Below are 56,313 nucleotides of genomic sequence, written 5' to 3'. Positions count from 1 at the left end.
AGCTCCCGCCACCACACGGTCCGGGCATCGTGTTCGGCCCAGCCGGGCCGGGGGGTGGCGGTGGTGTGCTCCCGGGACGCCTGGGCGAGCAGCGCGCCGTCGGTTCTGACCAGGACGCCCTTGGAGCCTGAGGTGCCGATGTCGATGCCGATCAGCAGGGTCATATCGTTCCCGGGACCTCTCGTCGAGCCGGATCGTCTTCCTGGTCACCAGGGTGCCCCGGCGGCGCCGCGGCTGCCGACCGTTGCTCTTCGTCACATGGAGGCCACGGATTCCGTTTCACCTCCGCTCGTTCCGGAGAGGCGTGAGGACACGGACAAGCCCCATCGGCCCGCAGAACACACCGGTGCACGGCCCCCGCCGGGCACCGCGGACGGAGGGAACGTGGCTCAGAGCACATCGGGGAACACCGCGCCGGATGACGACGCGTCAATCCGGGGCGGCGCCGGGTGGACCGGTGACGGCGCGGACCGTACCCGGGCGGCCTCGCCCACCCGGCGCGGACTGCTCACGGCGACGGCTGCGGCCGGTCTCGGCCTGGTCGCCGGATGCGGGGAGCAGGGCCGGACGGTCGGCTCGGACGCCTCCGCGAAGGGTTCGGCGTCCGCCCGGCCGTCCACGTCCCCCGGGCGCTCCAGAGGTGCCACCCGCCCACCGTCGGGGTCCGGCCGCGGCGCACCGGGCAGCCGCCCGGCCGAGCGCCGCCCCGAACTGCCCCGCGGCGGCCGGGAGCTGTCGCGGTACCGGCTGGTGGGCTACTGCGGACTCCCGGGTGCGGCGGCGCTCGGCCGTCTGGGCACCGGGGATCTCGACGACCGGGTGGCCGAGATCGAGAAGACCGCGCGCTCGTACGCCGCGGGCCGGGAGCCGCAGCCCGTGCTGGAACTCCTCGCCACCGTGGCCAACAGCGGCGCGGGCCCCGACGGCACCTACCGTTCCCGCACACCCGCCGCCACGATCCGCCGCTTCCACAAGGCCGCCCGGCGCCATCGCGCCCTGCTGATGCTGAACATCCAGCCGGGCCGTGCCTCCGCGCTGGACGAGGTGAAGGCCCTGCGCCGCTGGCTCGTCCACCCCGATGTGGGGATAGCACTGGATCCGGAGTGGGACATGGGTCCCGGTGAGGTGCCGGGCGACACCTACGGCCACACCAGCGGCAAGGAACTCACCGAGGTGGCGCGCTATCTGTCGAAGCTGGTGGAGGAGCACGATCTGCCGCAGAAGCCGCTGGTCTACCACCAGGTGGCGGTGTCCGTGGTGCACGACCAGTCGGGCTTGCGTCCACAGCCCGGGGTGGTGATGATCAAGAGCGCGGACGGAATCGGATCGCCGGGGATGAAGCGGAGCACCTGGCGCAAGCTGGTCAAGGACCAGCCGGAGGGTGTGCGCACCGGGTTCAAGCTCTTCTACGACGAGGACGCCGAGGGCAGCCGGCTGATGACCCCCAAGGAGGTGCTCGCCCTCCGTCCGCGGCCGGACTACATCATGTACGAGTGAACCGCGGCAGGGACGAGTGGACCGCGGCACCGAACGGGACCGCCCCCGTCTTCCGGAGCGTTCCGGGAGACGGGGGCGGGATGGAGGTAGGGGGACGGACGGGGAGTCGGTGGCGGAGGGTCAGGTGCGCGGCGCGGCCTGCACCGTGAGCGGTTCCTGGGCCGGGGTGTCCTGGGAGCCCGGCCGGGTGAACCGCATGGTGATGCTGGCGCCCGCGTAGAGCACCGCCACCACCAGCAGCAGGGCCTGGTAGCCCGTGACGAGGGCCAGGTACTCCAGGGCGCCGCCGGTGAGGGCACCCAGCAGATTGGCCCCGAAGGCGGCCGTGGGATCGGAGGCCGCGGCCAGCCGGTCGGAGAAGATGAGGTTGGCGCAGAAGATCGGTGCGAAGGCCAGGGCGATCGCGGCGGCGAGACGCCCCGCGAACGGCAGCCCGAGCACCAGATCGGTCGGGATCAGCCAGGCGATGGCGAGGGTGGCGAAGAGCAGGAGTTGCAGCGCGAGCTGGTTGAGCCTGCGCATCCTGCGCCGCACTTCCACCGCACAGAGCACGGCGACCAGCACTCCGGCGAAGACCATGGCGTTGACCAGCCAGGTGGTCCCGAAGTAGAGCGCGAAGCCGATGACGTTCTTGGTCTCGAGGAGCATGAAGGCGGCCCCGAGCAGGAACATATCGGCGTAGGCCGCGGTGCGCCGGATGCGCACACCGGTCATCCGCACCGACACCAGGGTCACCAGCAGGATCGCGCCCAGCACACCGATGTAGAGGCTGGGGATGGTGCGGTGGAGCAGATAGGGGAAGGGGTGGTCGTCGGTGGCGGCGCTGGGCACCTTGCCGGAGGGCTGCCATGTGGAGCTGGAGCAGGACTGATCGCGCGTGGTGACACCCGCCACCATGATCGCGGCCCGCTTGTTGCCGTAGTGGGTGATGCAGGGTGCGTGGCCGAAGACCGAGGTGAGGGTCGATCCGAACCGGTCGATCAGCCAGTTCTGCCGGTAGTAGTTGTACATGGCGAACGCGCCGCCGGGGGCGAGGTGCTCATGAGCCGCCTCGAACGCCTGACGGGTGAAGAGGTAGCTCTCCAGACGCAGATTGCTGGCGCCGGAGACCAGGGTCAGGGAGTCCGGGAGGGCGAGCACGATCAGGTCGTAGCGGGTCTTCGTCTGCTCCAGGAAGGCCCGGCCGTCGTTGATGTGGACGTGCACCCGGGGGTTGTCGTACGGACGGGCCGGATGCAGCGAGGCACCGATCTCCTGAAGCCGGGGGTCGATCTCCACGGCGTCCACCCGCTTGGCGCCGTGGGCGAGGGCGAGGGCGACGTCATTGCCGTTGCCCGCCCCGATGACCAGGACGTTGCGGTGGGAGTTGCGCGGTGTCTCACGGTAGGGCTGGTCGTACGGTGAGCCCGGTTTGGTCAGCGCCTTCAGCGGCGCGATGCTCTGGTGCGGCACACCGTTGGCGGAGATGTTGTAGTCGCGGGCGGTCGAGGTCGAGCGTTTGGTCTCGATCTTGTAGTAGGGGGACCAGGAGATACCGCTCGCCACGGACTCCAGGGCGAGAACCGCCACCATCACCCCGAGCGGGATCGTGTACCGGATGGTGTTGCGGCGACCGCCCAGGACGAGCAGGGCCACCGCGGCGATCACTCCCCAGACCACCGACGGCGCGCGCAGCCAGGACAGCAGCGCGAAGGACACCGACCCGGTGAGCGAACCCAGCAGGTCGAAGCGGTACGCCTCCAGCGACGGCAGCCGGCGGAACTGGTCCGCCGTCATCTTCCCGATCGCCATCATGATGAGCGCGGTCAGTCCGAACAGGACGGGCAGCGTCACCCACTGGGGCAGTCCGGTGGTTTTCACGGCCGTGAAGTAGATGACCTCACCGCTGCTCTGCCGCACCTGGACGGGGAACTCCCGCACCAGGACGACCAGGACGGCCAGGGGAATGGGCGCCCAGCGGGTGAGCCACTGCCCACGGCCGGCGGGGATGAGGAATCCCAGGCCGATCCCGAGGAACGAGCCCAAGAGGATGAAGTTCGAGAAATAGCTCAGATGGACGATATTGGCGCCGGTCCACCGGATCAGCGCCAGCTCGACGAAGAGCATGGTGGCGCTGGCCAGCAGCAGCCTCGCGCGCACGTTTTGCGGTCCAGGGCTGTGCTCCATGTCGGCACACGCTGTCATCCGAGACGGGGCAGGTCGAGCACCCGCACGAGCCGTGCCGTAGGCCGGACGGCGGCCCCGCGGAACACCGGAGTTACGCCACCGGAGCGTACGGCTCACACACCGCCGACACCTCGTCATATCGCCGCCGGCATCCGCCACGTCCATGGTTTGCGCAGGTCAACGCCTTGAGACGGACACGGGAACACCTGGTGCACACCCTCGGGAGGGCACACCGGCACGATGCGCCGACAGCCACGGGACCCCACGCCGCCGTACGGCGTTCGTGTGACCCCCGGCGCGGCATCCGTCACCTGATGAGCGCAATCGCCACCGTGCTCCACCGGAACTTAACATCGCCCTCGTTACTTGTCACGCGCTCCGCGATGAGATGGGCACTACACACGTCGCGACTCCCCGCGGATCACGCATGGACGCAACCATTCCGGCAGCACCACCATGGCATCGGTCGAGATCACATCGCCGCAACAGTGGATTCGTTAGTTTTAACATTGCTCTTGATATTTCGAACGGAGACACCGACGCTGAGTGCGGTCCGGGGAGCCACCCCGGACCGTCCGGACGGCCACCGCGGCCGTCGGACGTCCTAGGCAAGGAGGCACCCGTGGGTTCCGCACCGTCCCCCACCCACACCGGGCCATCGTCGGCGACGTTCCTCGACCGCATCGGCATCCCCCGGCCACTGGCCTGGGGGTTCCTCGGGCTATTGCTGTTCATGATCGGCGACGGGGTCGAATCCGGCTATCTGTCGCCGTTCCTCGTCCGCGGCGGCCTGTCCACCCAGCAGGTCGCCGTGCTGCTGTCGGCCTACGGCATCACCGCCGCCGTCGCGGCGTGGTCCTCCGGGGCCCTGTCGGAGCTGTGGGGTCCGCGCCGGGTGATGTGGGCGGGCCTGGGCATCTGGGCCGTGTGCGAGGTGCTGTTCCTCGTGTTCGGCGTGATGACGTTCAGCTACCCCGTGATGGTGGCCGCCTACATGCTGCGCGGATTCGGCTATCCGCTCTTCGCCTTCGGCTTCCTGGTCTGGATCACCACCGCCACCCCGCGGCGACGCCTGGGGACCGCCGTCGGCTGGTTCTGGTTCGCCTTCACCGGTGGGCTGCCCACCCTGGGCTCGCTGTTCGCCAAGGCCACCATCCCGGTGGTGGGCGAGTACCTCACCCTCTGGCTGTCGCTCGTGCTCGTCCTGGCCGGAGGGCTGCTGACGCTGCTGTGCGTGCGTGAGCCGCACGGCGATCTGCGGGTGGCCGAGGGCCGCCCGGTCGCCACCCTCCTCAAGAGCGTCACCATCATCTGGCAGCAGCCGAAGATCGGGATCGGGGGTGTGGTGCGGGCCATCAACACCGCCCCCGAGTTCGGGTTCCTGGTCTTCCTCCCGCTCTTCTTCACCGACACCGTCGGACTGTCGATGAGCTCCTGGCTCACCGTCCTCAGCGCGATGTTCATGAGCAACATCGTCTGGAACCTGCTGTTCGGGGTGATCGGCGACCGGCTCGGCTGGCGGCGGACCATCGCGTACTGCGGTGGGCTGGGCTGCGCGGCCAGCACCCTGCTGCTGTACTACGTCCCGTTGGCCGCGGGCGCCGAGGTGTGGGTGGCCGTGGCCGTGGGTGTCGTCTACGGCGCCACGCTCGCCGGATACGTACCACTGTCCGCGCTGATGCCCTCGCTCTCCCCCGAACACAAGGGCGCCGCGATGTCCGTGCTCAACCTCGGAGCGGGGCTGAGCACCTTCATCGGACCGGCCGTGGTGGGGCTGGCGATCGGGCCGCTCGGCGTCGGTGGTGTCATGTGGATCTTCGCGGGTCTCTACGTGGTCAGCGCGGTGCTCACCCTCTTCCTGCGGCTGCCCGATGACGATCCCGCGGCGACCGCTGGGAAGGCCGGGGCGGAGGTCACCGACCCGGCACCGTCCTCACTGGTCAGTGCGGCTGGGCCGTCGGACGCACCAGGATCTCGTTGATCGCGGCGTGCGGGGGCTGGGTGACCATGAAGGTGATCGACCGGGCGATGTCCTCGGCCCGGAGCCACAGCTCCCGCGGCATACCGCGGGCCACGGCCCCGGTGGTGCTGTCGGCCGTCATCTCGGTGGCGGTCATACCGGGTTCGATCAGCCCCACCCGCACACCCCGCGCGGTCACCTCCTGCCGCAGGCCCTCGCTGAACGCGACCACCGCGTGTTTGGTGGCCGAGTAGACGGCGTTGTGGGCCCGCGCGACCCGGCCGGCCACCGAACTCACGGTCACCAGGTCGGCCACTCCGCGCGGGCCCTCCTCCGCCGCCCGCAGCAGATGCGGCAGCGCCTTCTGCGCGGTGTGCAGCACCGCCCTGACATTGAGGTCGATCATCCGCTCCCAGTTCTCGGGGTCGCCGTCCTCGATGTCCCCGGCGGCCACGAAACCCACGCTGTTCACCAGCACGTCCAGCCGCCCGAACCGCTCCGCGGTGTCCTCGACCGCCTGCCGGGCCTGCGCCGGGTCCCGCAGATCGGCGGTGAGGGCCACACAGGAGCGGCCCTGCTCCCGGATCCCGGACGCCAGTTCCTCGAGCCGATCGGTACGGCGGGCGACCAGCGCCAGATCGGCGCCCTGCCGGGCCAGCGACCGGGCGGTGGCCGCCCCTATCCCGCTGGAGGCGCCGGTCACCAGCACGGCGCACCCCGCCAGCGGGGTGTCCGTACCCCGGTCGTTCCCCGTCCTCGTCTCCGTCACCCTGGCTCCCTGCTCGTGCGGACGATCATCTGCCGTACGCATGCTCGCACCCTCCGCGCGTCCGCATCCACGGCAGGGGTCCGGTACCCCGATCCCGGTCCCGGATCGCCCCCGTTGCTCCCATCGGACCACGCCCGGCAGACCCGTCCGAGCAGTACGGAAAGCACACGACCGGCGTATGACAGTAGGCCGTTGGGGTCGCGCTGCTGTCCCGCCTGAGCACCCTGTCGCCCTGTCACGGCGACCATCGTTGGCTGAGGCACCGCACCACCGGGTCCGGCGCACGACCCCCGAGTCCACCCCGTCCGCCCCACTCGCCCAGGGAGCCGCGTTCATGCCCCAGTACTTCCGTGACTCACCCGAGTCCCTCGTTCCCGACGCGCTCGCGGGCTTCGCCGCCGCACACGCCGACCTCGTCGCCTACCACCCCGACCACGGCTACCTCCGCGCCCGCCACCCCGCCCCCACCCGCCGGGTGGGCCTGGTGTCCGGGGGCGGCTCCGGCCATGAGCCACTGCACTCCGGCTTCCTCGGCATGGGGATGCTGGACGCCTCCTGCCCCGGCCGGATCTTCGCCTCACCGCACAACCGGCAGATCTTCGAGGCCAGCCGTGCCGTGGCCGGGCCCGGCGGTGTCCTGCACATCGTCAAGAACTACACCGGCGACCGCATCAACTTCGGTATCGCCGCCGAACGCCTCCACCACGAGGGGATCGCCTGTGCCCGCGTCCTGATCGACGACGACCTCGCCACCGACTCCGACGACATCGCGGTCGGCCGCCGCGGCACCGGGGCCACCCTGCTCATCGAGAAGATTCTCGGCGCCGCCGCCGACGAGGGGCGTGGACTGGACGAACTGGCGGCCCTCGGCACCGAGCTGACCGGCCGGGCCCGCAGTCTGGCCGTGGCCGCGGCCGCGCACACCGCGCCCGCCTCCGGTGCCCCGGCCTTCGGCCTGCCCGAGGGCGTCCTGGAGTTCGGGGTGGGCATCCACGGGGAACGCGCCGAGGGCACCACCCCGCACGCACCGCTCGGCAAGCTGGTGGAGACCATGACCGACCAGCTGCTGGCCGCCCTCCCCGACGGCTCCCGGTCCCGGGTGCTCGCGCTCTGCAACGGACTGGGCTCGATCACCTCGCTGGAGCTGTACGGGATCCGCCACGCCCTCGCCAAGGCCCTGGACACCCGGGACGTCGCCCTGGACCGCTCGTTGACCGGCACCTTCGTCAGCGCCCTGGACATGCGCGGCTTCTCCCTGACCCTGCTCGCCTCCGACGCCGAGACACTGCGGCTGTGGGACGCCCCCGCCCGCACCCCGGCCTGGCCGCTGTGAGGTCCGTGCGTCGCCGTGCGCACCGAGAGGTCCGCGCGGTGACGCCACCTCAGCGCGCGCAGCCCCGCCCCACACCACGACCGCCCCGAGGAGCCCCACCATGTCCGACCGACCCGGTTCGAACACCCTGACCCGTGACAGCGTCGCGGCGTGGCTGATCAGCTTCGCCGCCTCCGTACGCTCCGTCGAACCCGAGCTCACCGCCCTCGACCAGCAGGCGGGCGACGGTGACTTCGGCGCCAACCTGGCCACCGGGATGGACGGGGTGCGGCGCGCCCTCGACGCCCTGACGGCCGTTCCCCGGTCCGACGGCGACGGCCCGGCCGCACCGCTCGCCGCCGCCGCGCGCGTCTTCCTCGACGATGTCGGCGGCACCAGCGGGCCGTTGTTCGGACTGCTCTTCCAGGAGCTCGCCGACGCGCTGTACGACGCCTCCCCCGCACTGCCCGCCACCGCCGCGCTGGCCACCGGTACCGCGGCCGGGGTGGCCGCGATCCAGCGCGTCGGGGAGGCCGACGTGGGCGACAAGACGATGGTGGACGCCCTCGTCCCGGCCGCGAAGGCACTCGCCGAATGCCCGCCCACCGCCGACCCGGCGGCCGCGCTCCATCTGGCCGCGGTCGCCGCCCACCGGGGTGCCCTGTCCACCAGCGGGCTGCGCGCCCGGCGCGGCCGCGCCAGTTACACCGGCGACCACTCGCGCGGGGTCCCCGATCCCGGGGCGCTGGCCGTGGCGTTGCTGTTCGCCTCCGCGAACGAGGAGGTCACCGTGCTGAACCGGCTCCCGGAACACTGAATCCGCATGGGTCGGGCCGAACCGGGCAGGCGCAGGGGACGCGTTGACGTCTCCACCGAATGTGCCCGGGAACCACATGCCACAGGACACCACCGCCCGATTGACCCCACCACCGGCCGCGACCCGGCCCACGGGCGGTGAAGCGTCCGGATCCAGAACCCGCGACCCCTACTTCGACAACGCGAAGTACCTCACGATCGTGCTGGTGGCCTGTGGCCACGCATGGGAACCGCTCACCTACGACAGCCGCGCCGCCACCGCGGTCTATCTCATGGTGTACGCCTTCCACATGCCCGCCTTCGCGCTGATATCGGGCTACTTCTCGCGCAACTTCGACCTCGCGCCCGGCCGGGCCCGACGGCTCATCAGCAGTGTGGTGGTGCCCTACCTCGTCTTCGAGGCCGCGTACACCCTCTTCTCCCGGTGGGTGCTGGACAACCCGGGCGAGCCGTTCAGCCTGCTGGACCCCTGGTACGTGATGTGGTTCCTGGCCGCGCTGTTCATCTGGCGGCTGACCACCCCGCTGTGGCTGGCGCTGCGTCATCCGGTGCCGATCTCGCTGGCGGTGGCCGCGGCGGCCTCGATCTCACCGGAGTCCGGCGGCGATCTGTCGCTCCAGCGGGTGCTGGCGTTCCTCCCCTTCTTCGTGGCCGGGCTCACGCTGCGGCCGGCACACTTCACACGGCTGCGCACCCGGCGGGCCCGGCTGGCCTCGTTGCCGTTCATCGCCTTCGTGCTGTGCGCCGCCTACGCCGCGGCGCCGTGGTTCGACGCGGAGTGGTTCTACCACCGCAAGAGCGTCACCGGACTGGACGTCCCGCGCTGGGCCGGACTGCTCACCACACCCGCGCTGTTCCTGCTGGCGCTCGCCCTGACGGCCTGTTTTCTGGCCTGGGTACCGGGGCGGGCGATGTGGTTCACCACGCTCGGCACGGGGACGATCTACGGCTATCTGCTGCACGGCTTCATCATCAAGGCATCCCGCTACGGGGACTGGTACGACCACGGTTGGGTGCACACCCCGCTGGGCGAGCTGATGGTGACCATGGCCGCGGTGACCATGATCTCCGTCCTGTGCACCGCCCCGGTGCGGAGGGTCTTCCGTCCGCTGGTCGAACCACGGGTGGACCGGGCCTTCCGGCCCCTGCGGAAGTAGGCCGGGCGGAAGGGGACATGCCATCCGCCGGGAGCCGGTGGATGGCAGGCCCCCGGCCCCCGCGGGTTCCCTCACAGTCCGTGGCGGCGGTCCCCCAGCACCGCCGTGCACACCTCACGTTCCCGCTCGGCGGAGAACGGGTCCCGCCGCGCGGCCACCGCACGGCGGGTCTCCTCGGCCACCAGATCGGCGTTGACGGCCGCGGCGGCCCGGACGCCCGAGGCGATGGCACCGGCCACCTTCTCGAGCGGATCGGCCACGTTGCCCGCCACCCACACCCCCGGGACGGCGGTGGCGCCCGTCGGGTCCGCCTCGATCCGGCGGGCGGTCTCCTGGCCCGCCACCTCCTGACCGACCGTCTGAAGTCCGAGGGAGGCCAGGACGTCGGCGCGGGCGGCGAAGTACGGGGCGACGACCAGGGTGTGGCAGGCGATCACCGGCCCCTCCGCCAGGCGGACCCCGGAGAGGCCGCCCCCTGCCGTCTCCAGCGCGGCCACCGTGCCGACCACCACGGCGATGCCCCGTGCGGCGAGTTGTTCGTACTCCTGCTCCCCCGGCTCGGGTCCGGTGTGCGTGAAGAGAGTGACGCGGTCGCTCCACTGACGCCAGAGCAGTGCCTGGGCCACCGCCTGGGGACCGGTGGCCAGCACCCCGATCGCCCGGTCCCGGACCTCCCAGCCATGGCAGTACGGGCAGTGCAGCACATCGGTGCCCCACAGCTCGGCCAGACCGGGCAGCGCGGGCAGTCGGTCGACGAGCCCCGTGGTCACCAGCAGCCGTGCGGCACGGACCGCGCCGCCGTCGGCGAGGGTGACGCGGAAACCTCCGTCCGCACCGGGCTCCGCCGCCACCACGGTGCCGTCCACGATCTCGCCGCCGTAGCCGCGGACCTCGTCACGGCCGGTGGCCAGCAGGGCCGCGGGCGGGGTGCCCTCGTTCCCCAGGAGCCCGTGAATCCCCTCCGCGGGGGCGTTGCGCGGCTCGCCGGCGTCGACGACCAGCACCGAGCGCCGTGCCCGGCCCAGGGTGAGCGCCCCGCTCAGTCCGGCGGCGCCACCGCCGACCACCACGACGTCGTAGCGCCGTTCAGCGGGTGTGCGGTCCGGGTCCGCCGGGTGTGCTGTGTATCCGTTCATACGCGGTACCTCCGTTCGTGGAAGCAGCGTGCGCGTGTACGCCACCACTTGACAAACACCTTTGCCAAGGCGGCAAATGGAGGGCATGGCCGACGATGACCTCTCCGACGTGCTGACCGCGGTGGGCCCGCGGCTGCGCGCGCTGCGGCGGACCCGTGACTTCACCCTGGCCCGGCTCAGCGAGACGACCGGGATCTCGCTCAGCACCCTCTCGCGGCTGGAGTCGGGGCAGCGCAAACCGACCCTGGAGCTGCTGCTGCCGCTGGCCAAGGCGTACGGAGTGGCGCTGGACGAGCTGGTCGGGGCACCCGCCACGGGCGATCCGCGGGTGCATCCGCGGCCCTTCACCCGCAACGGCCAGACGATCGTGCCGCTCACCCGCTATCTGGGCGGGCTCAACGCCTACAAACTGATCCTGCCGCCCCGGCCGCCCGCCGAGCGCGGACGGCCGGAGCAGCGGGTCCACGAGGGCTATGAGTGGATGTACGTGCTCTCCGGCCGGCTGTGGCTGACGCTGGGCGAACACGACCTGGTGCTCACCGCCGGCGAGGCCGCCGAGTTCGACACCCGGACCCCGCACGGCTTCGGCAACGCGGGGGACCGGCCGGTGGAGTTCCTCTCCCTCTTCGGGGCGCAGGGCGAGCGGATGCACGTCAGGGCCCGCCCCACCGCCACCTGACCGGCGCCACCGCACGGTGCCCGGATGCTCAGCCCGACGGTTCGTCGGGGACGGGCTGTTCCGGGTGGACACCCCCGGTCTGGGGCCTCCCCCGGCGTCCGGTCCCGGACTCGTCCAGGTCGGGTACGTCCTCGGCGTGGTCCGGCGCCGGGTCCGCGCCCTCCACGTCCAGCGGATCGGGTCCTTCCCCAGCCTGCTGATCGGGCAGGTCCCGCGGTATGGCGCGGTTGTCGTCTCCGGGCTCCTCGCGCCTGCGGTCCTCGTTCACGGTGCCGCTCCTCTCCTCGGCGTGTGCACGGGCATACCACGGCCCGTACCCAGCACATCCGGGCCGATGCACACCCGCGTCTCCGCGATGGCCGGCCACCCGGCCGGGGCGGCCTCCCGTGGCGAGTGCCCGGTCGGGAGGCGCCCATGCGGGGTCAGCCGTGCCGGGCGAAAGCGGCGGTGACCGCCTCCCGGTCCGCGCCCCCGGCCAGCAGCAGCCGGAGCAGCACACGCGCCTTGTACGGATCGAGCAGTCCGCCGTCGATCAGACCACGGCGCCGCAGATCGGTTTCCGAGCCCACCGCGCCGTAGGTGTGGCGCAGCACCGAGCCGCTGCCGGAGCGCGAGGTCAGCACCACGGGGACGCGCTCGGCCAGGGCGCCCAGCACCGGGGCGAGGGTGCCCGGTACGTGGCCGACGCCGAACCCGGCGACGACCAGGCCCTGATGGGTGTCGGCGAGCCCGTCGAGCAGCACCCCGTCGTCGTCGAGTGACACCGTGTACAGCGCCACCCGGGGGGTGTCGCCCTCCTGCGCGGCGGCCGGGACGGGCCGCGGAGCGTGGCGCGGCGGTGTGGTGAGCACGCGGACCCGGCCCTCGATGACATGGCCGAGGGGGCCGGCGTTCGGCGAGGCGAAGGTGGCCGTGCTGGTGCTGTGGGTCTTGCGGACCCAGCGCGCCGCGTGGATCTCGTCGTTGAAGACCACCAGCGTTCCCAGGCCACGGGCCTCGGGGGCGGCGGCGACACGGGCGGCGGCGAGCAGATTGGCCGGGCCGTCGGCGCCCGCGAGGGTCGGATTGCGCATGGCTCCGGTGAACACCAGCGGTGCCTCATGGGCCCAGACCAGGTCGGCGAGATAGGCCGTCTCCTCCAGGGTGTCGGTGCCCTGGGTGACCACCACGCCCTCCGCACCCGCGGCCACCGCGGACGACGCGGCCCCCACGACGGCGAGCAGCTGAGGAAACGTCAGATGGGCGCTGGGTACGGCGTGGGTGTCCCGCACCTCCAGCGGTACGCCGAGGTCGGCGAGGCCGGGTACCGCCGCGGTGAGGTCGGCGCCGGTCAGCCGGGCCACCACACCGGCTCCGCCGTGCCCGGCCATGGCGATGGTGCCCCCGAGGGTGAACAGTGCGATGCTCATGCGCCGACTACATCAGCAGAGGCCGACGCGGGGAAGTCCCGGACAGGGATGCGCCGACGGGAAGCCGCCGCCGCTTCCGGCCGCGCGCTCGGGGCGGGCGCGGCCGGAAGCGGCAGGGGGCGGTGTCAGCCGAGGGTGGTGAGCGCCGTGGTGGCGATCTCGTGGTCCTGCTCGGGCGCGCCGCCACCCACCCCGAGGGCTCCGATCAGCCGGTCCCCGCGCCGTACCGGCACCCCGCCCGCGATGAAGAGCAGTGGGCGGTCGAGGGCGGTGGGCAGGGTGTGGAACGGTCCGCCGGGCTGGACCGCTTCGACGAGGTCCGCGGTGGGGGCGTTCAGCTGGAGGGCGGTGAACGCCTTGCGGGTGCTGGTCTCGCCCGCGATCAGCACGGCCCGGTCGTCACGCCGGAAGGCGAGCAGATGACCGCCGGCGTCCAGAACGGTGACGGCGGCCGTCACCCCGGCTGCCTCGGCGGCGGCGCGGGCGGCGTCGAGCAGGGCCTCGGCGTCCTGGGTGGTCAGCGGGGCGACGGCGGTCTCGGTGGTGCTCATGAGCGGTGTACTCCTCTGGTGGTGCGAAAGGGGTGGAACGGGGAGGGCCGGGGGAACGGAGGGACGGTGCGGCCCGGCCGCGGGGTCAGCCGTGGTCGGCGGCGACGCGGACCGGCTCGGGGGCCGGTGTCGTGGCAGGGACCTCGGCGGCGGGCCGGTGGTGGGCCGCACGGCGCTCCAGCGCGCTGGAGAGCACCGCGAGTGCCAGGGCGGAGGAGGCGAGGGCGGCGCCGACCCAGTTCGGGGCGGTGTAGCCGAGCCCGGCCGAGATCACCAGGCCGCCCAGCCAGGCCGAGAGTGCGTTGCCCAGGTTGAAGGCGCCGATGTTGACGGCGGAGGCGAGGGTGGGGGCACCCGCCGCCTGGTCCAGCACCCGCTTCTGCAGCGGGGGGACGGTGGCGAAGCCGAGCGCGCCGACCAGGGCGATGGTGACGGCGGCCGCGACCTTGTGGTGGGCGGTGACCGTGAACAGCGCGAGGACCAGTGCCAGGGCGCCCAGCGACACGTACAGCATCGGCATCAGGGCGCGGTCGGCGAACCTGCCGCCGACCAGGTTGCCGCCGACCATGCCGAGGCCGAAGAGGACCAGCAGCCAGGTGACGGAGGAGTCGGCGAATCCGGCGACCTCGGTCATCATCGGCGCGATGTAGGTGATCGCGGCGAAGACACCGCCGAAGCCGAGGACCGTCATCGCCATGGCGAGCAGCACCTGCACATTGCGGAAGGCGGCCAGCTCATGGCGGAGGTGCACACCCTCCGGCTTGGGGATCTCGGGGACCAGCCGGGCGATGCCCACGAGGCCGATCACACCGAGGGCGGCGACGAGGTAGAAGGTGGTCCGCCAGCCCAGGGACTGGCCGATGGAGGTGCCCAGCGGTACGCCGACGACGTTGGCGACGGTCAGGCCGGTGAACATCATCGAGATGGCTCCGGCCTTCTTCTCGGGGGCGACCAGGTCGGCCGCGACCACCGATCCGATACCGAAGAACGCGCCATGGGCGAAGGAGGCGACGATCCGCCCGGTGGCCATCACCCCGAAGGCCGGGGCGGCGGCGGAGAGCACATTGCCCACGATGAACAGGCCCATCAGCAGCATCAGCATGCGTTTGCGGGAGATCTTGGTGCCGAGCGCGGTCATCAGCGGCGCCCCGGCCACCACGCCGAGCGCGTAGCCGGTCACCAGGAAACCGGCGGTGGGGATCGAGACACCGAAGTCGCCGGCGACCTCGGGCAGCAGGCCCATGATCACGAACTCGGTGGTTCCGATCCCGAAGGCCCCGATGGCCAGGGCCAGCAGTGCGATGGGCATGTGGGTTCACTCCAAGCGATTGCATCTGCGTCTTACATGCGTCGACAATACTTGCGTGAGAAATTAATTGCAAGCGCGCTATATTGCTAGTGCCGTGTATCACCAACCCGCTCATCCCGCGCGCGGGCCCGAAGCCCCCACCCACCCATCGGCCCCATCAGCTCAGTCCCGTCGATCCGGAGGCCCCATGACCACCTCGGAGATCCCCCAGACCAGCGACCCCGGCGCCGGAGACGCCGCAGGGGCCTCGTCCGCCGCCCTCGTCCAGGGCTGGTGCGCCCTGTCCCTGCTGCACGACAGGATCGAGGCGCGGATCGAAGCGGCCCTGCATACCGGGCACGGGCTGAGCGCCCGCGAGTACGCGCTGCTGGACGTCCTCAGCCGCCAGCACGACGGCGAGGGCGGCCACCTCCAGATGAAGCAGGTCGCCGGGGCCGTGGTGCTCAGCCGGAGCGCCACCACCCGGCTGGTCACCCGGCTCGAGGACCGCGGACTGCTCTCGCGGTATCTGTGCGCCACGGACCGCCGCGGGATCTACACCGATGTCACCGGGACCGGACTGCGGCTGCTCGGCCAGGCGCGTCCGACCTACGAGGCCGCCCTGTGCGCGGCGCTCGACCTGGCCCGCCGCGATCCCCTGCTGGAACCGCTGGTGGCGGCGGTTCCAGGGGCCGCTCGGCACAACCGGCCAAAGTCACTCTGAACACAACTGGCACACCGCTCGTATCAACTTCCGGGTCGAGCCTCGTCCGTTGCGGACGAAGAGCACCCCCTGACAGGAGGTCATGAGTTGAGCCACAAACGCGTACCGAAGCGCAAGGTCGTCTTCGCGGGGGCCGGGGCGGCCGCCGTCGTGGCGGCGGCGATCCTGCTGCCGAACGCCAACGCATCGCAGGACGGCGACCAGACCGACCTCCAGCCCAAGAAGGTCAACGCGGCCTCCGCGGCGGACATCGCCTCGCAGTTGGCGTCCCAGCTCGGCGAGGCCTTCGCCGGTGCCTACTACGACAAGGACAAGCAGCAGGTCATCGTCAATGTCATCGGGGACGGCAACGATGTGGACGTGGAGGTGAAGAAGGCCGGGGCGGTGGCCAGAAGCGTCAACAACAGCACCGCCGACCTCAAGTCCGCCGCGAAGACGCTGAAGACGAAGGCGACCATCCCCGGCACCGCGTGGTCCGTCGATCCCAAGACCAACGAGATCCGGGTCACCGCGGACCGCACCGTCACCGGCGCGAGCTGGGACAAGCTGGAGTCCACCGTCGACTCGCTGGGCAAGGGCGTGGCCACCATCACCAAGTCCAAGGGCCAGTTCAAGCCCTTCGCCGAGGGTGGTGACGCCATTTTCGGCGGCGGCTCGCGCTGTTCGCTCGGGTTCAACGTCACCACCGACAGCGGCGCGCCCGGTTTCATCACCGCCGGTCACTGCGGTGTCGCCGCCCAGGAGTGGTCGGACTCCCAGAACGGTGCCCCGATCGGCACCGTGCAGGACGCCACCTTCCCCGGTGACGGCGACTTCGCGCTGGTCACCTATGACGACCCCAACACCGAGGCGCCCAGCACGGTCAACACCGGTGACGGCAACACGGTGAACATCGCCAAGGCGGCCGACGCCACGGTGGGCCAGCAGGTGACCCGGATGGGCAGCACCACCGGACTCAACGACGGTTCGGTCACCGGCCTGGACGCCACCGTCAACTACCCGGAGGGCACGGTCAGCGGGCTCATCCAGACCGATGTGTGCGCCGAGCCCGGCGACAGCGGTGGCCCCCTGTTCAGCCAGGACGGCAGCGCGATCGGTCTGACCTCGGGCGGCAGCGGCGACTGCACCTCCGGTGGCGAGACCTTCTTCCAGCCGGTGACCACCGCGCTGACCGCGGTCGGCGCCACCATCGGTGACGGCGGCGGCGCGGCCGGAGGCGACGACGGTGGCGCGGCGGACGACCAGGGCGGTGCCGCCGGTGACGGTGGCGCGGCCGGCGGCCAGGAAGGCGCCGAGCAGGGTGCGGCCGGTGAGGAGCAGGGCGGCGCGGCCGACAACGGCTGATCCCCGCACACCCGGTCACACCGGCAGTCACACCACGGGTGTCCCGCGCCGTCACCGCGGGACACCCGGACCGCACCGGCCCGGCCGTCGTTCCACCCCGGAACACCGGCCGGGCCGCCGTCGGATCAGCCCGGAAGTCCGGCCCGCACCCGGTCCAGAGTGACCGGCAGGTCCCGGACCCGCACACCCGTGGCGTGGTACACGGCGTTGGCCACCGCGGCGGCCGTGCCGACGATCCCCAGCTCGCCCACGCCCTTGGTGCCCATCGGATTGAGTTCGTCGTCCTCCTCGTCGAGGCAGTACGCCTCGATGTCCGGCACATCGGCGTGGGCGGCGACGTGATAACCCGCGAAATCGTGGTTGGCGAAGTCGCCGTAGCGCGGATCCATCTCAAGCATCTCGTGCAGGGCCATGGACAGTCCCATGCACATCCCGCCGCGCAACTGGGAGCGCGTGGTGCGGGGGTTGATGATGCGTCCCGCCGCGAAGACACCGAGCAGCCGGTCCACCCGCACCTGGCCGGTGACGGCGTCGACCCGTACCGCGGCGAACTGGGCGCCGAACGAGCAGCGGGCGAGGTCCTTCTGCGCGCGGACGTCCTCGGTGGTGTCCGCGCTCTGTTCCAGTCCCCCGGGCGGCACCGCGCCGGAGGTCTCGTCGAGCCGCTTGGTGAGCGCCCGGCACGCCTTGCTCACCGCCCAGCCCCAGGACCCGGTGCCCATGGAGCCGCCCGCCATCGGGGCGTTGCCGTAGACGCTGCGGCCGATGTCCAGGGTGACCCGGTCCAGGGGGACGCCGAGTTCATCGGCGGCCACCTGGGTCAGCACGGTGCGCGCGCCGGTGCCGATGTCCGCCGCGGCGATCCGCACCACGAAGCTCCCGTCGGGTTCGGCGCGGGCGGTCGCGGAGGCGGGCATGGTGTAGACGGGGTAGTTGCCCGACGCCACCCCGGTGCCGAGCAGCCATCTCCCCTCCCGGCGGCGGCCGGGTGCCGGGTCACGCCGCCGCCAGTCGAAGCGGGCGGCGCCCTCGCGCAGACACGCCACCAGGTTGCGGCTGCTGAACGGCCGTCCGGACTCGGGGTCCACCGACGGTTCATTGACCACCCTCAGCTCCACGGGGTCCATGCCCAGCGCGTACGACAGTTCGTCCATCGCGCTCTCCAGCGCGAACATCCCCGGCGCCTCACCGGGGGCGCGCATCCAGGACGGGGTGGGCACATCCAGCTGGGCCAGCCGGTGGATGGTGCGGCGGTGCGGCGCGGCGTACATGATGCGGGTGGAGGCCACCGTCTGCTCGCAGTACTCGGTGAGCCGGGAACTCTGCTGGAGCGCATTGTGCGAGATGGCGGTGAGCCGGCCGTCCCGCTCCGCGGCGAGTCTGACCCGCTGCACGGTGGGCGTCCGGTAGGACACCATGCTGAACATCTGCTGCCGGGTCACCGCCAGTTTCACCGGACGGCTGACGGCCCGGGCGGCCAGCGCGGCGAGCACGGTGGGCGGCCGGGGCACCGCCTTGGAACCGAAGCCGCCGCCGACGTGGTCGGCCACGATCCGTACGCCGCCCGGGGGCAGGCCGAACAGTTCGGCGAGGGTGGCGGCCGTCATCCAGGGGCCCTGGTCGGCGTTGTAGAGGGTGAGCGCGTCGCCGTCCCAGACCGCGATGGTGGCGTGCGGTTCCATCGGGGAGGCGTGTTCGGAGGGCGTGGTGTAGGTGGCGTCGACGGTCACCGGCGCGGTGGCGAAGGCGGTGTCCACATCACCGGTCTCCAGCAGACCGGGGTAGCCCGCGTTCACGGTCTCGGGGACGAAGGCGTCCGGGTCGTGGTCGCGCAGCTCGACGTCGTGGTCCTGCTCGTCGTACTCGACCCGCACCAGCGCCGCGGCCTGGCACGCCGTCTCATAGGTGTCCGCGACGACGGCGGCCACGATCTGGCCGCGGTAGGCGACATCGGCGGACTGGAGGACGCAGAGCTCGGGGTCGTCGGTGGGGTGCAGCCGCTGGACGTTGCCACTGTCGAGCACGGCGGCCACGCCCGGCAGGGCCAGCGCGGCGCCGGCCTCCACGGCGCGCACCCGGCCGCGCGCCACGGTCGACTGCACCGCCCAGACGTAGAGGGCGTCGCGCACCGGGTACTCGTACGCGTAGAGCGCGGCACCGGTGACCTTGTCGCGCCCTTCGACCCGGGTCACATCGGCGCCCACGGTCCGTTCGAGGGTGGTCATCGTCCTCCCCCTCCGACGAGGTCCAGCACGGTGTCGGCGATGAGGTCCACCGCGAGGTCGATCTTGAACGCGTTGTGCGGCAGCGGCCGCGCGGAGGCGAACTCGGCGCGGGCCGCCTCGCGCAGCGTCTCCGCGGTCGGCCGCCGGCCGATGAGCCGCCGCTCGGCCTCATGGGCCCGCCAGGGGCGTGGCGCCACCGCGCCGAGCGCCAGCCGGATCTCGCTCAGTGTGCCGTCGGGTCCGGTGGCGGCCACGGCGGCGAGCGACACCAGCGCGAAGGCGTAGGACCAGCGGTCGCGGACCTTGCGGTAGCGCATGGCGGCCCCCGCGGGGGGCGCCGGCAGCTCCACCCCGGTGATCAGCTCCCCGGCCTGGAGCACCGTCTCCCGGTCCGGGGTGTCACCGGGCAGCAGATAGAAGTCGGTCAGCGGCACGGCGCGGGAGTCCCCGTCGGCGCGGCGGAGGTGGACGACGGCGTCGAGCGCGGCCATCGGCACCGCCATGTCGGACGGATGCGTGGCCACACAGGCGTCGGAGGTGCCGATGACGGCCAGGTCGCGGTGGCTGCCCTCGAGGGCCGAACACCCGCTCCCCGGCTCCCGTTTGTTGCACGCCTTGGTGACGTCCTGGAAGTACGCGCAGCGGGTGCGCTGGAGCAGGTTGCCGCCGGTGGTGGCCCTGGTCCGCAGTTGTCCCGAGGCCCCGGCGAGCACCGCCTCGGACACCGCGGGGAAGCGTTCGCGGATGCCACGGTCGCCGGAGAGCTCGCTGTTGGACACCAGCGAGCCGATGAGCACACCGCCGTCGGCGCGGTGTTCGATGCGGTCGTAGGGCAGCCCGGTGATGTCGACGAGCAGGGTGGGTTCGGCCACGCCCAGCTTCATCAGGTCCACCAGATTGGTGCCACCGGCCAGGAACATGGCGTCATCGGTGTCGGTGACCAGGGTGGCCGCGGCGTCGGGCGCGGTGGCGCGTTCATAGGCGAATGGCTTCACCGGACACCGCCCGGCCTCGTGGCACCGCCCGGTGCCGTGGCAGCGGCCCTTCTGCCGCCGTTGCCGCCGGAGACCTCGCGGATCGCCGCCACGATGCCCGGGTAGGCGCCGCAGCGGCAGAGGTTGCCGCTCATCCGCTCCCGGATCTCGTCGGCGTCCAGGGACTCGGCCCCGGACACACCGGCGGCCACATCCTCGGTGACATGGCTGGGCCAGCCGCGCGCGGCCTCGGTGAGGGCGCCGACCGCCGAACAGATCTGGCCCGGTGTGCAGTAGCCGCACTGGAAACCGTCGTGGTCGAGGAACGCCTGCTGGAGCGGGTGGAGTTCACCCGTCGCGGCGAGGTCCGCGACCCCTTCGATGGTGGTGACGTCATGACCGGCCGCCGTCACCGCCAGTACCAGGCAGCTGTTGACGCGCTCGCCGTCGAGGAGGACCGTACAGGCTCCGCACTGCCCGTGGTCACAGCCCTTCTTGACCCCGGTCAGCGTCAGGTGTTCGCGCAGGGCGTCCAGCAGCGTCACCCGGTTGTCGAGCGTGAGGACCCGGTCATCACCGTTGACACGCAGCGTGAGATCGGTGTGATACGTGTGAGCTGTCACACCCTTCAGACTGGCACCGGGCCCGGGGCCCCGCATCTCCAGTCGGGCGGCCCGCCTCATGGGTCCGGTGGTGGCGGGGGCAGCCGCAGATGCGCCAGGTCGGCGGGGACCGGGGTGCGCGGACGGTAGAACGGCGGTGCCGGGTCGGCCGCGGGTGAGTCGGCCAGCCGGAACCGCTCGCGCAGCCGCCGGTAGAACTCCATGGGCTCCAGCCGCACCAGCCGCAGCCGGTCCGGCGCCCGGTAGGCCGCCACCCAGTCCCCCGGCTCCAGGACACCGCGCAGCTGGCCGTCGATACTGACCGCCACCCGCCCCGAATGGGGCAGCACCCGTACGGCGACGGCCTCGTCGACGGCGGCCACGACGGTGCGGTCGAAGGCGATGTGCGGTGCCACCGGGGTGAACACCAGCGCGTCCATGGACGGGGAGACCACCGGGCCGCCGGCGGCGAAGCTGTAGGCGGTGGAGCCGGTGGGAGTGGCCACGATGATGGCGTCGGCCGAGTAGGAGGCCAGCAGCTGCCCGGCCACGTACACCCCGAGGCTGGCCTGCCGGTCCCGGGCCAGCTTCTCGAAGACCACGTCGTTGACGGCGACGACGTCGAGCGCCACGCCCCAGCCGACCTCCTCGGGACCGCCGGGACGGATCTTCGGCGGCGGCAGGGCGGGGCCGCGGCCGTAGCGCAGCAGCGCCTCCATGCCGACGGGCATCTCCAGCAGCCGTGAGCAGCGCAGGGTGAGCAGCATCCGGTCCTCGACCGTGGCGTCGCCCGCGTGCACGGTGTCCAGCGCCCGTTCCACCTGGTCGGGGGTGATCTCGGTGAGGAAGCCGACCCTGCCGACGTTCACCCCGAGCGCGGAGCCCCCGTCCTTGGCCGCGATCCGGGCACCGCGCAGAAAGGTGCCGTCGCCGCCGAAGGTGACGATCAGATCGGGGTGCCCGGCGGCCTCGGCCTCCTCCTGGGCGCTGCGCCGTGGATGATCACCGCGCCATACATCGATCTCGGTACAGCTCAGGCCATGGGCGGCGGCCCACGCGCTCGCGGCACGGGCGGCCTCGACGGCGGCGGGCCGGGCCCGGTGGATCACCAGGCCGAGCCGGGTGACGGCCATGCCTCCCACCGTAGAGCGGACCGCCACGGGGCGCGTCCCGGTCGGCCGTGTGGCCGGTCCCGGCGCGCCCGGGCGCCGTGTGCGGGGGCCTCCCCGCGGGGCGACACCAGCCCTCATCTATCGTGTGGAACGCAGATGACCTGCATGGACACCACCGAGCCCCGAGAGAGTCCATACGAAGTCAGGGATGGTGCAGTTGATGGCGAGCCAAGGACGTACCGCGCTGGTCGAGGACCTGATGGGGCGTTTCCCCCAGGTGCCCCGGGAAGCCGTCCTCAAGGAGGACCTGCTGCGCGGTGGCATGGCGTTCGACGAGTCGGCGCTCAGCGGCAACGAGGACGGCGACGTCAAGCCGAAGTCGTACTTCATCTTCTCCTTCGACCACCGCACCCTGCCGGAGCTGGGGGCGGCGGCCCTGAACCGGCCGCCCGAGGAGATCGTGCTCACCGGTGGCCCCTATGAACTGCGCCGCACCGTGGTGTCCGTGCGGGTCAACCCGGAGTCGCCGTATGTGGTGCGGGCCGGGGAGGACGGTGCGCTGGGGCTGTATCTGGACGGGCGGCGGATCGCGGACGTGGGGCTGCCGCCGATGCCGGACTACTACCGCCACACCCTGGCGAACGGCAAGTCGGTGATGGAGGTCGCGCCGACCATCCAGTGGGGCTATCTCGTCTATCTGACGGTGTTCCGGGTGTGCCAGTACTTCGGCGCCAAGGAGGAATGCCAGTACTGCGACATCAACCACAACTGGCGTCAGCACAAGGCGGCCGGGCGCCCCTACACGGGGGTGAAGCCGGTCGAGGAGGTGCTGGAGGCGCTGGAGATCATCGACCGCCACGACACCGCCCGTGCCTCCCAGGCGTACACGCTCACCGGCGGTGCCATCACCTCGCGCGTGGGCGGCCGGGACGAGGCCGACTTCTACGGGCAGTACGCGAAGGCCATCGAGGAGCGCTTCCCGGGCCGGTGGATCGGCAAGGTGGTGGCGCAGGCGCTGCCCAAGGCGGACGTACAGCGGTTCCACGACTACGGGGTCCGGATCTACCACCCCAACTTCGAGGTGTGGGACCGACGTCTGTTCGAGCTGTACTGCCCCGGCAAGGAGCGCTACGTCGGCCGTGACGAGTGGCACCGGCGCATCCTGGACTCGACCGAGGTGTTCGGTGCCCGCAATGTGATCCCCAACTTCGTGGCGGGCGTGGAGATGGCCGAGCCCTTCGGCTTCACCTCGGTGGGCGAGGCCATCGACTCGACCGCCGAGGGACTGCGGTTCTTCATGTCGCACGGGGTGGTGCCCCGGTTCACCACCTGGTGCCCGGAGCCGACCACCCCGCTGGGCAAGGCCAATCCGCAGGGCGCGCCGCTGGAGTACCACATCCGGCTGCTGGAGACCTACCGGGCGACGCTGGAGGACTTCGGGCTGACCTCGCCCCCCGGTTACGGTCCGCCGGGGCCGGGGCGTGCGGTGTTCTCGGTGAGCTCCTTCATGGACAGCCTGCCCGCCACGGATCCGGAGCCGGACACCGAGCCGGCGGCCCGCTGATCCGGGCGGAGACCACGGAGGGCGCGCGGCGCGCCGCCCGGCCGCGTCAGCGGACGGCCGGGGCGGGCTCGGCGGCCGCCACCGCCGTCCCGGGCGTCCGCCTCCGCCACCGCGTCAGCCCGACCCCGGTCAGCACCACCGCCATCCCCGCGACGACCCGTACGCTCAGGGCCTCGCCGAGGACGGCGGCGCCGAGCAGCACCGAGACGACCGGCAGCAGATAGCCCACGGTGGCGGCGGTGGTCGCGCCCTCGTCCGCGATGAGCCGGACGCTGAGGTGGAAGGTGACGCCGGTGGAGAGCACGCCCAGGGCCACCACGGCGGCCAGGCCCGCCGCGTCGGTGTGCACCGGGGTCAGCCCGCCCGCGGGCAGGGCCAGCGCGCTCAGCCCGGTGGCGGCGACGAGCTGGGCGGCGGAGAGGGCGAGGGCGGGGGTGCCCCTGCCGACGAGCGCGCGTCCCATATAGGCGAAGGCGACGGCGTAACTGGCCGCCGCGCCGAGGATGGCCAGTGACCCCCATCCGGCGAGTCCGGACCGCTGCCACGGGGCGAAGATCAGCAGCACCCCGGTGAAGCCCAGCAGCAGCCCGCCCAGCCGCGCCCGCGACAGCCCGCGCTCGGTGCCGGTGGTCAGACCGATGAGCAGGGTCCACAGCGGGGTGGTGGCGTTCAGCACGCCCGCCACCCCGGAGTCCACCGTCTGCTCGCCGAGGCTGAACAGGGCGAACGGCAGGGCGTTGCAGAAGAAGGCGGCCACCGTGAGGCGTCCCCACAGGGCCCGCGAGCGCGGCAGCCGGTGTCCCTTGCGGCGGCACAGAATCAGCAGGACGGCGGCGCCGAGCGCACAGCGGACCAGGGTGACCTGAGCGGGGGCCAGCGCGTCGAGGGCGATCTTGATCCAGAGGAAGGTGGATCCCCACAGCAGGGCGAGTGCGCCCATGCGTACCAGTGTTCCGTGTCCGCCTGTTCCGTGTCCGCCGCCCATCATCCGTGCCCTCCCATGTGTCCGGTGCTCCCCGGTGCGTCCGTCGCCCTCCCTACGCTCCCGCAGCGAATTCAACAGAACAAGCGAAAAGAACTGCATCAACCATTAAGCTCCCCTACATGCTTGATGTGCGACGCATGCAGGTGCTGCGCGCCGTGGTCACCAGCGGTTCGGTGACCGCCGCCGCGGCGAACCTCGGCTACACCCCGTCCGCCGTGAGCCAGCAGGTGGCGGCGCTGGAGAAGCAGGCCGGTACGGCGCTGCTGGAGCGGGTCGGCCGCGGTGTGCGGCCCACGGCCGCGGGGCGGCTGCTCACCGAGCACGCGGCCGTCATCGGGCGTCATGTGGCCGAGGCGGAGACCGCGTTGGCCGATCTGCGGGCCGGTCGCACCGGACGGCTGGCGATCCGTTACTTCGCCACCGCGGGCGCCGCCCTGATGCCGCCCGCGCTGGCCCGGCTGCGGCGTGAACACCCGGGCGTCCAGGTCGATCTGCGGCTGACCGACCCCCGTGACCCGCTGGCCGGGATGCGCGACGGCACCGCGGACCTGGCCATCGTGGTCCGCCCGCGCGAGCGGATGCGCGACGGCGTACGGCTGGTGCCGCTGCTGGACGACCCGTATCGCGCGGTGCTGCCCGAGGGCCATCCGCTGGCCGCCGAGCCGGTGGTCGACCTCGCCGACCTCGGCGGGGAACCGTGGGTCAACGCCGAGTCCGCCGACGGCACCTGTCTGGCCTTCGTGCTGGAGGCGTGTGCCGCTGCCGGGTTCACCCCGGACTTCGCGGTGGAGAGCGAGGACTACGCCACGGCCCAGGGCTTCATCGCCGCCGGGCTCGGGGTGGGTCTGATCCCACGGCTGGGGATGGGAGCGCGCCACCCCGGTGTGGTGGTGCGCGACGTCCGCCGCCCCGAGCCCACCCGGGCCGTGTACGCGGCGGTCCGCGAGACCTCGCTCGCCCAGCCCGCGCTGCGCGGACTGCTCGACGCGCTCCAGGAAACGGCGGCCGCATGACGGCCGGTCAGACGGGAAGGCGGATGCGATGACCACACATGACCCGGGTACGGCGCCCCTGCTCACCCTCGCCGAGGGGTATCACCGGCGCACCACGGAATTCCTGGGGCTGCACCGGCTGGCCGGTCATCTGCTCAAGCTGTACGCCATCGAGGCGCCGGGGCGTACGGTGGCGCCGCGCGCCACGGAGAAGGCGCTGGAGCTCGCCACCGACCAGCTCCGGCTGGACCGGCACTCGGGGTCGGTGGGGCTCGCCTGCGGCATCGTGCACGCGGGCGGTGACGGCGACTACGTCCTGGTGCACACCTGGATCGAGGGCTATATGTCCCGGCTGGCCGTGTTCACCGGCCCGGCCGGCGCCCCGGACTCGATGCGGCCGGCCCCCGCGGGCCTGGCACCCTGCGTGTGGGAGGCGGCCGTCCTCGCCCATGAACGCACCGCCTATGTGGACCGGGTGCTGGCCGGGGAGGGCACGCTGGCCGACCGCGTGGACGCCTGGAGCAAGGATGTGCTCCCCACCCTGGAGGGCGGGCGATGAGCGGTGACGGCGTGGAGGTGCGGGCCGGGGTCCGGGAGGATCTGCCGCGGGTGGCGGAGCTGGCCGCGGAACACGCGGCGTACGAGCGGGCGGACCCGCCGGCCGGGGACTTCGCCGAGCGGCTCGCCGAGGCGCTGTTCGACCGGTCACCGCCCTGGGTGAGCCTGTTGGTGGCGGCCCTCCCGGACGGCCGGCTGGCCGGATACGCCACCTGCGCGCCGGAGTTCGCCACTTGGCAGGGGCGGCGCTATCTGCACATGGACTGTCTGTACCTGCGTGCGGAGCACCGCGGCCACGGGCTCGGCCGACGGCTGTTCGACGCGGTGGCGGCCGAGGCCGGTGCGCTGGGGCTGACCGAGATCCAGTGGAACACCCCGCTGTGGAACGCGGACGCCATGCGCTTCTACGACCGGCTCGGTGCGGTGCGGCGGGACAAGGCGCGCTACGGGCTGCGCCTCCCCCGCTGACCGCGGCTCGCCTCCCCCACACGCCTCCCCCACATGGGTCAGTCCAGCCCGGACGCCCTGAGGATCTCGCGGGCGGTGCCGCCGTCGATGCGCTCACCCAGCCGGTCGAGTACGGCGCCGCCCTGCCGCAGTGTGCCGCTCCGGCGGGAGCGGCGGGCACCGGTGTCCAGCCGGTGCCACAGCAGGGGGTTGGCCACCAGCACATCGGGGTCGAGCTCCACCACATGGCCGTGCACATCGCGCAGCACCAGCCGGGTGGAGACGGATCCGTACTGCGTCACCGAGACCAGGGCGTCGGTGCGCACCCGGCGTTCGCACAGCAGTCCGCGGACGGCCACCCAGCCGTCTCCGGCGGTGACCCTGGCCGGTCGGAGCACGGTGAACACCACGGCGCCGATCAGCGCCCACAGATCGGCACGGCCCATGGTGAGCCCGCCCGAGCCCCAGTCGAGCAGGGTGGTCAGCGCCACGAACGCCAGGGCGCAGTACGCCGCGCAGCGGGCGTCCCCGCGCCACCGGCGGTCGGTGTCGGAGGGCGCGGACACCCGGTGTCCGGCGCGCTCCCCGCCGGGCACCGGGGCCGGTTGTTCCGTTCCCCGTCCCATGTCTCCACGCTAGGCCGAACGGGGGCCGGTTGCCTGTCGTGCAGACGCCGTCCGTACGCCCGGCGGCCCGGCCCTGACGGAACCCTGACGTTCAGCCGACGTGGACGTGCGGGCGGCGGGCCCGGTCGGGTTCGGCCTCCCGCAGCACCTCACGGGTGACCGGCGCCACCTCGCCCTGTCCGAAGAGGAAGAAGCGCAGGAAGTGGGCGAGCGGATGGCCCTCGGTCCACTCGAAGTAGATATGCGGCCGCTGTCCGGTCTGGTCCCGCACCTGCAGCAGCAGCGCGGCCAGCGCGTTGGGGATGGTGGCGCTCTGGAGGGTGAGCACCCGGTAGCGGCCGTGCGCGACCTCCCCGCACACCCGCAGCTCGCTCTCGAACTCCGACGGGTCGGCCACCGTGACCTCGACGAAGACGATGTCCTCCTCCGGCGGGATGTCGTTGTCCGACCGGATCTGGTGCTGTTTCTCGCGGTACTCGGCCAGGTCGCGGCGTTCGGGCTTGTTGGCGATGAAGCGGATCCTGCGGTGGGCGGTGTCACGGATGAACCGCTCGGCCATGGGGTCGAAGGTCACGCTGGTCACCCGCAGCTCGAAGGCGCGAGCGACCCGGGAGAGCAGGGACACCGCCATGATCCCGCCGATGAAACAGGCACCGATCTTGACGCCGTCGGGCCGCTCGATGACGTTGACCGCCGTGGTGTACAGGAAGATCACCGCGATGATCCCGAAACCCAGCGTCCAGCCGCGCTGCCGGGCCCGCCGGGAGGCGATGGTGACGGCGATGGCGGCGGAGGTGATGAGCACCAGGACACCGGTGGCGTAGGCGCCGCCCTGGGCGTCCACGCTCGCCTTGAAGAGCCAGGTCACCAGGAACGCGACGAGGATGAACACCAGCACCATCGGACGGACCGCGCGCGCCCAGTGGGGTGCCATGCCGTAGCGCGGCAGATAGCGGGGCATGAGGTTGAGCAGCCCGGCCATCGCCGAGGCCCCGGCGAACCACAGGATGGCGATGGTGGAGGCGTCGTAGACACTGCCGAACGCCGAGCCCAGGTACTCGTGGGCGAGATAGGCCAGGGCGCGGCCATTGGCCTGGCCCCCCTCCTCGAACGCCTGCTGCGGGATCAGCAGGGTGGTGATGAAACTGGAGGTGATCAGGAACACGCTCATGATCACGGCGGCGGTGGTCAGCAGCTTCCGGGCGCCCTTGATACGCCCGGTGGGACGGTCCTCGGTGTCCTCGCGCGCGCCCTCGATATGCGGCATGACGGCCACGCCGGTCTCGAACCCGGAGAGGCCGAGCGCCAGCTTGGGGAAGATGATCAGGGCCACCCCGATCATGACCAGTGGACTGCCGCGTTCGGCGGTCAGGGCGTGGGACCAGTCCGGGATCACATGGGGGGCGGTGAACACATGCCACAGCCCCACGGCCACCACCACCGCGTTGAGCAGCAGATACACCCCGACCAGGGCCACCGCGATGCCGATGGCCTCGGTGAACCCCTTGAGGAACACCGCGCCCAGCATGCCGATGAGGACCAGGGTGATCGCCACCTCATGGCCATGCAGCGCGCTGGTGAGGTGCGGGTTCTCCACCAGGTGGGCGGTGGCGTCGGCGGCCGAGAGCGTGATGGTGATCAGGAAGTCGGTGGCGGCGAAGCCCAGCAGGGTCAGGACGAACAGCTTGCCCTTCCAGAAGGTCAGCAACCGCTCCAGCATGGCGATCGACCCCTGGCCGTGGGGGCTCTCCTCGGCCACCCTCCGGTACACCGGCAGGGCGCCCACCAGGGTGACCACCACCAGCACCACGGTGGCCAGCGGGGAGAGCAGCCCGGCCGCGAGCGCGGCGATGCCCGGCTGGTAACCCAGGGTGGAGAAGTAGTCCAGACCCGTCAGACACATCACCCGCCACCAGGGCTGTCCCCGGTGCGCGGACTCCACCTGAGCATGGGGGCCGGGCTGGCGCCTCGCCATGTCCGTGAGCCCCTCCAGCAGCCACGCACGGAGGCGGTGCCGCGGTCCTCCGTCAGGGGCGGCGCCGTCGTGGGTGGGGCTGACCACGGTGTGCTCCTGTCGTCCAGCGATGGTTTCCGGCCAACGGAGAGACGCTTCGGCCAGCGTATGCGGCGGTGCCGGCCTCCACCCGGCCGGCACCGCCGTTCCGGCGCGGACGGATGACATCGCTTTCTCAGCCGACTCTCATCTTCGGTGCCTACGGTCGCGACCATGGACACCACCACCAGGACCGACCACGCGACCGACCCCGTGAAGACCGGGGAAGCACCCGAGGACGCCGGGCAGAAGACGGCGGAGGATGTCCCAGGGGCGGCCGAGGACCGCACGGACACCCCCGGCGGGGACCCTGCCGCGGACGACCACGACGACGCGCTCACCGACGACCACCCGGACGAGCGGCCCGCGCCGCGGACTGCCACCCCCGGTGTGCTCCCGGGCGCGGCCGCGATCGTCGCCGCGGGCCTGGGCTTCGCCTCCGTCAGCGGCACCTGGCTCGGCACGATGATGCAGGAGCGCAAGCAGCTGAGCGGGCAGATCGCGGCCCAGACCGGTGCGACCCGGGACCAGGTCGCCGCGTTGTACGGCACCCCGTGGCACACCGCCGCCCTCGTCAACGGACTCTTCGCGCTGGCCGCCGTGGTGATCGCCGCCGTGGTGCTGGCGCGCCGCCGCGCGGTGGCGCCGGATGCCACCTCGCCCGCCCCGGTCACCGCCCCGTGGGTCACCGCGGTGGCCTGGGGTGCCGTGGCGCTCGGTGTCATCGGGCTGCTCATCGCCACGGCGATGGGGCTCGACCTGTTCACCGCGCTTCCCACGATCCCCTCCTCCCCCGGTGGCGCCACCGGCTGACCCCCCGTCGGACCCACACCGCGGGGCGGCCCCCCCCGCGGGGGGGGGGGCCGGGCCGCGGGGGGGGGCGCCGGCCCCCCCCCGCCCCCCCCCCCGCCGCCCCCCCCCCGCGCCCCCCCCCCCCCCCGGGGGGGGCGCCCCCCCCCGCGGTGTGTGACGAATGACGTACCGGAGCCTGGACAGAAGCGGAAGGACATGGGCACCCGGCCACCGGAGAGCCCGGAAGACCCCAGGACGACGGACGGAGATCCAGCCGATGAGCGACACCACGCGGTCCGCAGACCGATCCGGGGAGGAGACGCCGGACCAGGACGCGAAGACCGCGGTCACGGTACTCGTCGCGCTCGCCGCCAACCTCGTCATCGCCGTGGCCAAGGCGGTGGGCGGGGTGTTCGCGGGCTCCCCCGCGCTGCTGTCCGAAGCCGCCCACTCCGTGGCCGACAGCCTCAACGAGGTGTTCCTGCTCGCCTCCCTCAAGCGCAGCAGGAAGGCCCCCGACGACCAGCACCCCTTCGGCTACGGCAAGGAGCGCTACTTCTGGTCGCTGCTCGCCGCCGTCGGGATCTTCGTCATGGGCGGCTGTTTCTCCGTCTTCCAGGGGTTCGAGGCGCTGCACGCCGGGGGTTCGGAGGACCACAGCGGCTATGTGGTCGGACTCGCCGTCCTGGGGGTGGCCCTGCTCGCCGAGGGCTCCTCACTGGTCCGGGCGCTGGTCCAGGTCCGCGGCCAGGCCCGGGAGGCGGACCGCGGTGTGCTCGCCGAGCTGCGCAACGGTGATGACCCGACCCTGCGGACCGTGCTGGCCGAGGACTCCACCGCCTGTCTGGGGGTGCTGTTCGCGATCACCGGGATGTGGCTCCACATGGTCACCGGGGACGCGGCGTACGAGGCCGCGGCCTCGTTCCTGATCGGTGTGCTGCTGGGCTATGTGGCCTACCGGCTGGCGATGGAGTCGCGCGGGCGCCTGATCGGGGAGGCGATCGACCCGGTCCAGCGTCATGAGCTGCGGGTGTTCCTCGATGAGCAGCCGGAGATCGACACCGTGACCTCGCTGCTGACGATGCGTCTGGGCAATGACTCCACCCTGGTCGCGGCCCGGGTCGACCTGGTCTCCGGGCTGGACAGCGAGGAGGTGGAGGAGGTGCTCGTCCGCGTGAAGGCGGCGATGGCGCGCGCCTGGCCGCACGCCGACCAGATCTTCCTGGACGTCACCGACGCCTCGGCCAAGGACCGGGCGCGGGCGCGCCGGGACCACCAGGCACTGGCGGAGGCGGCGGCCGCCCGGGCCGAGGGGAACCACTGAGGACGCCGGGGCGGGAATGACCCCGCCGGGTGCGGGTACCCGACTTCTCACCAGCCCGGATCGGACAACTCGTGTACGGAGGCAATACCCATGGGCTTGGGCGGTTGCATACTCATGATCGCGGTGGGGGGCATCCTCACCTTCGCTACGGATTGGGACGCCAATGGCCTCAACGTCCACCTGGTGGGTCTGATCCTGATGGCTGTCGGCGTGATCGGCATGGCCGCGTACGTCAGCGTCTACAAGCGGCGGCGCGTGGTCGCGCCGACGCAGGCCCCGATGGTGGAGGACCCGGAGCACCGGCACCATCACACCTATTGAGTCCGAGTCACTCCTTCCGACGCGGATGGCCCCGTGACGACGGGGCCATCCGCGTTTCCCGTCCCCTCGGCCGTCTCCCCGGCTCAGGGCACGATCGCGTCCACGTAGCCACCGTCCACCCGGACCGCGGCCCCGGTGGTCGCCGATGCCTGGGCGGAGCTGAGGTAGACGACCATATGGGCGATCTCCTCCGGCTCGATGAGCCGTTGCAGCAGGGACTGCGGACGGTGCTGCCGCATGAACTCCCGCTGTGCCTCGTCCCACGGCAGTTCATCGCCGACGAGCTGCCGTACGAAGTCCTCCACTCCCCCGGTGTGGGTGGGACCCGCGATCACGGAGTTGACGGTCACCCCGGTTCCGGCGGCCTCCTTGGCGAAGCCCCGGGAGACCGCGAGCAGCGCGGTCTTGGACATCCCGTAGTGGATCATCTCGGCGGGGATGACGATGGCGGAGTCGCTGGCGATGTTCTGGATCCGTCCCCAGCCACGGTCGGTCATGCCCGGCAGATAGCGGCGGATCAGCCGGACGGCGCTGAGGACGTTGGTGTCGAAGTAGGCACGCCACTCGGCGTCGGTGATCTCCAGGGGCGGCTGGGCGCCGAAGACACCGAGGTTGTTGACGAGGATGTCGGCGGCGGGCACCGCGTCGTACAGCGTGGCGGCCCCCTCCTCCTCGGTCAGATCGCCGACGACGGTGATGACGTCCGCCGCGGGCACCCGTTCGCGCAGCCGGCCGGCCGCCGCGGCCAGGCCCTCCGCGCGACGGCCCGTCAGGACGACGGTGGCACCGGACCCGGCCAGACCGGTGGCGATGGCGAGGCCGATGCCCTGGGAGGAGCCGGTGACGACGGCGGTCCTGCCGGTGAGGTCGATCTGCACGTCTGCGCCCTTCCCTGTCGTCGCCGTGGATCGGCGGTCCGCACGCCCCGACCGTACGCAACCCCTCCGCCGCCGTGACGGAGCGCGGGGACCCGGCGTGCCGGGGCGGGCGCTCCGGCCCGTCCGCGGAAGGCCCCTCCGCGGGAGGCGGAGGGGCGACGGCGCGCATCGCCGGGCGGATCGTTCGCGGGATGGCCCGGACGCGCCGCCGCCCCGGTCCGTGGGATCAGCCCCAGCCGGTGGAGTAGTGGTCGGGGTAGCGGCGCTTCCGGCCGCCGGGCCGGATGGTGAGGGTGGACAGCAGTCCCACCAGACCGGCTCCGATGATCAGCACACCGGGGTCCAGGTCCCGGAAGCGGTTCAGCACACCGTCCACGGACAGGGAGCGGTCCTCCGCCCCGGTGCCCTCGGGGGTGATCGCGCCGCCCGCGGGGCCGGTGGGCGCGCCGCCCGCCTTGGCGCCTCCGGTCTTGGTGCCCGGGATGGTCACCCCGAGAGCGGTGAGCGCCTTGGTGACGGGCTGGAAGAAGGTCACTCCGCCCTTGTCGCAGTCGCCGCTGCCGCCGGAGGTGACCCCGAGCGCCACGCCCTGGGCGAGCAGCGGTCCGCCGCTGTCACCGGGTTCCGCGCACACGGTGGTGCGGATCAGCCCGCTGACGGTGCCCTCGGGATAGTTGACGGTGGCGTTCAGACCGGTCACCTTGCCGGAGCGGAGTCCGGTGGTGCTGCCGCTGCGGAACACCTCCTGGCCGACGACGGGATCGGCGACACCGGTGATGCGCACCGTCCGGCCGCCGCCGATGTCGACGATCCCCCTCCCGTCCACGGCGCTGTTGTCGTAGCGGATCAGCGAGAAGTCATTGCCGGGGAAGTTGCTCTGGACGGTGGTCCCGATACCGGTCCTGCCCGAGGTGTCGGTGAACCAGGTGGTGCCGTTGGGACCGCAGTGCCCGGCCGTCAGGATGTAGCCGTTCTGTCCGTCGGTGACGTTGAACCCGGCGGAACAGCGGCTGCCGCTGGCGAAGATCGGGGCGGCACCGCTGGTTCTGAGGGTGAAGGCGCCCGTGGTGCGCTCCATGCGCACCTCGCCGCCCACCCGCGCGGCGACGCCCTTCATCCGCGACCAGCGGTCGGTGGAGACGGTGCTGTCACCGAGCACCACCACCTCGTTGGAGGTGGGGTCCACCATCCAGGCGGTCCCGGCGACCCGGGGCCCGGCGCGCAGCGTCCGCGCGGCGGAGTCCAGTTGTTCCATGCTGTAGCGCACCTGCTTGGGCCGGGCCCCGGCCCGGGTGACCTCGGCGGCGGCCTTCTCGTCGGTCACCGCGACGACCGTGCGCCCATCGGCCGCGAGCCAGCTCCCGGCCGTGCGGGAGGCGCCGAGTGCCGTCTCCAGACGGCCGCCGAGGCCCGCGCCCCCGTCACGGAGGACCCCGGGCGCATCACCCGCCCCCTGGACCGCTCCGTTCGACACCGACTGCGAGACCATCAGACCGCCGGCCACCAGCGCGCCTACGGCCGCGAACCGTACGCCTCGGCGCACGCGTCGCCGCGTGTGCTTCACCACTCTGCCTCCTTCACGTCGATCCGCACCGGGCCCCGGACGGCGAGGACCCTCCCCCTATACGGACCGGACCGGCGTGACGCTCACCGCGGGCGCGGAATGCTCATGCGGTGCTCGTGATCGGCCGGTGGAAGCAGACCCGGTGCCGTCCCGGACCGTCGTAGTCGAGGTGCACCGGCACCCCGTCGAGCTCGTGGTCGCCCGGCTCCAGGGCGAAGCCCATCGCCCGGTGGAAGGCGATGGAGCCGGTGTTCCCCGGTGAGGTGATGGCGCGGACCTCGCGGCGTCCCGCCTCGGCGGCGCTCCGGAAGAACGCGGTGTACAGCTCACGGGCCAGCCCCCGGCCGCGCAGCGCCGGATCCACGCCCACGAAGTGGATGTACGCCTCGTCGTCGTTGTCCGCCGAGTGGAAGCCGACCAGGAAGGCGGCGATGGACCCGTCCGCGTGCTCCCGGACCAGGCTGGTGCCTGCGAAGAACCGGAGGAACAGGCTGGGCAGCAACAGCGACAGCTCACGGGCCTGTTCGGGGGTGCGCGAATCGCCCCACCAGGTCCCCACGCACTCGACGAGGGCGCGATGGTCGGAGACACGGGCCCGGCGTACCTGGGACATGCGGTTCAGCTCCTCTTCCGGCGTTCGGTGGCGATGTTCCGCGGGGATCATTCCGCCACGGGGTGCCCCCGCGCCAGCGGGTATCCGGCGGCCGACCGGTTTCCGGCCCGCGGTGAAGGCCCCTGGCCCGGGCATGACCCGGCTGGCGGACGGCCGCCACCCGCGGAGCCCAACTCGGGGTGCAGACGACGCAGAACCCCGACACGGTTGACATATCCGATGTCGCCTAGCTGGCTGGGGTGCTGTGGAATGCGCGTAACCGGACTGGGGCACGCTGGACTGTTCATCGAGACCGCGGCGGGATCGGTGCTCTGCGACCCGTGGGTCAACCCCGCCTTCTTCGGCTCGTGGTTCCCGTTCCCGGACAACACCGATCTGGACTGGGCCCACTACGGACGGTCGGCCGACTATCTGTACGTCTCCCATCTGCACCGGGACCATTTCGACCCGGAGAATCTGCGCCGGAACGTGCGCAAGGACATCACGGTGCTGCTGCCGGCCTTCGCCACCGACGAACTCGAGCGTGAGCTGCGGGGACTCGGCTTCAGCCGGTTCCTGCGCACACAGTCGGGCGTCCCGGTGGAGCGCGACGGCCTGCGCATCATGATCACCGCGCTGACCGGCCCCGGTGACGGCCCCATCGGCGACTCCGCGCTCTCGCTCGACGACGGAGGGACCGTCCTGCTCAACCAGAACGACGCGCATCCGCTGGACATCGCGGCCATCCGGGAGTTCGGCGAGGTGGACGCGTACTTCGTGCAGTTCTCCGGGGCCATCTGGTACCCGATGGTGTACCGGCTGCCGCTGTCGGCGAAGAAGGAGTTCGCCGCGCGCAAGCGCAAGGGCCAGTTCGATCGGGCACTGCGCTACATCGACGCGGTGGGGGCGACGCATGTGTTCCCCAACGCGGGGCCGCCCTGTTTCCTCGACGAGGCGCTGTTCGAGCACAACGGCACCGGCCGGGACGGGGAGAGCATCTTCGTCGACCAAATGGAGTTCCTGGGCGAACTGGCCGGGGCACGGCCGCAGGTGCAGGCCCATCTGCTGCTGCCGGGCACGGTCGCCGAGCCCGAGGAATCGGTCTGCAAGCTCACCCACCGCTACACCGACCGGGAGATCGAGCACATCTTCCGCAACAAGCGCGCGTATCTGGAGGACTTCGCCCGCGGACAGCGGGAGGTACTCGCCGCGGAGCGCGCCGCCCGCTCCCCCGAACTGCCGCCCGACCGGCTGCTGGCTGAGCTGAAGGAGTGGTGGGAACCGCTGCTGGCGCGCGCCGAGCACATCTGCACCGGAGTGGGCGGTCCGGCGCGGCTGGATGTGGGCGAGGTGCCGATCGTGATCGACTTCCCGGCGCGGGAGGTCAGGCTGTGGGACGGTGAGCGCTGCCGCTACACCCTGTCCACCTCGGGCGATCTGGTGGCCACCAACATCGCGCGGCGTGAGGTGGACTGGTCCAACAGCCTGCTGCTGTCGATGCGGTTCACCGCGAGCCGGATCGGTCCCTACAACGAGTTCCTGTACGTGTTCTTCAAGTGCCTGTCGATGGAGCGCATCGAGTACGTGGAGAACTACTACGACGCGAGCGCCGACGACGGACAGGACATCGAACTCGGCGACTGGCGGGTCCAGCGCCGCTGCCCCCATCTGAGCGCCGATCTGGGCCGGTTCGGGCAGATCGACGGCGAGGTGCTGACCTGCACCCTGCACGGCTGGCGCTACGACCTGACGACCGGGCGCTGTCTGACGTCCGAGGGTCATGACATCAGGGCCACGCCCCTCAAGTGAACTCCGCCGCCCGGCGGGTACGAGCACCTCACGGACCGGTGCGCGTATCCGCCGGGCGGTCTCAGGTCCGCGGAGCTGGCCGGGGCTGTGTGGCCAGGGCCAGGACCGGGATGACCGTCAGCGCCAGGATGCCACCGCCCGCCGCCAGATATCCGTAGCCGCCGCCCGCCACGACCAGGCCCGAGGCCAGTCCGCCGGTGGTACCGGCGATGGCCACGCCGACGTCGACCAGCCCCTGGACGGCCGCCCTGCGCTCCAGCGGTACCGCGTCGGTGATGATGGCCGTGGCGCTGACCAGCCCCAGGTTCCAGCCGAGGCCCAGCAGGACCAGCGCGGTGGCCAGGGCGGGCATGCTGTGCGGGGAGGCGAACGCGGCGACCAGACCCGCGGAGAGCAGTACGGCGGAGCCCGCCGCCGCGACCCGCAGCCGTCCGACGCGGTCCACGAGGTAGCCGCTCAGCGGTGACGGCAGGAACATCGCGCCCACATGGAGCGCGATGACCAGACCGGCCGCCTGGGTGCTGTGGCCGTGGTCCTTCATATGCACCGGGGTCATCGTCATGATGGCGATCATCACCAGCTGACCGATGACCATCACGGTGGCACCGGTGACGACCCCGGGCGCGGTCCGCTCCCCCGGAGCCGGAACCACGGCCGGGCCCGCGGCGGTCCCCGCCTCCGTTGCGCCGCCTCCGTCCGACGCCGCCTTGCGCGCGGCCAGTTCACGGGCCAGCAGGAGCGGATCGGGCCGCAGCCACCCGGCCAGCACACAACTGCCCAGGGTGTACGCCACGGCGGCCAGCAGGAAGGGTCCGACGAGCCGTGGCATGGCCCAGGAGTGGGCGAGGTCCCCGGTGACGCCCACGAGATTGGGCCCGAGGACCGCACCGAAGGTGGTGGCGAGGAGCACCGTGCTCACCGCGCGTCCGCGCCGGTCGGGCGGGGCCAGATCGGCGCCCGCGTAGCGGGCGAGCAGATTGGTGGCGCTGCCCGCGCCGTAGAGCACCAGGGAGAGGAAGAGCAGCGGCACACTGTCCGCCGTGCCCGCCACCACCACACCGAGGCTTCCGGCCGCCGCGGTGGCGTAGCCGAGGGCCAGTCCGGGGCGCCGGCCCCAGCGCTGGGAGAGCCGTCCGATGGCCATGGCCCCCACGGCGGCGCCCGCGGTGAACAGGGCGGCGGGCAGTCCCGCGAGACCGGTGGTGCCGAGCATGTCCTCGGCGAGCAGCGCTCCGACCGTGATGCCCGCGGCCATTCCCGCGCCGCTGAGGATCTGAGCCGTGACCAGGACGGTCAGTGCCCGTCGCTGGGCGTGTACCGCATCCGGCTCCGCGCTGGCGCGGGCGGTCCGCCCGGCCGGTGTGACGCTCATGGTCATCCCCCTTCACATGGACCGGTGTCCGGCCGTCGGCAGGTTATCCGGCGGGCAGCGGTTCGAGCGCGGAGATCTCCTCCAGCGACATGTCCATCCGTGTGTGGAGGAAGCGCACCACGGTCCAGTGCGGCAGCGCGCCCTCGTCGAAGGGGCCGAACGCCGCGCGGTACAGGGGGATCCAGCGCAGCGCCTCCTCGATGGCCCGCTCCCGGCCGGGCTCCTGCTGGTAGTCGTCGTAGCCGATGCTGCGGTGGTGGATGAAGTAGCGGCCCGGCAGCCGTTCCTCGCACAGGGTGCGGTACTCACGGGTCTGGAGGATCAGGTAGTGCCAGATCTCGTCGATCTCCTGCTCGACCGGCAGGAAGAGACCGCTGAGCCGGTCCTGGTGGCGGGAGACGAGATAGAGGTAGCGGAGACATTCGAGGACCTGCCGCCCGGCGTACTCCGGTCCGGCGTCGGTCCTCGCCTCGGCGTACCGCACCACCTCCTGGTGCAGTCGTTCGCCGAGGAGGCCGGTCAGTTCCTCGGCCGGCACCGGTGGCCGGGTGGTCTGTGGGGTCATGGGCACGTCCCTGGTGTGGTCGGGTGGTGAGGGGTCGGTGGTCCGGGTGAGGACCGGGCCGTCAGCGCTCGGTGGCGAGCCAGGCGTACTTGCCGGAGGCGCCGACGGGCAGCCGGCTCCGGTGCTCCAGGACGCAGTGGAGGCCGGTGAGCTGGGCCGTGCCGTGCTCCAGTACGGCGCTCTCGCCGGGCTCCAGGGGCCGTCCGTCGAAGGTGGTGTAGCGCAACCGGCACTCCTTCTCCCCGGTGAGCACGAGCTGGTGCAGGAAGATCCGGGGCGAGACGGCGTCGATGCGGTCGTCGAGATCGGACTGGGCCACCGGTCCGCGCACCGTGTCCAGCAGTTCCTTCTCCCGGCCGCAGAAGGCGGCCACCTTGCCGGGGTCGGCCGAGCCGTCGAGGGTGCGGACGCAGTCACCCGAGTTGTAGCGGATCAGCGGCATATGGGGATTGCGCACGCTGGTGACGACGAGCCGGTGGATATCGCTGCCCGGGGCGACGGGGAGCAGTTCGACGCTCATCCGGTCCAGATAGGGGTGATAGCGGCCCTCGCGGTCGCTGTAGTAGAGGTAGCCCAGCTCGGTGCTGCCGAACAGGTCGATGACCGGGCAGTCGAAGTGCTCGCGCAGATACCGCCGTACCCCGCGCGGGGTGTACTCGTAGGCGTGGATGATGCTCGCGGGCCGGGGGAAGTCGTCCCACAGACCCCACTGGTCCACCTTCCGCACCAGATGGGCGAGGTGGTACCCGGAGCAGTCGAGGTGGTAGCGGCCCTGCGGGTGGCCGGCGCAGATGTCGCGGATCTCGGCGAGCATACGCTCGACATCGGCACGGTCCCAGTGGTCCGGGTCCAGCCGGAGATTGAGGTAGAGCGTGCGCTCGTCCAGCCGCCGCTCCTCCAGTGAGGGGAGCTCATCCGGCTGGGCCCCGCGCTTGGCGGCGTTGACCCGGGCCACGTGCTCGGTGGCGAGCACGGTGGTCAGGGAGACCCGCCTGCATCCGTCGTGCCAGGTGTGGGCGATGTCGGGGTGTTCGCTCCACAGCCGGTAGTAGGAGTGGAGCAGGAAGTACGGGGGCCGGATGAGCCGCATCCGGGCGTGGTTGGTGCCGGTGGACAGCACATACTCGGCGGCGCCGGTCTCCAGGGCGCGGGCGAGCTCCGGGGTCATCCAGTTGTGCGGGAAGTCGCGGGCTATCTCGGTCTTTTCCAGTACGGGGAAGTGTCCCCGCTCGATCGACTCGCGGTACAGCGGGATGTTCCGCACCTGGTCGATGATGTCGGGCGTCGGCTGGTCGTCCATGGCCACCTTGGGCGTCCTCGGGGAGACGGAGGGCCCCGCGCGGGCGGGGCGTGAACGTGCCGGGGCGGGGCGGCGGTCACCATGGCCCGCCGGCCCCACCCCGGTGGTGCTCGGGAAGCGACGGGTCAGGAGATGCAGCCCGTCTTGCCCGCGGCGCTGATGCACCCGGCCTTCGGGGACGCGCTGATACAGCCGTCCTTGCTGCCGCCCTGTGCGGAGTTGGCCGCGACCCAGCTCTTCCAGACCTCGTCCTGAGCCATCTTCTTGATCAACTGCTCCATGTGTGACACCTCCGGAATGGGGAATGGACGGCGAAGATGATGTTGCTGTCGCCGCGTTCCGACAGTAAAAGAATCGTCAATGAAGTGTCAACGGACGGTCAAATCAAGCCACTTGGCCAAAGCGGAACGATCCATGGCGCACTTGCGTCGCCATGGATCGTTCCGGTCCGGGAAACTCAGCTCCCGGTAGCCGACTTCCAGCCATCGATATACGCGTCGAGGTTCTCGTCGATGTCCTTCCAGTCCGGGTGGAAGACCTGGACACCCTTCATGATCTCCGCCAGCGCACGGGCGTTGGCGTCGGTGGCCTCGATGTCCGTACGGGCCGGGAAGCCGCCGCCGATCTCGCTGACCTGCCGCTGCGCGGCCGCCCCGAGCAGGTGGTCCAGCAGCTTCTTGGCGTTGCCCTCATGCGGGGCGTTCTTCACCAGCCCCGCGGCGTAGGGCAGCGGGAACGTGGTGGGCTTGCCGCCGCGCTTGGCCGGGAACCATATGCCGAGGTTCGGCATGGACCGGGACTGGGCGTAGTTCATCTGGACATCGCCGTTGGCGACGTGGATCTCGCCCTTGTCGACCTTCGGCGCCAGCTTGCTGGTCGAGGAGGACGGGCCGACGTTGTTGGCCTGGAGCTTCTTCAGATAGTCCAGCGCGGCGTCCTCGCCGCCGAAGTCATGGATGGCCTTGATGAGGACCGCGGTGCCGTCGCCCGCGACCCCGGGGGTGCTGTACTGCACCTTGTCCCGGAACGAGCCGTCGAGGAGCTGCTCCCAGGTGGTGGGGGCGGTCTTCAGCTCCTTCTTGTTGTAGACGAATCCGGCGTAGTTGTTGACGACGGCGGTCCAGGTGCCGTCGGCGGACCTGCCGGACGCGGCGACCTTGTCCGACCCCTTCGGCGCGTAGGAGCCCAGCAGCCCCTTGGCGTCGGCCTGCTGGATGAACGGCGGCAGTGTGACCAGCACATCGGCCTGGGCGTTGGACTTCTCCCGGACGGCGCGCTGCACGATCTCGCCGGAGCCGCCCTCCACATACTTGACCTTGATGCCGGTCTGCTTCTCGAAGTCCTTGAAGACCCTGTCGTACCAGCCGTCGCCGCCCTCCCCCTTGAGCCCGTCGGCGCTGTAGACGGTGACGACCTTGGCGTTCGGATCGGCGGCGGCACCGCCACAGGCGGTGAGGGACACGGCGAGGACGAGGACCCCGCCGACGGCGGTGATCGGCTTGAGTGCGCGGGACATGACGTTTCGCTTCTCCTAGCGGAAGGTGGCTCTGGTGCGGAGGCGGGAGACGGCGAGCAGGACGAGCAGCGTCGTTCCCATGAGGACGACGGCGACCGCGGAGCCGGTGAAGAGCGAACCCCGGTCGGTGGCCGAGAAGATCCGGACCGGCAGCGGCAGCCAGTCCGGCGGATAGAGCATCATCGTGGCGCTGAGCTCGCCCATGGACAGGGCGAAGCACAGACCCGCCGCCGCGGTGAGCGACGGGAGCAGCAGGGGAAGCCGGACCCGCCACAGCACATACGCGGGGCGCGCGCCGAGACCGGCGGCCGCCTGTTCGTACGCCGGGTCCAGCCGGGCGAGGGCCGCCGCGACGGACTGATAGGCGAACGCGGTGACCAGGACGGTATGCGCGACGATCACGATCGACGGGGTGCCGTTGAGCAGGAGCGGCGGCTTGCTGAACGCCACCAGTACGGCGAGGCCGACCACCACGGACGGGACGGCCACCGGCAGCATGAACAGCGCGTCGAGCAGCCGTCGCGTGCGCCGCCCGGCACCGGAGGCGGCCAGCGCCGCCCAGGTCCCGGCGGCCAGGGCGAGCAGGCTCGCCGTCACGGCCGTGATCAGACTGGTGGTCAGCGCGGTGAGCGCGTCACCGCGGACGGCCGCGGTGTAGTGCGCGCCGGTCGGCCCGGACGGCAGGACACCGCTCCATGAGCTCGACAGCGAGGCGGCCACGATGACGAGCAGCGGGAGCACGAACAGCGGCAGGAAGAGCAGCAGGAACAGGATGCGGACGGCCCAGCGGGCGGCGCGGCTATGCACCAGCACGACGGCTCACCACCCGGTACAGACCGTAGAGACCCACCGAGAGGCAGATGTTGACGACGGCGACGGCGCAGGCGGAGGGGTAGTCGGACTCCAGGATGGCCTTGCTGTAGACCAGCATCGGCAGGGTGGTCACCCCCTTGGCCCCGGTGAAGAGCACGATGCCGAACTCATTCAGGCACATCACCAGCACCAGGCTGCCCCCGGCGGCGAGCGCGGGCAGCGCCTCGGGGAGGATGATCCGCCGCACGATCCGCAGCGGGCCCGCGCCGAGCGAGGAGGCGACATCGAGCTGCGCGGTGTCGAGCTGGGAGAAGGCGGCGAGCAGCGGACGCATCACGAACGGGGTGAAGTAGGTGATCTCGGCGAGCACCACACCCCAGGGGGTGGTGAGGAAGTCGAAGGGGCCGGTGGCCGCGCCGGTGGCGGAGGTCCACAGTCCGTTGGCCACACCGGTGTTGCCGTACAGGAACAGCAGCGCCAGGGTGATCAGGAAGGACGGGAAGGAGAGGAAGACGTCGATGAACGTGGACACCGCCTTCCCGCCGGGCAACGGGACGAAGGCGATGACGAGGGCGAGCAGAAAGCCCAGCAGCAGACAGCCCGCGGTGGCGGCGAGGGCGATCCAGACGGTGGTCGTCAGCGCCTCGTGGAAGACCTCGGAGGCGAACAGCTCGGTGTAGGGCTCCACCGAGGTGCCGCCCTCGTCGGGGGTGAAGGACTGCTGGACGACGAGGGCCAGCGGATGGAGGAAGAAGACCCCGAGCGCGACGACGGGCGGCAGCACCCACAGCCGGCTCGGCAGCGAACGGCCCCCGGCGCTCCGGGCCGGGGCGGGGCTCTTCAGGACCTCAGCCACGGCCGCCACCTCCGGGGACCGCTTCCGGCGCGGAGGTGACCGGGAGCAGGACCGCGTCCTCGGCCGCGAAGTGCAGCTCGACCTGGGCTCCGAGCGCGGGCGGGGTGCGCAGTTCACGGACGTCGGCCGTGAGCCGGGTGCCCGCGACGTCCACCAGCAGCCGGTGGGTCGCCCCGCGCCACTGCACCTCGGCGACCGTGCCGCGCAGGGCGTTGGGGCCCGGTCCGAGCCCGACCAGATGCGGGCGTACGCACAGGGTGGCGGCGGCACCGCGGGCGGCGGGCGCCCCGGCGCCGTGGGCCCGCAGCCGGGTGCCGCCGAGATCGGCGCCGACGGTGCCGTCGGGCCCCGTTTCCGCCAGGGTCACCGGCAGCAGATTGGCGTTGCCGACGAAGGAGGCGGTGAACTCGGTGCGCGGCCGCCGGTAGAGCTCCTGCGGGGTGCCGCAGTCCTGGAGCCGGGCGTTGTCCATCACCGCGATCCGGTCGGCGAGGGTCAGTGCCTCGATCTGGTCATGGGTGACATAGAGGATCGAGACATCGGCCAACTCCCGGTGCAGCCGGGCCAGTTCGGCCAGCATCCCGGAGCGGAGCCGGGCGTCCAGCGCGGACAGCGGTTCGTCCAGGAGCAGTACCGAGGGGCGGATCGCCAGGGCGCGCGCGATGGCCACCCGCTGCTGCTGGCCGCCCGACAGTTCGCGCGGGTACCGCCGGGCGTACGCCGCCATGCCCGTCATCTCCAGTGCCTCCGCGACCCGTTCGGCGATGTCGCGGCGGGGCGTCTTGCGGGCCCTGAGCCCGAAGGCGACGTTCTCCGCGACCCGCATATGCGGGAAGAGCGCATAGCTCTGGACGACCATCCCGATGCCCCGCCGGTGCGGGGGCAGCGCGGTGACGTCCCGGCCACCGAGGTACACCCGGCCGGACACCGGCCGGACGAATCCGGCGACCGCCCGCAGCGCGGTGGTCTTGCCGGATCCGGACGGGCCGAGGAGCGCCATCAGCTCCCCCGGTGCCACGGTCAGGTCGAGCCCGTCGAGCACGGTGTGCTTGCCGTAGGCGACGGACACCCGGTCGAGATGGATCCCGGCCGGGCGGGTACCGGCGGTGGCCGGTGCGGTCTCGGACATGGCGGCGGTCATCTCAGGCCGCCCGGCCGGTGAGGAGCTCGGGCAGACCGGCGATCGAGGGCAGCACATGGGTGGCCCCGGCCCCGGTGAGCTGCTCCCGCCCGTGTGCCCCGGTGAGGACGCCCGCGACGACGGACGCGCCCGCGCGCCGCCCGGTGAGCATGTCGTAGGAGGTGTCACCGCAGACCGCGACCGCGCGGACATCATCGGTACCGGTGCGCAGCAGCGCGGTGAGCACCATGTCGGGGTAGGGGCGGCCGCGTCCCGCGTCGGCGGGACACAGGGTGAGATCGGCCAGCTCCCGCCAGCCGAGGGCATCGAGGATGCGGTCCTGGGTGGCGCGGGAGAAGCCGGTGGTGAGCACCACCGTGATGCCCGCCTTCCGCAGGCTCTCGATGGCTTCGGCCGCACCGGGCAGCGGGGCGCACCGACCGCCGTCGACGAGGTCGTGGTAGGCCCCCTCGAAGGCGGTGTTGGCCCGCTGGGCGCGTTCCTCGTCGCCGAAGAGGTGCCGGAAGACGGATATCTTGGACTCCCCCATCGTGGCGCGGACGTAGTCGAGTTGCCGGGTGTGCTCGGGGGAGCCGGGGGTGACGCCCAGCCGCTCGGCGGCCGCGGCGAACGCCTGCTCCACGAGGCCGCCGTCGGCGACGGTGGTTCCGGCCATGTCGAGCACGGCGAGGTCGATGGCGGGGGTGTGGTGATTCTCGGTCATATCTCCTACCAGCCCAGTTCGTCTGCGGTGGTCTCGGCGATGGCGGGGGCGCAGGTCATACCGCGGCCGCCCGGCCCGGTGACCAGCCACACCCCGTCGCGTACCTGCTCCCGGTGGATCACCCGGGTGGTGTCGGCGCACTGTGCGTACACCCCGGCCCAGCGGCGCCGGATCCGCGGCAGCGGACGGCCCAGGACCGCTTCGACGGTCGCGCTGAGATGGTCGTACGGATCCTCGACGACGTCGAAGTTGAAGGGGTCCTCGTACTCGTGGGTGTCGCCGATGGTGAGCCCGCCGTCCTTGCGCTGCACCATGAGCAGTTGCATCCGGTGCTCGGCGGCGACGGGCGGCTGCGGCCGGGTGGCGGCGAGGGTGTCCAGGGCGGCGCCGCCGTAGGCCGGGTAGTAGCGGAAGCTGTCGGCGTCGGCCACGGAGGTGGTCAGCTCCTCGCCGAGCGGGGCGGTCTGCATCATCTGCAGCCGCACCCGGCGCACCGGCAGCTCGGGGACCAGCTCCCGGACCAGACCGCCCAGCCAGGCCCCGGTGCACAGCACCACGGTGTCCCCGGTGTGCACATCGCCGTGGTCGTCGCGGACGGCGGGGCCGCCCGAGCCCTCGCGCACCTCGCGGACCTCGCGGCCGCCGAGGTAGGTGTAGCGGCCGGAGGCGAGCAGCGCGGCCTTCAGCGCCCGCTGTGCGGTGCGCGGCTCGACCGCGGCGTCGCGCTCGCACCACAGGGCGCCGAGCAGCGGACCCCGCAGGGCCGGGTTGAGCCGGCGCGCCTCATCGGCGCCGAGCAGCTTGTAGCCGCGGGCGGCGGCGTCGGGACGCTGGACGGCGGCCTCGGCGACGGCCCGCTCGGCCTCGTCGCGGACGACGGTGAGCGAGCCGTTGGGCCGGAAGCCGAGGGCGGGCACCCGCTCACCGATGGACTCCCACAGGCTCCGGGCGCGCAGCGCGGTCTCCAGTTCCTCGCCGCCGGCCCGGCCGCTGACCCACACCAGGCCGAAGTTGCGCAGGGACGCGCCCCGGGCCTCCGTCTCGCGCTCGATGTGCAGGACCTCATGGCCGCGCTCCACGGCGTGCCAGGCGTGCATGGTTCCCACCACGCCTGCTCCGACGACTATCACTCTCATGGCTGTGACGCTCCTCCGCTCGGGTGGACCGGACTCATCCGGATGGCAACGCCATCGTGAACGGCCACCCAATCTTGGACTAGACCCGTTATCCTTCCGTAATAGAAAGAGGGGCACCGGGAGATCTCCGACGCCCCTTTTCGTTCTTGTATATCCCGCTATGCCCGAACGGCGCTCAGCCCTCCGGCTCCCGCTCGTCCGCCCCGGCCCGCCGCCCGAGATGGGTGGTGAAGCTGAAGCGGTCGCCCCGGTACAGCGAGCGGACGCGCTCCAGCGGACGCCCCTCGGTGTCCCGGGAGATCCGGTGGATCAGCAGCATCGGCAGCGCGGGCGGGGTGCCGATCAGCAGCGCCTCGCGCGGGGTGGCCAGCACCGTCTCCAGCCGCTCGTCCGCGTCGCCGAAGCCGATGCCGAGCCGGTCGCGGAGATAGACGTAGAAGGAGGAGTCGGGATCGAAGTCGGTGTCCAGCCGCGGCGCCCGCGCCACCGCCACATAGGTGCTCTCCAGACCGACCCGCTCGTCGTCCGCCAGCAGCACACGCTCCAGGTGCCACACCGGTTCGCCCCGTTCGAGCCCCGCCTCGTCCGCCAGCTCCCGCGGGCACGGGAACCGGTCGAGACCGATGAGGGTACGGCCCGGGCGCAGCCCCTGACGGCGTACGCCCTCGGTGTAGCTGGCCAGCGCCAGCGGCTGCGCCAGCTTCGGCCCCGCCACCACGGTGCCCCGTCCGGCCCGTCGCACCCGCCCCTCGAGCAACAGCTCGCGCAGCGCCTGCCGTACGGTCTCGCGCGCGACCTCATAGCGCTCCGACAGATCGCGTTCGGTGGGCAGCAGCCCGCCCTCGCCGAGATCGTCCAGGAGCGCGGCGATCCGGGTCTTCACCGCGTAGTACTTGGGCACACGCCCGTGTTCGGGGATACCGGCACGGACCGGTGCGCCGGGGGCCTGGTCATTGGGGTAGTCCACGGCAGTGATCGTCGCAGACGGAGGCTCCGTCGCCACGGACGGCCCCGTCGTCCGGCGTCAGCCCTTGCGGACCGCCCACTGGCCGGTCTCATCGGCGGCGCCGCCGCTGGGGATGAACTGCAGCGAGGTCACCGCGGACCCCTTGGGCACCTCGGCGACCACCCAGCCCACGGTCTTCTCCCCGGTGGTGAGCTTCAGATCGGTCGCCATCGAGGCCCCGGCGGCGATATCGGCGACGGTGGCGTCATAGCGGCGTCCGTCGGCGTCCGCGACCCGGACACAGTCCGGCGGACTGTCCCGGTAGCTCTCGGAACCGGTGTTGACGAGCCGGATCTGCGCGGCGACCCAGCGCTTGCCGGGGCTGGGGATCGTGTGGCTGTCGGCGCTCTTGGCGGGATCGAGCCACTTCACCAGGGTGACGTCCAGCTTCTCGCCGTCCTCCGCGCCCTTGAGGCTGATGGTGTCGCCGACGGTCGACACCCCCTGGCCGAGCGGTCCGTCGGTGGTGGCCTCGTCGCGCGGGGCGTCGGCGGCGTTGGCCCCCTCCGGACTCCTCTCCGCCGACGAGGACGCCCCCGCCTGGGGCGTGGTGTCCACGGTGGTGCCGTCCTCGGTGCCACATGCGGTCAGCGACAAGCCCAGGGCGGCGACGAGGAGCGCCGTGGTGCGGATGGACATGGGTCTCCCCCAGAATGTGGTGGTTGGTGCTCGTGGGGGGAGAGGTACTGTATCTGGCGAGCGGGACGATGTGTAGGGATCAGACCGAAATGCCGTGCCCATCACCAGGTGCGGGCACGGCCCCCGCCGCGCTAGAAGTCGAGGCTGCCGAGCAGTCCCTCATCCACGACCTGGGTGACGACGAGCCAGGAGCCGTCCCGGAAACGCAGCCGGTTGACGGTGGGCCGGTCGTCCGGCAGCGGAGTCTCGAGGACCACCTCCTCCAGGGGGATCCGCTCCAGCACCCGTGACTTCCTGACCGTTCCGGTGCTCACCCGCCCCCGCGGCCCGGCGATCACCAGATGGGTGTCGGTGCGCAGCAGCATCCTCCGGGGGTACTTGGACTTCCCGTACCAGCCGAGCAGAAGCTGTCCGGCGCGGCCGTTCCAGTCGCCGTCGAAGGTCTCGTCGAGCCGGTGCGCGGTCCGTTCCGCCGCTTCGTCCCGCTCCCTCGCCTCCTGCCGCGCCTTCCTTTCCTTCCGCTCCTCCTTCTCACGGCGCACCGTGTCACGCGCGGTGGCCGAGAAGGCGCGGTTGACGGCGCCCAGAGCTTCCCCGAGCAGGGCGAATCCCAGCGGTATCGCCATCCCCAGCAGGATGACCGGTGCCACGAGCAGATAGCCGAGCAGTACATGCGGACGGATCCACCCGGGCCGCAGCCGTCCGCCCCCGGCGGCGAAGCGGACCTCGGCGGGAGGTTCGGGGATCGGGCCGATCCGGCACCAGGTGCCCCAGGACGCCGGGGAGTCCAGTCGTCGTCCGATCCGCTTGAGGTCGTACGGACGCAACTCCACGGGGTTCACCTCGGTACTTCGGGGCCAGGGGTCCGACGAGGGTATCGGGGCGGCTGTCGCCGCTGGTCAGTGGGCTGTTGGCGGTCGACGGGGGCCCCGGACACCGCGTGTCCCGGCGCACCGGACGTAAAGGTCGCGTCAAAACCATGGGGATCCGGTGTCAGAGGGGCGACAAGGGAATTGCGCAGGTGGCCGCGGTGGGGTGAGAGTGGAGGCGCGCGGCGGAGAGAGCCGCGGAACGGGTACTCCGCCGTACGGGCGGGCCCGGCGCGATGACCAGCACCATCGCCGCCGAGCACCGTGGGCCCGACGTGTTCACGGTGCACGGCACCGTACCTGAGTGCGCGTCGGCCCCCCGTCGGTGGTGGTTCGTTCCGCCCTCCCCGCTCTCCCCGCCGCCCCAGAGCCAGGGGTCCGCACCGGACGGCGGGACCGCGGTCACCGCGAGGGCAGCGCCTGTTCGGTCCAGATGCTCTTGCCGGTGGCGGTGTAGCGGGTCCCCCACCGCTGGCAGAGCGCGGAGATCAGCTGGAGTCCGCGCCCGCCCTCGTCCATCTCCAGGGCACGGCGGATCCGCGGGGTGGTCAGACTTCCGTCGGAGACCTCGCAGAGCAGGCTGGCGCTGCGCAGCAGCCGCAGCCGCACCGGCCCCTTGGCATGCCGCACCACATTGCCGACCAGCTCACTGACGAGCAGTTCGGTGGTCATGGCCAGTTCGTCCAGGCCCCAGAGCGTGAGCTGTTCGCGGACGTGCTTCCGGGCCTCCCCCGCGGCCTGCGGATCCTCCGGGAGCGGCCAGGAGGCCATCTGCTCGGGGGACAGTCCGCGCACCCGGGTCACCAGCAGGGCGGCGTCATCGGTGGTCTGCTGCTCGACGGGGAGCAGACCGGCGGTGACGGCGTCGCAGACGCGGTGCAGATCCAGCTTCCGGGAGTCGCGCAGCAGCCGGGAGAGCCGCTCCATCCCCTCGTCGATGTCGCGCTCCGCGGACTCCACCAGGCCGTCGGTGTAGAAGGCGAGCAGGCTGCCCTCGGGAAGGGTCAGATCGACGGTGTCGAAGGGCGGGACGGCGGCGCCCAGCGGTGGGTCGGGGATCACCCCGGGGAAGTAGGCGGTGCCGTCGGGGTGGACCACGGCGGGCGGCGGATGTCCGGCGCGGGCGAAGGTGCAGCTACGGGTGGTGGAGTCGTACAGCGCGTACAGGCAGGTGGCGTAGGAGTCCGCGCCGAGGCCGCCGACGATCTCGTTGAGATGGCTCATGATCTCGTCGGGGGGCAGTTCGAGATGGGCGAGGGTGTGGACGGCGGTGCGCAGCCGCCCCATGGTGGCCGCCTCGGAGAGCCCGTGGCCCATCACGTCGCCGATGACGAAGGCCACTTGTTCCAGGGAGAGCGGGATGATGTCGTACCAGTCACCGCCGACCTCCATGCCCTGTCCGGCGGGGAGGTAGCGGGCGACCGCCGTACACGCGGGTGGCGAGGGCAGTTCACGGGGCAGCAGTCCGCGCTGCAGCTCCTGGGCGCGGGTGTGCTCGGCGTCGTAGAGCCGGGCGCGCTCCAGCGCCTGGGCGACGAGGGCCGCGATGGCGGTCAGCAGGGTGCGCTCCTCGCCGTTGAGGCGGCGCGGCTGGTCGAAGCTGATCACACAGGCGCCGAAGGGGCGGCCGGACGCGGTCAGCGGCAGGAAGGCCCAGGACTGCTTGCCGACGGCGTGCGGACGGTCGGCCAGATTGGGGTAGCGCTCGATGTACTCCGCGGCGGAGGAGACGAAGAGGGGTTCACCGGTGCGCATCGCCTGGGCGGTGGGGGTGGACTCCGAGACGGGGTCGCCGTCCATCTCCGCCAGGAACTCCCGTGAGTAGCCGACCGCTCCGACGTTGTAGCCCCGGTTGTCCTCGATGGCCTGCACGATCAGTCCGCTGGCCCCGAACGGCGGCAGCACCCGGCGGGCCACCGCGTCCACCACGTCCCGGGAGGTGGTCGCCTTGGCGAGGGCCGCGGTCAGTTCGGAGATACGGGCGGCGCGGCGGGCGGCGGCCCGTTCGGCGGCCTCGCGTTCGGCGTCGTGCCGCCGCCGCTCGGTGACATCGGAGAAGTAGCAGGTGGTGCCGCCGGGCGCGGGGACCAGGCGCAGGTGGTACCAGCGTCCGGTGTCCGGCAGCTCGATCTCGAACCCGGCCGGGGTGGCGGTCGCGGTGGCCTGACGGCAGCGCTCCTCCAGGCCCGGCACCCGCCGCAGGGTGGGCAGTTCCCACAGCACCCGGCCGATCAGCTCCGCCTCGGAGGAGCCGAGGGTGCGCTCCGCCTCCAGGTTGACGAAGGAGATCCGCGCGGTGTCGTCGAGGGCGAGGAAGCCGTCCGTCATATGGCGCAGGGCGCGGCTGAGCGCATCGGACGCCGAACGCGCTTCGTTGCTGTCCCATCCGTGGCCGACCATCCGCACCGGTTCCCCGTCCTCGTCGACGATCACCCGGGCGCGGGCCTGGGTCCAGCCGTAGCCGCCGTCGGGGCGGCGCACCCGGTACTCGGCCTCGAAGACACCGCGCTCGCGGATCGCCTGCTGGGCGGCGGCCAGGATGGAGGGGAGGTCATCGGGGTGGACGACCTTCATCCAGCTCTCGACGCTGGGGACGAAGTCCGCCGGGTCGGTGCCGTACACCTTCATGGCCGCCTCGTCCCAGGCCAGTTCACCGGTGCGGATGTTCCAGTCCCAGGAGCCGACCTCCATGGTCCGGCGGGCGGCGGTGAGGTGGTTGCCGATCGACTCCTCCCGCGGCGGGCGGACCAGCGGGGGCGCCAGGCCCATCCGCTCCTCGGCCCAGGTGGCCACCTCCCGCAGGAAGGCCCACTGCTCCGCGGTCGGTTCTCCGCGGTCGCCGCTCCAGACGGTGAGCGCGCCCACGGTGCGGTCCCCGTCGGCGACGGGCACGGCGGCCATCCCGCTACGGGCCCCGGGAGCACCGTTTGAGGGGGATCCCGGTACCCAGACCGGCCGGCCGCGGCGGACGACCTCGGCGGGGGCGGTCTCGTCCTCCTGGTCGACGATCTCCCAGGGCTGGGTGTACGCCGGGGGGAGCCCGGCGGAGGACACCAGGCGCAACGCGGACATGGGGCCCCGCAGGTGGACCATGCCGCCGAGACCGCCCAGCTCGGCCACCGCGTGCTGAAGGGCCAGCCGGAAGACTTCGCTCTCCGTGGTGTTCCGGCCCACGGCGGCAAGCAGGGCAAGTCGCCCATCCATAGCAAAAACCCTACATCACACGGGGCGTTGCTGATCTTCGGCGGAGGCGTTCCACCATGGCCGTCCCGGCATCGGAAAAGGACGTCATCGCACCGTCGGACGTTCGGCGAAACGCCCCTCACGGAGGCCGGGAATTGCGGTGGAGTTCTCGTTCCCGCGGGCCGCTCCAGAAGGCCCGGACGCCCTCGCGCAATGCTCCGCGCGAACGGCCCGCACGGACAACGGCTGCCAGAAGCAAGGGGACTGACCTGCTGGACGACCGGCGGAGACGCTCCACCTTAAGCCTTCATTAACGCTTAAGGCTGCTTTAAGGTCCGGTCCGGAATGCGCCTTTCCGTTCAATCCTCAAGCATATTCATGGCAGAAATTTCCGAACGCTCTGAAACGACTCCGGATCCCGTCCGTATGGAGCTGCGGGCAATCGGAAAAGGAGTCGAGATGACACGCAAGAGGACGCTCAGCCGCAAGAAGAAGCTCGGCCTGCTGGTCGGTTCGCTGGCCCTCGCGGGCACCGGCGCCGGAGTGATGGCGGCGACCAGCAACGCGAGCACCGAGGGAGCGGCCCAGTCCTCCTCGGCCTGCGCCGGACTGGCCCAGGCGCTGGCCAACAACGAGAAGTTCATCGCGGACCAGAAGGCCAACCCGGACGCGCAGTCCCAGGCACGGATCGAGAACCGCGAGGCCGTCATCGAGGAGATCAAGCGCAAGCAGGAGGCATCGGGCTGCGAGGTCGGCGAGAGCGCCGGCCAGGCCGGGGCCCAGCCCCCGGCCGACGCCGGCGCGGGCGACGAGGGCGGCGCCGCCGGACAGGGCGCGGGCGAGGAGGCCGGCGCCGGTGATCAGGCCGGCGGCGGAGCGGACGACCAGGTGGGCGGCGCCGGGGACGCCGGTGGCGGGACCGCGGGCGAGGTCGTCTGCAAGGGCTCGACCGTGACGCTCTCCGGTGAGGGCGGGGCACCGGCCGCCTCCAGCGGCGATTTCCCGATCGGCACCAAGCTGAAGGTGACCAACCTGGACAACGACAAGTCCACGACCGTCTCCGTGACCGCGCCGTCGGGTAGCTGCGCCCTGCTCAACAACGCCGCGTTCGAGGAGGTCCGCGAGCCCGGCAAGAACCTGATCCGCAACGCGCGGATCGAGCGCGTGGGCTGACCGTGCCGCCCCGCCGCCGTCCGCGGCGGCGGGCACCCACGGGAATGCGCGGACACGGGGGTGGCGACGGGGTTGCCCGCGGGGGGTGAGCCGGTGGAACCCCGGGGTGCTGGGGGGTCGGGGGGGGTCACGGGTGTGTGCGGTGGGTGGTCCCCCCCCCCCCACCCCTGGGTGCGCTCCGCTCCCGGCCCACGGAGAGAGATGTCCGCAGCGATACCCGGCGCCCCGGTCCCGGCCCCCCATCCGCGTCCCCTCGTCGCGGTCCTCGCCTTCTGCGGCGTGATCGTCGCAGTGATGCAGACGCTGGTCGTCCCGCTGTTGCCGCATGTCCCGGCCCTCACCCACAGCTCCCCCACCGCCGCGAGCTGGCTGGTGACCGTCACCCTGCTCACCGGTGCGGTGTTCACCCCGGTCCTGGGGCGGGCCGGGGACATGTACGGCAAGCGCGCGGTGCTGCTGATCTCGCTGTGCGTCCTGGTCGCCGGTTCGGTGCTGTGCGCCGTCAGCTCGCACATCGGAATGCTGATCGCCGGACGCGCCCTCCAGGGCGCCGCGCTCGCCGTGATCCCGCTGGGCATCAGCATCATGCGGGACGAACTGGCGCCCGAGCGGGTGCTGTCGTCGGTGGCGCTGATGAGCTCGACGCTGGGCATCGGCGCGGCGATCGGGCTTCCGGTGGCCGCCCTGGTGGTGGAGAACGCCGACTGGCACACCATGTTCTGGGTCTCGGCCGGACTGGGGCTGCTCGACGTCGTCCTGGTGCTGCGGTTCGTCCCCGAGTCCGCCGTGCGCTCGCACGGGCGCTTCGACACCCTGGGAACACTCGGCCTGTCCATCGCGCTGGTGGCCCTGCTGCTGGCCGTCACCCAGGGCGGGGACTGGGGCTGGACGTCCGCGCCCACCCTCGGGCTGCTGGCCACCGCCGCGGTCGTGGCACCGCTGTGGGGCGCGCATGAGCTCAAGTCCACCGACCCCCTGGTGGACCTGCGGGTGTCGGCGCGGCCCGCGGTGCTGCTGACGAACATCGCGGCGCTGCTGGTCGGATTCGCCTTCTACGCCAACTCGCTGTCCACCGCCCAGATGGTGCAGGAACCCACCAGCACCGGCTACGGGCTGGGCGCGTCCATCGTGGTCAGCGGTCTGTGCCTGCTGCCGGGCGGGCTGGCCATGGTGGCGCTCTCCCCGGTGTCCGCCCGGATCTCCGCCGGCTACGGGCCGAAGGTGGCGCTCGCGCTCGCCTCGGCGATCCTGGCGCTGGGCTACGGGGTGCGCTACGGGACCAGCCACAGCCTCTGGCAGATCATCGCGGGGGCCACCGTGGTGGCGGCGGGCACGGCCCTGGCCTACTCCGCGCTCCCGGCCCTGGTGATGCGCGCGGTCCCGGCGAGCGAGACGGGCGCGGCCAACGGTCTGAACACCCTGATGCGCTCGGTCGGCCAGGCATGCTGCAGCGCGGTGGTGGCCGCGGTGCTGGCCCATATGACCTTCGTGGTCGACGGCCGTACCGCCCCGACCCTGCACGCCTACCAGCTCGTCTTCCTCATCGCGGCCGGGGCGGCGGTGCTGGCGCTCGCCGTTACGCTGTGTCTGCCGGGGCGCGACGCACCGGTGGCCGGGGCGGTGGCCGCGGTGGACGGCGGCACCGGGCGGGGCGCCGTACGCAGCGAGGAGAACGTATGACGAGCCCTGTCGGCGAGACCGGTCAGCAGGCCATCCAGCGCGCCGCCCGGCGGGCGTTCACCCGGCAGCCGTACGCCGAGGTGACCATCCGCGGGATCGCGGCCGACGCCGGGGTCAGCCCCTCCCTCGTGGTCAAGCACTTCGGCAGCAAGGAGCGGCTGTTCAACAGCGTCGCGGACTTCGGCGGCGCGGCGGACCAGCTGCTGGCCGCACCCCTGGCGGACCTCGGCCGCCATATGGTGCTGAGCCTGGTGTCCACCCGGCGCACCGAGTTGATGGACCCCCTGCTGCGGGTGGTCTTCTCCCTCGGCAACACCGATGAGCTGGCACTGCTGCGCGAGCGGTTCCGGGAGCAGGTGACGGCGCGGCTCGCCGAGCGGCTGCCCGGCGCGGAGCGCGCGCTGCGCGCCGAGCTGATCGCGGGTCAGCTCATCGGCCTGGGGGCCACGCTCAGCCTCCACCGGTCGGGGGCCTCGGCGGCGGCCACCGTCGAGCACATCGCCGAGCTGTACGGCCCGGCCCTGCAACGGCTGATCGCCGGTGGGACGGACCAGCCCCGGAGCTGAGTCCGGCGAGGAGGCCGCGCCGCCCGGACGGGTGGTCAGCCCCCGGGTCCGCGCCCCAGCCGGGCGGCCACGGTGGCGAGCGCCTGCCATGCCACCTCCGGGTTCCGGGTCTCCTCCGGATCGCCGACGAACGGATCCAGGACCACGCTGCGCGCACCCAGCACCCGCAACTCCTCGAGGTCCGCGACGATCTGGCCGGCGGTGCCCTTCCCGGCCGGGCGGTCCGGTCCGGTGACCGGTTCCGTGGTGAGCTGGAGCAGGATCCGCGGTGCGAAGTCCGGTACCGGACGGCCCAGTTCGTCCGCGGCCGCCTTCAGCCGGCCCAGTCCCTCACGCATGCCGTCGAGGGTCAGCCGCAGCGGGTGCCAGGCGTCGCCGAGCCGTACCGCCCGGCGGATCCCGGCGGGGCTGTTGCCGCCCACCCAGACCGGGATGTCCCCGCTCCGGTAGTCGGCGTCGTTCTCCCAGGCGCCGCGGATGGCCGTCAGATACTCGTCGGTCAGCCTGCCACGCCGCTCGAAGGGGACGCCCAGCGCCTCGTACTCCTGGCGCGCCCAGCCGACCCCCACCCCGAGTACCAGCCGCCCCCCGCTGAGCTGGTTCAGGTTGGCCGCCATACGCGCCACGGTGAGCGGATGGCGGTACGGCACGATCAGCACGGTGGTGCCCAGGCGCACCCGGTCGGTGATCCCGGCCAGCCACGACAGGGTGGTGAAGGGCTCGTAGAACGGTGCCGGGTACTGCTCGGCGACATCGGGCGTCACCACGAGGTGGTCCGAGACCATCAGCAGGTCGTAGCCGAGGCCCTCCACCGTCCGCGCCCATCTCCGCAGCGTCTCCGGGTCGGTTCCGGGGCCGAAGTTCGGGACGTTCACACCTATCTCCATGGCCCTCAGCGTAGGCAGTGATCACCCTCCGGCGGAACAGGGTTTTCACGGCATCAGGGTGTTCTCGCCGTGGATCTGCCGGTACTGTGGCCGAATGACCGAGAGTCTCGACACCACCGACTGGTCGATCCTGGCCGAGCTCCAGCGGGACGGACGACTGCCCATCACCGAGCTGAGCCGCCGGGTGAGCCTGAGCGCCTCCGCCACCACCGACCGGGTCAAACGGCTGGAGTCGCTGGGCGTCATCACCGGGTACCGGGCCGAACTCGACCTGGAGAAGGCCGGTTTCCCGCTGCTGGCGCTGGTGCGCCTGAAGTACTCCGGCAATCTGCACCAGCCGCTGCACCGGGTGCTCGAGGAACGCCAGGAGATCCTGGAGTGTCTGCGCACCACCGGCGACGACTGCTACACCGTGCGGGTGGCCGCGACCTCCATGGGTCATCTGGAGGAGGTCGTGGACGAGTTGGCCCAGTTCGGCTCCACCACCACCAGCCTGGTCTACAGCCGGACCCTGCCCTACCGCGGCCCCGCCGGACCGCCCGGACAGCCCTCGGCCTAGTGCTGTGACCGGGAAGGTTGGCCGGGTTGGCGGCTGGGGCGGTTGGATTGGCGGTCACGTCCGTTTCGATCGCTGGAGGTGCGAGTGGCTGAGCCTGTCCGTGTACGCCGACTCACCGATCAG

General features: G+C 71.9%; 53 protein-coding genes (1 of these 53 only partly in view). 20 read left to right on the top strand and 33 right to left on the bottom strand.

Features of this window, described 5'->3' with window-relative positions; genetic code table 11:
- Positions 1-164: the 5' end (the start) of an FGGY-family carbohydrate kinase gene (locus NMK44_RS24775; RefSeq protein ID WP_254746733.1), read on the bottom strand. The gene continues 1,342 nt to the left of window position 1, outside the view; the window shows 164 of its 1,506 coding nt (coding positions 1-164); the start codon lies at positions 162-164; the stop codon falls past the left edge of the window.
- 220 nt (positions 165-384) lie between these two features.
- On the opposite strand from NMK44_RS24775, the gene NMK44_RS24770 reads away from it, so the two are divergent.
- Positions 385-1,497 carry a hypothetical protein gene (locus tag NMK44_RS24770; RefSeq protein ID WP_254746731.1) on the top strand — a complete coding sequence of 371 codons (1,113 nt, stop codon included), beginning with the start codon at positions 385-387 and terminating at the stop codon, positions 1,495-1,497.
- Between the two features lie 120 nt (positions 1,498-1,617).
- Here the strand turns inward: NMK44_RS24770 and NMK44_RS24765 are convergent, their stop codons facing one another.
- Entirely contained in the window at positions 1,618-3,636 is a 2,019-nt protein-coding gene (locus NMK44_RS24765; RefSeq protein WP_254746729.1) for a spermine/spermidine synthase domain-containing protein, read from the bottom strand.
- A gap of 649 nt (positions 3,637-4,285) precedes the next feature.
- Here NMK44_RS24765 and NMK44_RS24760 point away from each other — a divergent pair.
- Entirely contained in the window at positions 4,286-5,644 is a 1,359-nt protein-coding gene (locus NMK44_RS24760) for an MFS transporter (RefSeq protein ID WP_254746727.1), read from the top strand.
- Here the strand turns inward: NMK44_RS24760 and NMK44_RS24755 are convergent.
- Entirely contained in the window at positions 5,604-6,392 is a 789-nt protein-coding gene (locus tag NMK44_RS24755; RefSeq protein ID WP_254746725.1) for an SDR family oxidoreductase, read from the bottom strand. The genes NMK44_RS24760 and NMK44_RS24755 overlap by 41 nt on opposite strands.
- Before the next feature lie 334 nt (positions 6,393-6,726).
- Here NMK44_RS24755 and NMK44_RS24750 point away from each other — a divergent pair, with 334 nt between their 5' ends.
- From NMK44_RS24750 to NMK44_RS24740, 3 genes are all read left to right on the top strand, one after another.
- A complete protein-coding gene (locus NMK44_RS24750; RefSeq protein ID WP_254746723.1) occupies positions 6,727-7,725 on the top strand; it encodes a dihydroxyacetone kinase subunit DhaK in 999 nt (332 codons plus the stop codon).
- 100 nt (positions 7,726-7,825) lie between these two features.
- Entirely contained in the window at positions 7,826-8,521 is a 696-nt protein-coding gene (gene dhaL / locus NMK44_RS24745; protein WP_254746707.1) for a dihydroxyacetone kinase subunit DhaL, read from the top strand.
- Positions 8,522-8,597: 76 nt separating this feature from the next.
- Positions 8,598-9,677 carry an acyltransferase family protein gene (locus NMK44_RS24740; RefSeq protein WP_254746704.1) on the top strand — a complete coding sequence of 360 codons (1,080 nt, stop codon included), beginning with the start codon at positions 8,598-8,600 and terminating at the stop codon, positions 9,675-9,677.
- Positions 9,678-9,748: 71 nt separating this feature from the next.
- Here the strand turns inward: NMK44_RS24740 and NMK44_RS24735 are convergent, their stop codons facing one another.
- Positions 9,749-10,813, bottom strand: a complete 1,065-nt coding sequence (locus NMK44_RS24735) for an NAD(P)/FAD-dependent oxidoreductase (protein ID WP_254746701.1) — start codon at positions 10,811-10,813, stop codon at positions 9,749-9,751.
- A gap of 85 nt (positions 10,814-10,898) precedes the next feature.
- On the opposite strand from NMK44_RS24735, the gene NMK44_RS24730 reads away from it, so the two are divergent.
- Positions 10,899-11,492, top strand: coding sequence for a helix-turn-helix domain-containing protein (locus NMK44_RS24730; protein WP_254746698.1), 594 nt, complete (start codon positions 10,899-10,901; stop codon positions 11,490-11,492).
- A 28-nt stretch (positions 11,493-11,520) separates the two neighbouring features.
- Here NMK44_RS24730 and NMK44_RS24725 read toward each other — a convergent pair whose 3' ends face one another.
- From NMK44_RS24725 to NMK44_RS24710, 4 genes are all read right to left on the bottom strand, one after another.
- Positions 11,521-11,760: a hypothetical protein gene (locus tag NMK44_RS24725; protein WP_254746695.1), complete on the bottom strand. Its 240-nt coding sequence runs from the start codon at positions 11,758-11,760 to the stop codon at positions 11,521-11,523.
- Between the two features lie 154 nt (positions 11,761-11,914).
- A complete protein-coding gene (locus NMK44_RS24720) occupies positions 11,915-12,901 on the bottom strand; it encodes an asparaginase (RefSeq protein ID WP_254746692.1) in 987 nt (328 codons plus the stop codon).
- A gap of 125 nt (positions 12,902-13,026) precedes the next feature.
- Positions 13,027-13,452, bottom strand: coding sequence for a GlcG/HbpS family heme-binding protein (locus NMK44_RS24715; RefSeq protein ID WP_254746690.1), 426 nt, complete (start codon positions 13,450-13,452; stop codon positions 13,027-13,029).
- An 85-nt stretch (positions 13,453-13,537) separates the two neighbouring features.
- A complete protein-coding gene (locus NMK44_RS24710; protein WP_254746688.1) occupies positions 13,538-14,761 on the bottom strand; it encodes an MFS transporter in 1,224 nt (407 codons plus the stop codon).
- A 187-nt stretch (positions 14,762-14,948) separates the two neighbouring features.
- Between NMK44_RS24710 and NMK44_RS24705 the strand changes: the two genes are divergently transcribed.
- Positions 14,949-15,464, top strand: coding sequence for a MarR family winged helix-turn-helix transcriptional regulator (locus NMK44_RS24705; RefSeq protein WP_254746686.1), 516 nt, complete (start codon positions 14,949-14,951; stop codon positions 15,462-15,464).
- Positions 15,465-15,551: 87 nt separating this feature from the next.
- A complete protein-coding gene (locus NMK44_RS24700; protein ID WP_254746684.1) occupies positions 15,552-16,808 on the top strand; it encodes a S1 family peptidase in 1,257 nt (418 codons plus the stop codon).
- A 125-nt stretch (positions 16,809-16,933) separates the two neighbouring features.
- On the opposite strand, the gene NMK44_RS24695 is transcribed toward NMK44_RS24700, so the two are convergent.
- From NMK44_RS24695 to NMK44_RS24680, 4 genes are read right to left on the bottom strand one after another with little or no spacing between them, the layout of a single operon-like run.
- Positions 16,934-19,033 (bottom strand): xanthine dehydrogenase family protein molybdopterin-binding subunit, encoded by a 2,100-nt coding sequence (locus NMK44_RS24695; RefSeq protein WP_254746682.1) that lies wholly within the window; start codon positions 19,031-19,033, stop codon positions 16,934-16,936.
- On the bottom strand, positions 19,030-20,028 hold the full coding sequence (locus NMK44_RS24690; RefSeq protein ID WP_254746680.1) for an FAD binding domain-containing protein: 999 nt from the start codon (positions 20,026-20,028) through the stop codon (positions 19,030-19,032). The genes NMK44_RS24695 and NMK44_RS24690 overlap by 4 nt, the downstream gene beginning before the upstream one ends.
- On the bottom strand, positions 20,025-20,666 hold the full coding sequence (locus NMK44_RS24685; RefSeq protein WP_254746941.1) for a 2Fe-2S iron-sulfur cluster-binding protein: 642 nt from the start codon (positions 20,664-20,666) through the stop codon (positions 20,025-20,027). The genes NMK44_RS24690 and NMK44_RS24685 overlap by 4 nt, the downstream gene beginning before the upstream one ends.
- Positions 20,667-20,686: 20 nt before the next feature.
- Positions 20,687-21,742, bottom strand: a complete 1,056-nt coding sequence (locus NMK44_RS24680) for an NAD(+)/NADH kinase (protein WP_254746678.1) — start codon at positions 21,740-21,742, stop codon at positions 20,687-20,689.
- Positions 21,743-21,941: 199 nt separating this feature from the next.
- Between NMK44_RS24680 and NMK44_RS24675 the strand changes: the two genes are divergently transcribed.
- On the top strand, positions 21,942-23,285 hold the full coding sequence (locus NMK44_RS24675; protein WP_254746676.1) for a radical SAM protein: 1,344 nt from the start codon (positions 21,942-21,944) through the stop codon (positions 23,283-23,285).
- 46 nt (positions 23,286-23,331) lie between these two features.
- On the opposite strand, the gene NMK44_RS24670 is transcribed toward NMK44_RS24675, so the two are convergent.
- Positions 23,332-24,225, bottom strand: coding sequence for a DMT family transporter (locus tag NMK44_RS24670; RefSeq protein WP_254746674.1), 894 nt, complete (start codon positions 24,223-24,225; stop codon positions 23,332-23,334).
- Positions 24,226-24,389: 164 nt separating this feature from the next.
- Here NMK44_RS24670 and NMK44_RS24665 point away from each other — a divergent pair, with 164 nt between their 5' ends.
- Genes NMK44_RS24665 through NMK44_RS24655 form a run of 3 tightly spaced genes read left to right on the top strand, consistent with a single transcriptional unit; the run spans position 24,390 to position 26,288 of the window.
- Positions 24,390-25,283 (top strand): LysR family transcriptional regulator, encoded by an 894-nt coding sequence (locus tag NMK44_RS24665; RefSeq protein WP_254746671.1) that lies wholly within the window; start codon positions 24,390-24,392, stop codon positions 25,281-25,283.
- Between the two features lie 28 nt (positions 25,284-25,311).
- Positions 25,312-25,821, top strand: a complete 510-nt coding sequence (locus NMK44_RS24660; RefSeq protein ID WP_254746668.1) for a hypothetical protein — start codon at positions 25,312-25,314, stop codon at positions 25,819-25,821.
- Positions 25,818-26,288, top strand: coding sequence for a GNAT family N-acetyltransferase (locus tag NMK44_RS24655; RefSeq protein WP_254746665.1), 471 nt, complete (start codon positions 25,818-25,820; stop codon positions 26,286-26,288). The genes NMK44_RS24660 and NMK44_RS24655 overlap by 4 nt, the downstream gene beginning before the upstream one ends.
- A gap of 38 nt (positions 26,289-26,326) precedes the next feature.
- Here NMK44_RS24655 and NMK44_RS24650 read toward each other — a convergent pair whose 3' ends face one another.
- Positions 26,327-26,893: a hypothetical protein gene (locus NMK44_RS24650; protein ID WP_308358516.1), complete on the bottom strand. Its 567-nt coding sequence runs from the start codon at positions 26,891-26,893 to the stop codon at positions 26,327-26,329.
- A gap of 91 nt (positions 26,894-26,984) precedes the next feature.
- On the bottom strand, positions 26,985-28,955 hold the full coding sequence (locus NMK44_RS24645; protein ID WP_374215336.1) for an APC family permease: 1,971 nt from the start codon (positions 28,953-28,955) through the stop codon (positions 26,985-26,987).
- 165 nt (positions 28,956-29,120) lie between these two features.
- Between NMK44_RS24645 and NMK44_RS24640 the strand changes: the two genes are divergently transcribed.
- From NMK44_RS24640 to NMK44_RS24630, 3 genes are all read left to right on the top strand, one after another.
- Positions 29,121-29,759, top strand: a complete 639-nt coding sequence (locus NMK44_RS24640) for a hypothetical protein (protein ID WP_254746662.1) — start codon at positions 29,121-29,123, stop codon at positions 29,757-29,759.
- Between the two features lie 256 nt (positions 29,760-30,015).
- A complete protein-coding gene (locus NMK44_RS24635) occupies positions 30,016-31,062 on the top strand; it encodes a cation diffusion facilitator family transporter (protein ID WP_254746659.1) in 1,047 nt (348 codons plus the stop codon).
- A gap of 90 nt (positions 31,063-31,152) precedes the next feature.
- Complete coding sequence (locus NMK44_RS24630) at positions 31,153-31,383, top strand: hypothetical protein (RefSeq protein WP_254746656.1); 231 nt, start codon at positions 31,153-31,155, stop codon at positions 31,381-31,383.
- An 83-nt stretch (positions 31,384-31,466) separates the two neighbouring features.
- Here the strand turns inward: NMK44_RS24630 and NMK44_RS24625 are convergent, their stop codons facing one another.
- The 3 genes from NMK44_RS24625 to NMK44_RS24615 all read right to left on the bottom strand — a co-directional run bounded on the left by NMK44_RS24625 (position 31,467) and on the right by NMK44_RS24615 (position 34,438).
- Positions 31,467-32,261 carry an SDR family NAD(P)-dependent oxidoreductase gene (locus tag NMK44_RS24625; RefSeq protein WP_254746654.1) on the bottom strand — a complete coding sequence of 265 codons (795 nt, stop codon included), beginning with the start codon at positions 32,259-32,261 and terminating at the stop codon, positions 31,467-31,469.
- Between the two features lie 226 nt (positions 32,262-32,487).
- A complete protein-coding gene (locus NMK44_RS24620) occupies positions 32,488-33,825 on the bottom strand; it encodes a S1 family peptidase (protein WP_254746935.1) in 1,338 nt (445 codons plus the stop codon).
- 103 nt (positions 33,826-33,928) lie between these two features.
- Positions 33,929-34,438, bottom strand: a complete 510-nt coding sequence (locus tag NMK44_RS24615) for a GNAT family N-acetyltransferase (protein ID WP_254746651.1) — start codon at positions 34,436-34,438, stop codon at positions 33,929-33,931.
- A 249-nt stretch (positions 34,439-34,687) separates the two neighbouring features.
- On the opposite strand from NMK44_RS24615, the gene NMK44_RS24610 reads away from it, so the two are divergent.
- Entirely contained in the window at positions 34,688-36,226 is a 1,539-nt protein-coding gene (locus tag NMK44_RS24610; protein ID WP_254746648.1) for an MBL fold metallo-hydrolase, read from the top strand.
- 61 nt (positions 36,227-36,287) lie between these two features.
- Here NMK44_RS24610 and NMK44_RS24605 read toward each other — a convergent pair whose 3' ends face one another.
- The 14 genes from NMK44_RS24605 to NMK44_RS24540 all read right to left on the bottom strand — a co-directional run bounded on the left by NMK44_RS24605 (position 36,288) and on the right by NMK44_RS24540 (position 51,346).
- Entirely contained in the window at positions 36,288-37,598 is a 1,311-nt protein-coding gene (locus NMK44_RS24605; RefSeq protein WP_374215335.1) for an MFS transporter, read from the bottom strand.
- A gap of 43 nt (positions 37,599-37,641) precedes the next feature.
- Positions 37,642-38,163 carry a glycine-rich domain-containing protein gene (locus tag NMK44_RS24600; protein WP_254746642.1) on the bottom strand — a complete coding sequence of 174 codons (522 nt, stop codon included), beginning with the start codon at positions 38,161-38,163 and terminating at the stop codon, positions 37,642-37,644.
- A gap of 61 nt (positions 38,164-38,224) precedes the next feature.
- Complete coding sequence (locus NMK44_RS24595; RefSeq protein WP_254746639.1) at positions 38,225-39,463, bottom strand: phenylacetate--CoA ligase family protein; 1,239 nt, start codon at positions 39,461-39,463, stop codon at positions 38,225-38,227.
- 125 nt (positions 39,464-39,588) lie between these two features.
- The gene (locus tag NMK44_RS24590; RefSeq protein WP_254746636.1) at positions 39,589-39,744 is read right to left on the bottom strand and encodes a hypothetical protein; all 156 of its coding nucleotides are present in this window, start codon (positions 39,742-39,744) and stop codon (positions 39,589-39,591) included.
- Positions 39,745-39,920: 176 nt separating this feature from the next.
- Positions 39,921-40,979, bottom strand: coding sequence for a 2-aminoethylphosphonate ABC transporter substrate-binding protein (locus NMK44_RS24585; RefSeq protein WP_254746633.1), 1,059 nt, complete (start codon positions 40,977-40,979; stop codon positions 39,921-39,923).
- Between the two features lie 15 nt (positions 40,980-40,994).
- Positions 40,995-41,792, bottom strand: a complete 798-nt coding sequence (locus NMK44_RS24580; RefSeq protein WP_254746630.1) for an ABC transporter permease — start codon at positions 41,790-41,792, stop codon at positions 40,995-40,997.
- Positions 41,779-42,636, bottom strand: coding sequence for a 2-aminoethylphosphonate ABC transporter permease subunit (locus NMK44_RS24575; RefSeq protein ID WP_302888588.1), 858 nt, complete (start codon positions 42,634-42,636; stop codon positions 41,779-41,781). The genes NMK44_RS24580 and NMK44_RS24575 overlap by 14 nt, the downstream gene beginning before the upstream one ends.
- A 4-nt stretch (positions 42,637-42,640) precedes the next feature.
- Positions 42,641-43,777, bottom strand: a complete 1,137-nt coding sequence (locus NMK44_RS24570) for an ABC transporter ATP-binding protein (RefSeq protein WP_254746624.1) — start codon at positions 43,775-43,777, stop codon at positions 42,641-42,643.
- Positions 43,778-43,790: 13 nt separating this feature from the next.
- Positions 43,791-44,492, bottom strand: coding sequence for a phosphonatase-like hydrolase (locus NMK44_RS24565; protein WP_254746621.1), 702 nt, complete (start codon positions 44,490-44,492; stop codon positions 43,791-43,793).
- A gap of 5 nt (positions 44,493-44,497) precedes the next feature.
- Entirely contained in the window at positions 44,498-45,628 is a 1,131-nt protein-coding gene (locus tag NMK44_RS24560) for a TIGR03364 family FAD-dependent oxidoreductase (protein ID WP_254746618.1), read from the bottom strand.
- Positions 45,629-45,803: 175 nt separating this feature from the next.
- Positions 45,804-46,595: a GntR family transcriptional regulator gene (locus NMK44_RS24555; RefSeq protein WP_254746616.1), complete on the bottom strand. Its 792-nt coding sequence runs from the start codon at positions 46,593-46,595 to the stop codon at positions 45,804-45,806.
- Between the two features lie 57 nt (positions 46,596-46,652).
- Complete coding sequence (locus NMK44_RS24550; RefSeq protein ID WP_254746614.1) at positions 46,653-47,273, bottom strand: DUF4352 domain-containing protein; 621 nt, start codon at positions 47,271-47,273, stop codon at positions 46,653-46,655.
- Between the two features lie 131 nt (positions 47,274-47,404).
- Positions 47,405-48,106, bottom strand: a complete 702-nt coding sequence (locus tag NMK44_RS24545; RefSeq protein WP_254746612.1) for a hypothetical protein — start codon at positions 48,104-48,106, stop codon at positions 47,405-47,407.
- Between the two features lie 438 nt (positions 48,107-48,544).
- On the bottom strand, positions 48,545-51,346 hold the full coding sequence (locus NMK44_RS24540; RefSeq protein WP_254746610.1) for a SpoIIE family protein phosphatase: 2,802 nt from the start codon (positions 51,344-51,346) through the stop codon (positions 48,545-48,547).
- A 438-nt stretch (positions 51,347-51,784) separates the two neighbouring features.
- Here NMK44_RS24540 and NMK44_RS24535 point away from each other — a divergent pair, with 438 nt between their 5' ends.
- The 3 genes from NMK44_RS24535 (at position 51,785) to NMK44_RS24525 (ending at position 54,744) form a co-directional block, all read left to right on the top strand.
- Positions 51,785-52,498, top strand: coding sequence for an SCO2207 family protein (locus NMK44_RS24535; protein ID WP_254746608.1), 714 nt, complete (start codon positions 51,785-51,787; stop codon positions 52,496-52,498).
- 201 nt (positions 52,499-52,699) lie between these two features.
- Positions 52,700-54,178, top strand: a complete 1,479-nt coding sequence (locus NMK44_RS24530; protein WP_254746606.1) for an MFS transporter — start codon at positions 52,700-52,702, stop codon at positions 54,176-54,178.
- Positions 54,175-54,744, top strand: coding sequence for a TetR/AcrR family transcriptional regulator (locus tag NMK44_RS24525; RefSeq protein WP_254746604.1), 570 nt, complete (start codon positions 54,175-54,177; stop codon positions 54,742-54,744). Before NMK44_RS24530 ends, NMK44_RS24525 begins: the two co-directional genes overlap by 4 nt.
- A 35-nt stretch (positions 54,745-54,779) precedes the next feature.
- Here NMK44_RS24525 and NMK44_RS24520 read toward each other — a convergent pair whose 3' ends face one another.
- The gene (locus NMK44_RS24520) at positions 54,780-55,631 is read right to left on the bottom strand and encodes an LLM class flavin-dependent oxidoreductase (protein WP_254746602.1); all 852 of its coding nucleotides are present in this window, start codon (positions 55,629-55,631) and stop codon (positions 54,780-54,782) included.
- 94 nt (positions 55,632-55,725) lie between these two features.
- Here NMK44_RS24520 and NMK44_RS24515 point away from each other — a divergent pair, with 94 nt between their 5' ends.
- Positions 55,726-56,190, top strand: a complete 465-nt coding sequence (locus NMK44_RS24515; RefSeq protein ID WP_254746600.1) for an Lrp/AsnC family transcriptional regulator — start codon at positions 55,726-55,728, stop codon at positions 56,188-56,190.
- Positions 56,191-56,313 lie beyond the last annotated feature (123 nt).

The organism is Streptomyces cucumeris, from assembly GCF_024295805.1.
Taxonomy (GTDB): Bacteria; Actinomycetota; Actinomycetes; order Streptomycetales; family Streptomycetaceae; genus Streptomyces; species Streptomyces cucumeris.
The sequence above is the reverse complement of the archived record's forward strand: the minus strand, read 5'-3'. Positions and strand labels throughout refer to the sequence as shown.

What these genes read in the sequence shown, in the direction of transcription:
- NMK44_RS24750 (WP_254746723.1), top strand. Translation starts at nt 6,727, where the DNA reads ATGCCCCAGTACTTCCGTGACTCACCCGAGTCCCTCGTTCCCGACGCG.
- dhaL (WP_254746707.1), top strand. Translation starts at nt 7,826, where the DNA reads ATGTCCGACCGACCCGGTTCGAACACCCTGACCCGTGACAGCGTCGCG.
- NMK44_RS24740 (WP_254746704.1), top strand. Translation starts at nt 8,598, where the DNA reads ATGCCACAGGACACCACCGCCCGATTGACCCCACCACCGGCCGCGACC.
- NMK44_RS24735 (WP_254746701.1), bottom strand. Translation starts at nt 10,813, where the DNA reads ATGAACGGATACACAGCACACCCGGCGGACCCGGACCGCACACCCGCT.
- NMK44_RS24730 (WP_254746698.1), top strand. Translation starts at nt 10,899, where the DNA reads ATGGCCGACGATGACCTCTCCGACGTGCTGACCGCGGTGGGCCCGCGG.
- NMK44_RS24720 (WP_254746692.1), bottom strand. Translation starts at nt 12,901, where the DNA reads ATGAGCATCGCACTGTTCACCCTCGGGGGCACCATCGCCATGGCCGGG.
- NMK44_RS24715 (WP_254746690.1), bottom strand. Translation starts at nt 13,452, where the DNA reads ATGAGCACCACCGAGACCGCCGTCGCCCCGCTGACCACCCAGGACGCC.
- NMK44_RS24710 (WP_254746688.1), bottom strand. Translation starts at nt 14,761, where the DNA reads ATGCCCATCGCACTGCTGGCCCTGGCCATCGGGGCCTTCGGGATCGGA.
- NMK44_RS24705 (WP_254746686.1), top strand. Translation starts at nt 14,949, where the DNA reads ATGACCACCTCGGAGATCCCCCAGACCAGCGACCCCGGCGCCGGAGAC.
- NMK44_RS24695 (WP_254746682.1), bottom strand. Translation starts at nt 19,033, where the DNA reads ATGACCACCCTCGAACGGACCGTGGGCGCCGATGTGACCCGGGTCGAA.
- NMK44_RS24685 (WP_254746941.1), bottom strand. Translation starts at nt 20,666, where the DNA reads ATGCGGGGCCCCGGGCCCGGTGCCAGTCTGAAGGGTGTGACAGCTCAC.
- NMK44_RS24680 (WP_254746678.1), bottom strand. Translation starts at nt 21,742, where the DNA reads ATGGCCGTCACCCGGCTCGGCCTGGTGATCCACCGGGCCCGGCCCGCC.
- NMK44_RS24675 (WP_254746676.1), top strand. Translation starts at nt 21,942, where the DNA reads ATGGCGAGCCAAGGACGTACCGCGCTGGTCGAGGACCTGATGGGGCGT.
- NMK44_RS24670 (WP_254746674.1), bottom strand. Translation starts at nt 24,225, where the DNA reads ATGGGCGCACTCGCCCTGCTGTGGGGATCCACCTTCCTCTGGATCAAG.
- NMK44_RS24665 (WP_254746671.1), top strand. Translation starts at nt 24,390, where the DNA reads ATGCTTGATGTGCGACGCATGCAGGTGCTGCGCGCCGTGGTCACCAGC.
- NMK44_RS24660 (WP_254746668.1), top strand. Translation starts at nt 25,312, where the DNA reads ATGACCACACATGACCCGGGTACGGCGCCCCTGCTCACCCTCGCCGAG.
- NMK44_RS24655 (WP_254746665.1), top strand. Translation starts at nt 25,818, where the DNA reads ATGAGCGGTGACGGCGTGGAGGTGCGGGCCGGGGTCCGGGAGGATCTG.
- NMK44_RS24650 (WP_308358516.1), bottom strand. Translation starts at nt 26,893, where the DNA reads ATGGGACGGGGAACGGAACAACCGGCCCCGGTGCCCGGCGGGGAGCGC.
- NMK44_RS24640 (WP_254746662.1), top strand. Translation starts at nt 29,121, where the DNA reads ATGGACACCACCACCAGGACCGACCACGCGACCGACCCCGTGAAGACC.
- NMK44_RS24635 (WP_254746659.1), top strand. Translation starts at nt 30,016, where the DNA reads ATGAGCGACACCACGCGGTCCGCAGACCGATCCGGGGAGGAGACGCCG.
- NMK44_RS24630 (WP_254746656.1), top strand. Translation starts at nt 31,153, where the DNA reads ATGGGCTTGGGCGGTTGCATACTCATGATCGCGGTGGGGGGCATCCTC.
- NMK44_RS24615 (WP_254746651.1), bottom strand. Translation starts at nt 34,438, where the DNA reads ATGTCCCAGGTACGCCGGGCCCGTGTCTCCGACCATCGCGCCCTCGTC.
- NMK44_RS24610 (WP_254746648.1), top strand. Translation starts at nt 34,688, where the DNA reads ATGCGCGTAACCGGACTGGGGCACGCTGGACTGTTCATCGAGACCGCG.
- NMK44_RS24605 (WP_374215335.1), bottom strand. Translation starts at nt 37,598, where the DNA reads ATGAGCGTCACACCGGCCGGGCGGACCGCCCGCGCCAGCGCGGAGCCG.
- NMK44_RS24600 (WP_254746642.1), bottom strand. Translation starts at nt 38,163, where the DNA reads ATGACCCCACAGACCACCCGGCCACCGGTGCCGGCCGAGGAACTGACC.
- NMK44_RS24595 (WP_254746639.1), bottom strand. Translation starts at nt 39,463, where the DNA reads ATGGACGACCAGCCGACGCCCGACATCATCGACCAGGTGCGGAACATC.
- NMK44_RS24590 (WP_254746636.1), bottom strand. Translation starts at nt 39,744, where the DNA reads ATGGAGCAGTTGATCAAGAAGATGGCTCAGGACGAGGTCTGGAAGAGC.
- NMK44_RS24585 (WP_254746633.1), bottom strand. Translation starts at nt 40,979, where the DNA reads ATGTCCCGCGCACTCAAGCCGATCACCGCCGTCGGCGGGGTCCTCGTC.
- NMK44_RS24570 (WP_254746624.1), bottom strand. Translation starts at nt 43,777, where the DNA reads ATGTCCGAGACCGCACCGGCCACCGCCGGTACCCGCCCGGCCGGGATC.
- NMK44_RS24565 (WP_254746621.1), bottom strand. Translation starts at nt 44,492, where the DNA reads ATGACCGAGAATCACCACACCCCCGCCATCGACCTCGCCGTGCTCGAC.
- NMK44_RS24560 (WP_254746618.1), bottom strand. Translation starts at nt 45,628, where the DNA reads ATGAGAGTGATAGTCGTCGGAGCAGGCGTGGTGGGAACCATGCACGCC.
- NMK44_RS24550 (WP_254746614.1), bottom strand. Translation starts at nt 47,273, where the DNA reads ATGTCCATCCGCACCACGGCGCTCCTCGTCGCCGCCCTGGGCTTGTCG.
- NMK44_RS24540 (WP_254746610.1), bottom strand. Translation starts at nt 51,346, where the DNA reads ATGGATGGGCGACTTGCCCTGCTTGCCGCCGTGGGCCGGAACACCACG.
- NMK44_RS24535 (WP_254746608.1), top strand. Translation starts at nt 51,785, where the DNA reads ATGACACGCAAGAGGACGCTCAGCCGCAAGAAGAAGCTCGGCCTGCTG.
- NMK44_RS24530 (WP_254746606.1), top strand. Translation starts at nt 52,700, where the DNA reads ATGTCCGCAGCGATACCCGGCGCCCCGGTCCCGGCCCCCCATCCGCGT.
- NMK44_RS24525 (WP_254746604.1), top strand. Translation starts at nt 54,175, where the DNA reads ATGACGAGCCCTGTCGGCGAGACCGGTCAGCAGGCCATCCAGCGCGCC.
- NMK44_RS24520 (WP_254746602.1), bottom strand. Translation starts at nt 55,631, where the DNA reads ATGGAGATAGGTGTGAACGTCCCGAACTTCGGCCCCGGAACCGACCCG.
- NMK44_RS24515 (WP_254746600.1), top strand. Translation starts at nt 55,726, where the DNA reads ATGACCGAGAGTCTCGACACCACCGACTGGTCGATCCTGGCCGAGCTC.